Raw genomic sequence first — 57,671 nt, 5'->3', positions numbered from 1 at the left:
CCGCGGTTCACGTCGACAATGACAGCGGTCTGCCCGCGTGCGGCCGCACGGTCGGCGAGAAGAAGGACGGTCGATGACTTGCTGACGCCGCCCTTGCCGGCGGCGACGATGACGAGCTCGCCCTGGCGGCTGCGGCTCGGCGCGAAGTGAGACTGCCGGCCTGTCGCTCGCCGGGAGAAGTAGTCGTCCTCGTCAGGTTCCGATGTTCGATCGGTGCGGGCGTCGTAGGGCGCTGTCTGCGGGGACGGTGCACGCTCGATCACCGTGGGCGTCTCCGGCGGGTATGCGCGAGGGAAGACTGCAGCGTCATCGGACGGCGCACGGCGGGCGTCCCGGTCCCGAGGCGGGATCGGTTCGTCGTCCTCGAGGTATTCGTCGATGTCGTCGAGGTCTTCAACGGTGAACGCCACCGCGCCTTCCGGCGGGGCAGCGTCGTCGCGCGCGGGGATCACAGGCAGCGTGGGGACGATGGGCAGCTCCGGCGCGACCCTTGGGGGTTCGGGCGGCGCCACGGGCGCGGTGTTCGCGGGGGCCGGAATGTTCCGGAAGAGGCCCTCGGGGAACCCCTGCACAGTGCCGGCGGGTGACTCCTCTGCCGCGGCATGCGCCGGCGGTGCGGATGGGGGTGGCGTGGTGGTGAAGGTCGACGAGTCCGAACCAGGCAGGGGTCGCAGGGTGGGGGCGCTCGGCGCAGCAGCCGGTACGAGGTCATGGACGGTGCCGTCGGGTTCGATGATGTGCGATCCGATGGGTCGTGGGGTGCCCTCGTACCGGAGGCTGGCGAGAAGGTCGTTCACCGTCGCCGGCAGCTCGAGACGGTTCGGGCTGCCGGCGAGGAGGTTGACACCTGGACGCGTGCCGAGGACGACGACATGGGTCCGCCGCGCCGTGGAGATCGTCCACGCTTCGATCGCGAGAGTCTGATCGTCATCGCAGACGACGATCGGGAACTCTTCACCGAGACTCAGCCGGTTACTCAGTTCGGTCGCGGTTGGACGGAAGGCATCGCCGGTGACGACATGGAACCCGAGCTCATGCAGCGCGGCGGCGACGTGGGCGTTGCCTACGACGCCGATGGTCGGGGCATCGGTCATGCCCTATATGCGGCATGACGTCGGCCCTCACTCGCGGTTCTCGCGCTCCCGTTCGAGATACGCGCGACGAGCACGCCAATCGCGGATGGACAGGAGTGCCCACGCCGCGTTCGCGACGATGGCGAGGACGATCACGGCAGGCGTGATGGCGTCGGGTTCGAACGCCGACGAGGTGATCGCAGTGAGGTGCTCCATGCCTTCCACATGCGCGGCCCGGCCCAACCAATCGCCGGGCCGGGTCTTTCCCTACTCTCGACTGGGATCGCTGCCCAGTTCAAGGGGTCGGCCTGACAGGCCGCGACAGAAATGCGACGGCGATCTCGATCAGAATGCCGAGTGCATCGAACTGCCGTGCCGCCTTACGTTCATGACACGAAGCACCCCGTCGGCACGATGGACCGTTGAGGACTACGCCGCCATCGTGCGGCTCTCCGGAGCCGAGAAGCTCGCCGACTCCCAAGTCGCGCCCCTCGTCGCGCAAGCCCGCGGCTACGAGACCGTCGAGGACGCGGACACGGCGAAGGCGGTAGCGTCCCGCGTCTACACGGCCGAGGAGCGGAAGGTGCAGAACCGCCTGAAGATGCTCACCAAGGCCAACCACGAGTTCACCGTGATCCCGTGGTTCCGCGCCTCAGAGCTGTTCAAGTTCGGGCGGTCCGTCGAGGCGGCATCTATCCAGATCCGCCCGAGCGACCCGCTCCCGGACCCGATCACACACAAGGTCAGGAAGTACGAGTTCCTGGCCTCCTCCGCCACAGTGATCGACGCGAACCCTGGTACGCCGATCGAATGGTTCGAGCGCACGACGACGTTCCTCATCACTGAAGGCGCTATCAAGGGCGACTCCGCCCTCAGCGCTCAGCTCCTCGGCGCCGGCATCACGCACGCGGAGCTGGCGCCCGTCGACGGGTCCGTCACCGACGCCCGTGAGCGGCTGGGAGAGCTTCTGCTGCGGATCCCCGAGCTCGACCGGGTTCCCGTGCTATCGATCGCGGGTGTCGCCAACTGGCACAACAACAGCGAGTGGGCCCAGTTCATCTTCAAGGACCGCGAGGTCCTCATCGCCTTCGACGGCGACCTCCGCGAGAACCACAACGTGTGGAGCCAGGCGGCGAAGATGTGGCGCCTGATCGGCGAGGCGAAGCAGGGGCTCCCGAAGCTCCTCGACCTTGGCGGCGCCGACGCGGAGAAGAACGCGATTCTCGCGGGACTGGCGAGCGGCACCAAGCTGGGTGTCGACGACTACCTCTCGCATGTGGGCCCCTGGAGCGAGCTGATCACTCTCGTCGAGGACACGCTCCCGAACGAGCCGCACAGAAACCGGGAATGGAAGCCGGGAGAGTTCCGGGTCGCCGATGACGGTGCGAGCGTGATCGAGTACGCGAAGATCGAGCGGGGGAACGAGTTCGGTGGTGTGACGTACGCCTGGGAGGAACGCGTTCCCATCGGCGGCCGGGTCACACGCATCTCGAACCTGCGCACCCTCGCCGACACGAATGTCCGCGACGGCGACGCGCGCCGACCCGGCGCGGTGCTCGAGTCCGCGAAAGGCGACTGCACGATCGAGCTTCGTTGGACCGACGACACCACCGGCGACACCATCGTTCGCGAGATCACCGGGCCACGCGCGATCCTCGAGCTCGCACCCGCGGACTGGGGGCGCAAGGGCGCGATGATCCACGCGGACATCCTGCGCCACCCAGCGTGGCCGCCGCGCAACCGCATCGGTGACGGGTTCCTCGCAGCGATCAAGGCGAACCGTTTCGACGAGCAGGACGTCCTCAACGGCTGGGACACGATGGGCTGGGTGCCCACACGGTCGGGGGAGCCGGTGTTCGTGATCGGCGAGCAGTCCCTCGGAAGCTCCGCGCAGGACGAGCGCGACAACCGTCCGGGCGTGACCGAGGAGATCATGCCGATGGCGTCGAACTACGGTGTCGCCGACACCTACTGGGCATTCCACGAGGCCGACGACCTGGAAGGCTACAAGGCGCAGGTTCGCAGCGACATTCGGGCTGCTGTCGAAGCCTTCATCACCGACCCGGGCTGGAACCTTCCGGCTGTCGGCCCGACAATGCTCGCCTGCGCACTGCGACCGACCGTGCCGTCGCAGACGTCGATCAACGTCTACATCTCCGGAGCGCCCGGCACCGGCAAGAGCTACCTCGCGTCTTTCGTGATGGCGTTCTGGGGACCCCGGCCCGGTATCTGGACCGAACATAACCTCCCCGGGCAGGCGTCCGACACGGCCGCGGCGCGTGAGCACTCTGTCGCGCGCACGCCGATCTACGTCATCGACGACCTCGCCCCGAACGTGTCCCGCTCGACCTCGGAGCGCCAGGAGTCCGCCGTGGAGGACGCGATCCGATCGAACTTCAACGGCGCCGGCAAGCGGCGCGGCACCGCAGACGGCGACCAGCGAACGGTGTCCCGCCCGCGCGCCCTTCACATCTTCACCGCGGAGAACCGCCGCGACACCAGCTCCATCCAGCAGCGATACATCAGCATCCACTTGGCGGCAGCGACCAAGCGCACCGACCGGGACCGGCCACGGGAGATCGAGCTTGTCGCGCGAGGCGCGGACAACCCCTTCGCGCGGCTGACTGCAGCGATGATCCGGTTCTGGTTGAACATCGACGTGGAGCAGACGCCACTCCCGATGCTCCGCCGCGAGGTCCGATTCAACCGTCTCGACACGTGGCGCGGGAAGTACGAGTTCGTGCGCTCCAGCATCGACGCCGCGAAGACTCACATCCAGAACGAGCTCCTCGAGCGGTACGGGATCAGCACCGGAGACTCGGCACGCCGGGCGGGCATGTTCGCTGAGCTGTTCGTCACTCTCGACGTCCTGCAGGCGCTCGGTCTGTGGGCGGGGCTGGACCCTCGCGACCCCGCCATGGAGCCGTTCTTCGCGCGACCGAGCGAGATCGGACAGCTTCGCGGCGCGATGATCGACCTGGCCGCTCAGGACCTCCGCGAGTTCAAGCGGCGTTCGAACTCTCGGAACCTCCTTGAAGCGGTCCGCAACGTGCTCGAGGCCGGCAAGGCTCACCTGGAGCACCCGACGATCCCCGGCTCGAAGCCGATCCTGTCGGGCGAGAACGCGGACGCCATCAACGCGGCCGCCGGCTGGCGTGTGGATGCGCGCACCGGCGACTGGGTCCCCCAGGGGACGCCCATCGGCTTCCTCGGTGTCCCGAGCGACAAGGTGGCGAGCACCGAGCTCGTGGCGCTGTTGTCGCCGGCGAACGCCTTCAACCTCGCCCAGCGCGAGCACCCTTCGCTGGTGCCGGCCGGACAGAAGGCGGGTGACAGCTGGAACCAGGTGTGGGAGGACGAAGGCGGCGCCCTCGTTCACAGCCGTTACCAGCGTCCTGTGAACGGGCGCGAGACGACCGTGAAAGCTCGCATCGTCGGGGAGAACGATGTGGAGAGCGACCCGAACATTCCGGCCCGTGTCACCCGCCTGCGCGGCATCCCCGTGCGCTTCAGCGAGCTCGTGCCGATGCTCGACGGCGACTAGAGCTCACAGCTCCTTCGGGGAGCCGTGCACAGTTTTCGCGCCGCGCCGCGCATGTGTCTAGTACACAGTCCCAACAGACAGGAGCGTGAGCCGTGGGTTTCGTGCACCTCCACGTTCACAGCGAGTACAGCGCGCTTGACGGAATGATCCGTCTCGCTGACGGCTTCAAGGAAGCCGAGTCGCTGGGGCAGCCTGCTCTCGCGCTCACCGAACACGGGAACCTCGCGTCCGCGTGGGCGGCGCAGGCTGTCGCCGATCGGCTGGGCGTGAAGTTCATCCCGGGGTGCGAGTTCTACTTGGCCGCCGGGGACCGGCATGCCCGCACACCCGTGTGGGTGCCGACGGACGACAACAGCACCGACGAGGGCAGCGAGCGTACCGAGGACGAGTACGAAGATGACTCCACGCACGCGGGGATGAAGGCGCGCGCGTACATGCACCTCACGGTCCTCGCCCGCACCCCGGAGGGGTGGCGGAACCTGGTGAAGCTCAACAACCTCGCCCAGGAGAGCATCTGGCACAAGCCCCGCATCGACATGTCCGCCCTCGCCGCGCACAGCGATGGCCTGATCGTCCTGACGGGATGCTTGGGCGGCCCCGTGCTCGGCCCCGCCGTCCGTGGAAACTGGGACGAAGCGGAGGAGAACCTTCTCCAGATCATCGCCGCAGTCGGCGCCGAGAACACCTACGTGGAGGTCATGGAGCACGGGAACGCCGCCGAGAGCGCCGCGCTTCCGGAGCTCGTGGCGCTCGCGGGGAAGCATGGCGTGGGTGTCGTCGCGACGAACGACGCGCACCATACGCACGAGGATGAGCAGGAAGCTCACGCGGCCTGGCTTCTGGTGCAGTCGAAGTCCACGTTCGCCAAGCCGAAGTTTCAGTTTCACGGGGGCGGATACTGGCTTCGCTCCGAAGCGGAAATGCGCGCGCTCCGACCTGAACAGTGGTGGCAGGACGCTTGCGACACGACTGAGGTGATCGCCGGGCGATGCGCTGAGCGATCCCTCCCTCACCCTCGCAACCTCATGCCCACGTTCGTGATCCCTGACGGGTTCGCGACCAACAGGGACTACCTCTTCCACCTGCTGCGGGAGGGTGCGAGCACGCGCTACGGCGGGATCGACGGGCCGCTTCGTGAGCGCGTGATGGCAGAAATGGATGTCATCGAGTCGGCGGGAATGGTCGACTACTTCCTCGTCGTGCACGACCTGATCGATTGGGCTCGGTCCACTCGATCGAGCGTGCCCGGCGGTCCCGAGAAGAAGCCCATCCTCGTCGGCCCCGGCCGCGGGTCTGCGGGTGGATCGGAAGTTGCCTACCTGCTGGGGATCACCCAGATCGAGCCTCGCCGCTACGGACTGCTCTTCGAGCGCTTCTACGAGCGTGGGCGTAGTGAGCCGCCCGACATCGACATCGACTTCCCGCAGGGGCGCCGTCAGGAAGTGATCCAGTACTTGCGCGACAAGTACGGCGAGGACCATGTCGCGAGCATCGGGACGTTCCAGATCGCGCGATCGCGTGCCGCCATCAAGTCCGCGGCGAGCGTGCTCGACGCGCAGCGAACCGGGAAGGTCATGACCGACCTGGTGCCGATGGTTGAGGCGAAGCCGATGCCGATCGCAGCTCTGCTCAACCCGGACGATCCGTCGACGGCGGAGTATCGGCGCCTGTACGACCGCGATGAGGTCGCACGTCGTATCCATGGCATCGCTGCGTCCTTCGAGGATGTGATCTCGGTGTTCTCCGTGCACGCTTCCGGCGTCATCGTCTCGTCGGAGCCGCTCGCCGATATTGTCCCGCTGCGCCTGTCGAAGACGCGCGGGTGGGTGCTGCAGTGGACCGGCCCGGAAGCCGAACAGGTCGGTCTGCTGAAGGTCGACGTGCTCGGCCTTCGAACGCTGGATGTGATCGAACGAGCTGCTGAGTACATCCTGGAGACCACCGGCGAGACCATCGACCCGCTCGCTCTTCCCGACCCTGACCAGCCCTCGCCAGGGGTGGACGCCGAGCGTGTCGATGCCGCATGGCGGCTGATCGCTGAGGGCCGCACAGCTGGAATCTTCCAGATGGAGTCGGCGAAGATGACCGAGCTGGGCATGCAGGTTGCGCCTCGGTCGCTGGACGAGCAGTCCGCTGTCGTTGCCCTTTACCGGCCGGGCCCTATGTCCGCGAACATGCACACCGCGTACGCACGGCGCAAGCGCGGCGAAGAAGCGTCGGACTACCGCGTGTTCACCACCGACGCGCGCGAGCAGGCCGAACTGGAGAAGGTTCTCGGTGAAACCCATGCGGTGTGGGTCTACCAGGAGCAGCTGATGCAGCTCGGCACAGTTGTGGCCGGCTTCGACGCGGCGGGACGCTCGCTGCTGCGCAAGGCGGTCTCCAAGAAGAAGGCGGACGTGATGGCTGCCGTCGGTGAGAAGTTCCGTGCCGGCGCGGTGACAGAGGTGCGCGACGACGAAGGCAACGTCGTCAGCATCGCCTTCTCGGCGCAGACAGCCGAGGTCATCTGGAACGCGATGCTCGGCTCAGCGTCCTACCTCTTCAACAAGGCTCACTCCGCCACGTACGGCGCACTGGCGTTCATGACCGCCTTCTACAAGGCGAACTGGCCCGCAGCGTACGCGGCCGCGACACTGGCGGTGACCGACAAGGAAGACAAGCGCAACCAGGTCCTCGTGAACCTCAAGCGTGAGGGGATCACGGTCCTCCCGCCTGACGTGAACAGCATCAACGCGTCGACGGCACCGGAGAGCGACACATCGATCCGGATCGGTCTCGCTGAGGTGAAGGATATGGGGGCGCTCGGCGCTCTCATCGCCGACGAGCGCAACGCGCGCGGCCCGTACGCCAGCCTTCACGATGTGTATCGGCGGGTCCTGCGGCCGGACGGCACCGGATCGGCGATCACTTCCGCGCATCTGAAGGCGATGGTCAACTCCGGTGCGGCCGATGCGTTCGGTCCGCGGTTCGGCCAGATGACGACGATCGGTGCGGTGACGGCCGCCACCATCACCCCGGCTATGGAATGGGGTGTTCTGGAGCGTTCCGCGCGCCAGCGGATCGCCCTCGGGATCACCTTGGGTGAGCACCCGTTGATCGCCCTGCAGGAGCAGGTCCGCGCATACCGCATCCCCTCGGTGACCGGCATGGCGGACTTCGACGCGCGTCCCACTCCGGTCGGCCGGATCCCTGACGCGGACGGGGCGAACGTCATCGTGCTCGGTGTGCTCGCTGCATGGGCGGAGCGCCCGTACGGAAAGGGCCGGCTCGCGAACATCCGCGTGGAAGGTTCGACCTCGAGCATCGGTGGCACGATTTGGGATCGGGCGCTCACCGACATCAAGCAGGGCGGGGGAGTGCCCGCGGTTGGTGATGTGGTCGTCGCGCGAGCGCGCGTGCGGCACACGTTCATCCCGGGAGACCCCGAGGACCCGGATGCGGAAGACGTCACGGTGAAGGAGCTCTCGGTCGCGTCGATCAGCCGTGTGCCAGTGGTTGACGAGGTCCGCGGTGAGTGGCCGTCGTCACCGCTTCCACGCATCGACCTCACCCGCCGCGCAGACGGAAACGATCTCCTCGCCATCGCGGAGCCTTCGCCGACCGTGCATGAGTCGGACGGCGCCCCCGTGGTGACCGAGGCGGTGGGTGTCGTCTGGCCGGAGGAGCCTGTAGCGCCTGCCCTGGCGGCAGCCCCTGCCCCAGCAGCTGTGGCGGTGCTCGCGCCTCCGATGCGCACCGTGGTGCTGCCCGAGGTCATCGCGCCGACCCCTCCGTCCGATGTGGCGCTGGCGGAGACTCTCGTTGCTGTGCGTGCTCAGATGGCTGCCGGCGGGTCAGGTGTCGTCGCCCATGGCAGCGTGACCGTCACCACCCGTGTCGGAGCACTGGAGGTGACACGGGTGGAGGTCGCGCCGACCGACGTTCCCACGCTTCGGGGGTGGAACATCGGTCAAGCCCTCGCGGCCGCGTCGTCGACCCCGTACCCGCAGCTCGCGTACGACCTCTCCGTCGCGGACACCATCGAGGGCCTCCTTGGGTTGAACCCCGGCGTGGTCGTCCTGCAGCAGGGCGGCGAGTCGCTTCTGGCGGTCGTCGTGGAGTAGCGGCAGTCGGCCTGTGCACGCTTTTCGGGGTCGCCGCATACATGGTGGGTATGAGTGCAATCGACCGTCACGGGAACATCCACCGCCCGATCGGCGCCGTCGGCGGCGGCCAGTTCGCCGGCCGCGTGCCGACACCACCACGCAGCAGCCTCACGGACGCGTCGGAGTCGACCGGTGACGTGCGCGAGTTGCTCGCACGACGTGCGCTGCTCGCGGAGAAGGGCTACCTTCTGGCGAGCTCTGGCCCGTCGGTCGCCGGCAGCGTCCGCGCGACGACCAGCATCGACTCGTGGTGGGACGAGCACTTCCGGCGCGCAGAGATCGGACCGACGGACACGTTCCACCAGATGCCTGACGACTACACGCCGTCGCGCGGGTCGGGGCGTTCGCTGAGTGGGCACCGCCGGGTCCACCGGATCCTGTACGAGGGCGCGGGGATCGCCATTCGCATGCCGTCCGCCACCACGATCCGCCGCTACTCCCAGGAGATCGGACAGCAGACGTTCGACGTCCCCGTTCAGGCGGAGGGGGAGAGCGGGCAGGTCATCGCCGGCTACGTGCGTGTGACCCAGGAGGGCCCGGACCGGTGGTCGGTCAGCGCGCTGGGCATGCCTTCGCAGGCGTCGTGGAAGATCAGCGAGGCGGTGTCGTCCGTCCTCGAGTCCCGGCGTCCATCGCGCGCGCTGCGGGAGATCGGCGACCTCGCTGCGAAGCGTCGGGAGCGCCTCGCAGGCGCCGGCACCACCCTCGACGGGACCGAGTCCACGTGGGTGCATGGTGTCGGCTACAACGAGGTGTCCCAGGAGATGGTCATCAAGCTCGGCGATCGCGTCTACGGCTACAAGGTCGGCAAGGCCGTCTACCAGCAGGTCCGGAACGCGTTCAGCCCCGGGAGCGCCTACAACCGCCTCGTGAAGGGGAAGCCTCGAGTGTCCATCGAGGAGTGCGGCAGCTGCGGGCGCTGGTACAACACGACCACCGGCCACACCTGCCTCCGTCACAAGGCACGTACGGGGATCGTCAAGCCGTTCAACGACACGGTGGCCGCCTATGTGCGCGGGGCGGGAGAGGGCGCTCTCACCACCGCGCATGTGTGAGATATGACTGACGCGATTTCCGAGATCCTCCTTTGGGCCGACAGCGAGACTGACGGCTTGCACGATGACTGCGACCTTCTCGAGCTCGCCGTGATCGTGACGGACACCGAGCTGAACGAGCTCGAGTCGTTCGCGACCGTGGTGAAGCCGACAGCCGCCGCGCTCCGGCGTATCTCGACCGACGATGTGCTTCGGGCGATGCACACGAAGAGTGGGCTTCTCGCAGACCTCCATGCGATCGGGGATCTGGCGCCGACGACCGCGGACGTCGAAACGCGCCTGCTGGAGATCATCGGGCGGTGGAAGGCGGCCGGCGTCACGACGTTCCAGATCGCCGGTGGCGGTGTCTCACACTTCGACCAGCACCACTTCGCGACCTGGATGCCGGCCTTCAGCGCAGAGCTCTACTACCGCCCCGTCGACATTTCGCAGTTCGCGGAGGTGTACCGGCGGGCGACGGGCGATCGAACCTTCGACAAGCGGGAGCGCAAGGCTCACCGCGCTGACGCTGACATCCGCCAGGACCTGGAGATCGCTCGGCGTGTGTGGCCGTTCCTCCGTGATGCGGTGCTCGCGGGTCTTCACGCTCCGCGCACCGGCGACGAGGCGTTGGGCTCGGCTGCGGAGCTCCTCTTCGAGTACTCGGCGGCGACGGCGAACCCTCAGGAGTTCCTGGCACGCCTTCAGGGGTTCCATGCACCGTCGACGCTCGCGGGCATGACGCACATCGCCGCGTCGCTCGTCGCCTCACTCGCCACCGCTTCCGGTTCCACGCCCGAGGACGTCCTTCGCGCGGCGTTGCGGCAGCTCTCGAGTGAGGCGAAACCGGCGCTCCACGCGATTGGGTGACGGGACCGCGCATGTAGAAGATGTGGGCCGCCGGATGCGGCTCGCTCACTTGCCGGGAGCCGGCAGTGACCATCGGAATGGGCCTCGAGGCCCGGAACGGAACTAGAGAATGAACGGAATCCCGATCACGGTCGTCGGCACCCTCACCGCGGACCCGGAGCTCCGGTACACGCAGGATGGCGTCGCCGTCGCGAACTTCACGATCGCGAACAACGAGCGGGTGTTCGACCGTGCGTCGAGCACCTACAAGGACGCCCCCGCGACGTTCCTGCGCACCGCTGCCTGGCGTGAGCTGGGCGAGCACGCGGCGAAGTCGCTGTCGAAGGGCATGCAGGTCATCGCGACCGGCAAGCTCAAGCAGCGCTCGTACCAGGACGCTCGCACGCAGGAGAACCGCACCGTCTACGAGCTGGAGCTCGAGGACCTCGCCGTCTCGCTGCGATGGGGGACGACCGTGTTCACCAAAAGCCCGTCGGGGCAGCAGAACGCTCAGGGAGCTGCTCCGGTGGCTCAGCAGAGCCAGGCGCCGGTGAGCCAGCCGCAGTACGCCCAGCAGGGTGCTCCGGCCGGTCAGCCGCCGCAGCAGCCCCAGTACGGGCAGCAGCCCCAGTACGGCCAGCAGCAGTTCGGGCAGCCTCAGCAGCCCCAGCAGCCGTACGGGCAGCAGCCACAGTACGCGCAGCCGCAGGAAGCGCCCGGCGCGCAGCCTGCCTACGCCACCGCCCAGGCGGGTGCGGCCGCCGGCTCGGACGACGACGTCTTCTGAGCGGACACCACCGAACGGCCCGGCAGTGACCTCACTGCCGGGCCGTTTCCGACGGAAAGGACTCTCGTGAAGAACCGCTCGGACCTCGACCACGATCGCGTGCGCCTGTACCGTTCGCGTGCCGATGATGCGCGCTGGGTCCTTCGCGGGCGCACCGCTCGGATCACGATCGCTGCGCTCGTGCTTGCCGCGGCAGTGCCATTGGCAATCTGGCAAGGCCCGGCACTGAGCAGCGTCGCCCAGCGGATCCCTGCACTGTTCACCTCCCCACCTCCGACTCAGGCTGAGACCCCCACTCCGACGGCGACCTCGAACGCCGCACGAGACGCCCTGAACCAGGACGTCGGCGCCGCGACAGCGCTCCTCCAAGCGAAACGCGACAGCGGCGTCGTCGGTGAGGTGATTACGGCCACGCAGGCCGCCCTCGCACACGCGTCACAGGTCCTCGCCTCCGCTGACGCGACGGAGGAGGACTTCACCGCCGCCAGTGCCGCTCTGAACGCGGCTACGACGGCACTCGAGGCGGCGGCCCCGCCCACGGCTGCCCCGACGGAAGCCCCAACTCAGGCGCCCGCACCGAAACCGCAGACGTCGGCAGCGTCCGGCGGTGGGGGCAGCTCGAACTCGGGGAGTGGGACGAACGGAACCGGGGGTGGCGGAGGCGGGCAAGCGACCGCGCACGGTGCGATCACCTGCACCGGTGGCACCGTGAAGGTCACCTTCGTCGCCCGAGCAACGAGCGGCACCGTCACGCTGTCCGTCACCGGCCCTGCGGACGGATCATCGAGCGGCACTGGCAGCACCTCGGTCACCGTGACCGGTCCCGCGGGAACGTACACAGCCTCCGCAACAGGCTCGGGCACGGTGAGCGTCAACGCATCTTGCGGGTGAGTGCACACTTTCAGCGGCTCGCCGCACATCGTGGATGTATGGCTACTACTCGCGATGACCGCGGCAACCTCCACGCACCCAGCGGAACCCCCGCCGGTGGGCAGTTCGCTCAGAAGCGCAACAGCCCACCCGCAGCCGGCCTCGACGCCGACGTCACCACGGGCGAGGACATCACACGGCCGCTCACCATCCGCGTCTTCCGTGAGCAGACCCCCGGAGGCTACGACCTCGCGATCGACGCGCCAACCGGTCGCCACTACATGCGCGACGGCGTGCACCACCGCACCGACGGTCCCTCCTACGAGGGGTACGACGGCACGGTCGAGTACTACGAGAACGGTCTGCTGCACCGCGTCGGCAAGCCCGCACGAACGCACAGCGACGGCACCAGCGAGTACTGGGAGCACGGCCAGCCGCAGCGGCTCTGATCGCCGCAGGGGTAACACGGTAGAGGTGCACCGGTTCCCCGAACGCACCCTGGCATTCGGAGCGAGAGCGTGACAGACGACACGGCAGAGCACCGTCCTACCGGTGAAGCGCCAGACGTCGGCAAGCCCGACGACACCGCGGCCGTGAACGACACAGCGGCGGGATCGCTCCCCTCGCTCGCGAGAGACGCCGCCGTCGGGGTGGGGTCCGCCGTCGTCGCCGGAGCAATTCAGGGCGCCGTCGTGGGCGGAGCTGCGGGCGCCGCGGGCGGGGCGGCGAAGAGCGCAGCGTGGAGCCTCCTCCAAGACCAGCGCGTGCGGCGCGCTGTCATCACGGGTGCGATCGCGGCGCTCACCGTCGTCATCCTCATCGTCACCGGGTCAGCTGTCGTCGCGGCCGGACTGATCTCGTCGATCGGCGCCGGCCGCGATCAGAACACTGCGATTTCCGTCTCCAACTCTGGGGTCGATGACGCTACCGCACGGCACGCTGAAGCGCTCGGCGAGCAGTACCGTCTCCCGTGGCCACTCGTGCTCGCGATCCTGCAGCGCAAACCTGACGCAGACATTGCGTCCTTCGCCGGGCAGGTCAACACGGCCGACCCGGCATCGGAGAACCGTGATCTCGCCGCGGGGGCTGTGTACCAGTTCGCGCAGCGAGCAATGACGATCCCCACCAGCGGCGACGGCAGGGTGAAGTCGGACGCCGTCACCGCCGTGTACACGACAGCGCTCACCGCATTCGGGTTCAGCGCACCGGAAGCCGCAGCCATCGTGAACCAGGCCCGCTCATGGGCCTTGGGAGAGGACGCATGCGCACAACAGGCGTCGGCGGCGTCGAGCACACCGCAGCCGAGCAGCAGCGCCGGGACGCAGATCGGTGGGCGGTCGTGGACGGACCAGGAGCTCGCGAACGCACGAACGGTGATCGGGCTATCGAAAGCCATGTTCGCGGACGACGCGGAGAAAGCCGCGGTCATTGCACTGATGGTCGCTGTGACCGAGAGCGGGCTGCGGAACCTTGCGAACGACGGGGTCGTCGGGCCTGAGGACGGCAGTGTCGACACGAGCTCGTACCCGGAGCTCGCCTACAGCCTGACCCTCCCGAATGATGGGGTGGGGAGCGACCATGCGTCCCTCGGCATCATGCAGCAGCAGGCCGTCTACAGCTGGGGAGAGTGGCAGACGTCCACATGGTCCTCGGACCCTCACGGCGTGATCGGTCGTCTCATGAACCCCGCGTACGCGGCGGGGAAGTTCCTGACCGTCATGAACTTGAGCGTGCCCAACTGGCGCACAGCCGACAACGCGGCCGTCGCGCAGAGCGTGCAGGTCTCAGGCCCCGACGCCTACTCGACATCCTCTGCTGTCGCCGAGGCGCTCTGGGCGTCGCTGTCGTCCGACTCCCCTCCCGTCGCGCCGCCCGTCGAAACAGGCTGGGCGGGCGCCGGAACGAGCGGGAGCTCTTCGGCAGCGTCGTGCAGCGCGTCGTCTGTGGTCTCCGGCGACAAGCGGGCCCTCGCGAACTGGATCCTCACGAGCGGGAAGGTGCTCTTCCTGAACGACGATGCCGGTTACGAATCGCCCCGCAAGCAGCTGGAGATGGTCGCGGCCGGCGACACGCGCTGCAACCTCAACCTCGGCATCCTCCAGCTGATCAGCGTCGCCGCGAACGCGATCGGTCAGGTGACCATCTCGTCACTGAACCGGAACAACGACTGCACCGGCACCGACTCAACGAGCATCGCCGGCTCCTACCACTCCATCCAAGGCGGGGGCCACGCGGTCGACTTCGCCGGCCCTGGAGCAACGGGCGCTGACCCCACGAGCATGCGCATCATCGCCGCTCTGCTCCCATATCTGCCGGCACGCGCGGGGACTGACCCGTACTACACCTTCATCGGGCAGTCTGAGTGTCGGAGCGCGCCCCTGAACCTCCCCGCGGGCGTGTACGAAGGCAACGACACCTGCAACCACCTGCACGTCAACATCTCCCCGGCCTACAACGACACGGGGCTGCCGAACTTCGACCCATCCAGCACCACGCCGACACCAAAGGCCACACCATGATCCGACCGCGGCGCCTCATCGTCCTCGCCTTCGCCACGATCACACTCTCGCTGGCCGGCTGTACGGCCCCGGCGCCGATCCCGACCTCATCATCGACCCTCACCCTGCAGTCACCCTCCACTCCGCCGGCGCCATCCCGTGAGGGTCGAGCGGCAGGCGCATTCGCGCCGCTCACCGTTCCCGACAGCCTGCCGCTCGGTGTGGGCGGGATCCCTGCCGACAGTGCATACACACCCGCGGCGGACCTGCTCAACGTCGGCCAGGTCGCCGTGATCAAAGGCTCGCAGTGCCAGATGACCGGGGGAACGGCGTTGCTCGTCGCCGTCGACGAGATATCCGACCCGCTCAGCGGGAGCGATCGTGCGACGATCCTAGGCGAGGAGGGTTTCGACCCTTCCGGTCAGCAGGTGGTGCAGCGGATCACCTTCAGGCTTCGAGCGTTCGCAGGCGCCGACATCCCCGCGACCGCTCCCCAGTGGAGCCTCAACGGGTTCATGAGGGTCTACAACTTCGGGCACATGGGCGAGATGCCGATCCGGTACGTCGGGTCGGTCACCCCGCTCACCGACTACCCGGTGAGCAGTGGGACGACGGTGCAGGTCGTCGCGTACGCAATCGGCACTCCGGACCCGGAGGCGGCCTCCCGAGTTCAGGACGTGCAGTTCTTCAGCGGCTGCAATACGGCGAAGCAGACGGTCACGTTCCAGAGCCCGACGATGGCCGGATCGGGCGGCGCCGGCGACTGACGTCACGGGACCGCGCATGTGGTGAGTATGGTCAGGGCGACGAAAGCGAAATCGGCACGTGGTGTTCGCCATCGCACGGACATTCCCGAGGCCGCCCAAGCCGCTCAGATCGCCACGATCGTGATGCGCCTGCTGCATGTGGAGTCGTGGCAGCAGCTGGTGGAGTTGAGCGCGACCGAGGATGTCCGCCGAACCGTCTACCTGACCGCGATCCAGCAGGACCTCATCGACCGGTTCGCGCACATCCTCCCGATGCTTCGCATGAGCCCGATGGTCACCGTCGCCGCGTGCCCCGTCTGCGGACGGTACGGGCTGCAGGACCGCCGCCCCGTCGCGAAGGCATGCTGGTTCACCCTCCGCTGCCCGGGGTCGCCGGTGAAAGCGCCCGCAACAGAGGCGCGCGACCCGGATGCGGCACCTCGATCTCGGCCAGGCAGCTCGCCGGCGGGGCCGGTCAGCGGCTGACGCCGCACACATGATCTGTATGCGCGCCTTCATCATCCGTCTCATCCTGGGCATCGTCATCCTCGGGGTCCTCAGCAGTGTGCTCATCACCGAGGGCAAGTGGCAGACCGTGCTCCAGGGTGTCGGCATCGTCCTCGGGCAGGATGCGTCCTCCAAGGTCGACCAGTTCGGGCAGGCGTCCAAGGGCGTGACGGATGCCCTCAACGGCGCCGCGCAGGGAACCTTCAACACGCTCACGAGCGGAGGGACACAGCCGATCGATTACGCCGCGGTCCGCAACTTCCTCGACGGGATCCCCACCAGACCCGCCACACGGATACCGTCGTACGACCGAACGAAGTTCGGTCCGGCTTGGGCGGACACCGACCACAACGGATGCTCAACCCGTGATGACGTGCTCGCCCGAGACCTCTCGTCGGTGACCAAGAGCGGTCACTGCACGGTTACCTCCGGCACCCTGGCTGACCCCTACACCGGCGAGGCGATCGCGTTCACGCGCGGGGACACATCATCCCTCGCGGTACAGATCGACCACGTCGTGCCACTGAGCTACGCATGGCAGTCCGGCGCGTACGCATGGTCTGACGACGAGCGTGAGACGTTCGCGAACGATGAGCCGGCTGAACTGCTCGCGGTGAGCGGCCCACAGAACACGGCGAAGTCAGACAGCGGACCATCCGCGTGGCTTCCACCGAACGCTGCCTTCCAGTGCCGGTACGTCGCGAAGTTCGTGGCGGTGCTCGTGAAGTACGAGCTCACGATCACATCCGACGACAGGGCAGCCGTCAGCAGCACGCTGCAGGGCTGTCGATGACAGGACCGCGCATGTGGGAGGTGTGCAGAACCAGGTAGCCACACGCCCGACCTTCACCACAGGGTTCGCTCGCGTGCGCGGCACCTTCCGCGACCCGTACCTGGAGCTGTCATTCAGCCCGCGGCTGCCACACCCCACCATCCCCGGCACGACGATGCTCGACTGGGTGCGCAGCCTCGGCTCTTCCGTCTGGGACCCGGGCATCTCGAAGTGGCGGGTGTACGGGATCGGCAGCTTCCAACCGCTTCGCACGCTGAGTGAAGCCGGGATTGAGCTCGACTGGGATCAGCGCGACGGGGAGCTCTCCGCCGTTCCGACGCTGGATGACCTTGTGTGGCCGATCTCGAAGCTCGCCGAGAACGGACGCACAGTGTTCGTGCGTCCACGGCTGCTCGGCCGCTTGAAAACAGCCGAGCTCCTGGGGCCCGGGTGCGTATGGGACTCGGACCGGTCGCTCTTCCGCATCTACGTCGCGGACGTTCTCCGCGCCGGCGTCCCGCGCCCGGGGATCATCTGGCAGGACAATGCGATCGAACGGGCGAGAGCCGCGCACGCCGTCGTCACCGTTCCCGAGAACCTCGCCCGGCTCGGACGTTACCTCGGGAATGCGCTGAACATCGACGGGGTTCCCGCAGAGGACCTGGCGGAAATCGGACAGCTGCCGACGTTCGAGCGTCCCTTGTTCGCGTACCAGGTCGCCGGCGCATACGCGGTCGCCGTGGGGCGGACCTGCCTGTTCGATGAGCCCGGCCTTGGGAAGAGCTTCCAAGCTCTTGCGGCTGCGCAGATCCTTCGCGCGCGGCGGACGCTGATCGTGTGCCCGCCGCTTCTCACCTCGAACTGGGCGAAGGAAGCGCGCATCGCCGGTATCGACCCCAACCCGACCGTCATCAGCCCGACCCGCAAGGAGCCGCCGTTCCCTGACACTGGCGTGCTCGTCGTCGGCGACAGTCTTCTCGCGGCGCGGAGTGAACTCGCCGCTCGAGTGGCCGCATGGTCGTGCGACGTCATGATCTACGACGAGGCGCACCGGATGATGACCATCGGTTCCGCGCGGAGCGAAGCGGTGTTGAACGTCGGGACCACCGCGAAGCATCCACCGATCGCGGTGACGGGAACACCCATGTTCGCCGCACCACACCAGCTCGTTCCGCTGCTGGAGCTCACACGCGTGCTCGCGCCAGTCTTCGGTGGGCGCGCACCCTTCCTCGACGACTTCTGCAGAGCCGACCGGTACGGCGAATGGCATGCGAAGATGGCGGCCCTCCCGCGGCTGAACGCCATGATGCGCGACCACGTGTGGGTGAGACGGAAGAAGCTCGAGGCGCTCCCGCAGCTGCCGCCGAAGATCCGCTGGGCGTTCCCCGTCCAGGTGCCGCTCGCCCAGTACCACGCGGCCCACAAGGATGTCATCGCGAAGGTCCACGCCTGGATGACGTGGTACTTCGAACATCACCACCGCCCTGCCGACGCTCTCGCGCTGGAGGACTACGCCCGCAACGCCAGCTTCGAGCTCATCTCTCAGCTTCGTCGGGCCGCGGGTTTGGCGAAGGTGCCCGCGGCGATCGAATGGACGACAGCGCACATCGAGCAGACCGGTTTCGATGACGTGCCCGGGAAGGGACGGGAGTATCGTCGCCCTCTCCTCGCATGGGTCCACCATGTCGACGTTGCCGGCGCGCTGATGAACGCTATCCCGCCCTCGCTTGGCCGTGTGGCCGCGATCATGGGCGACACGTCAGATTCTGTCCGCGACGCTCACGTCGCGGACTTCCAGGACGGCAAGATCGCCGTGATGGTCGCATCCATCACGAAAGCGAGCGTCGGGCTGACGCTCACACGATCGAGCGATGCACTGTTCGTGGAGACGGACTGGACTCCCGCTCGTGTGAAGCAAGCGGAGGACCGGACGAACAGGATCGGCCAGGAACTCCCAACCACGAACACGACCCTCGTAGCCATGGGGACATTGGATGAGCCGATCCAGCGCGTGCTCGAGGCGAAAACGAAGGTCGCTGAGGTCGCCCTGGGTGACCTTGACGACTCGGTCGCGGTGATGCGCGGCCAGGAACTGGCGGGTCTGATGGAGATCGCCCTCGAGCTCGTCGACGCTGCCGCGCGCACGTGGAAACCGCCATCGCAGGGGCGTGGAAAGGCGGCCTGAAACAGCCCGCGCACAATCTGAGCGTCGCCGCACACATGGTGGTTATGACGATCTCCGACGCCTACGGCAACCTCCACGACGCGGCGGGCCTGTTCGCTCGCAAGCACAACTCGGCCCCAGGGTCGAACCTCTCCGACGACGAAGACCAGCTGCGCGAGCAGCCGTCGCTGGAGGACATCGAAGCCGCTGCCCACTTCCGCGTGCGCGTACGTGACGCGCACGCGACCATCATGCGCGAAACGACAGCGGTCGCGCGGAGCTACCGGCTCTCGGAGGACACGGGCGAGGACGTCGCGCAGGACGCGTGGATCGACCTCCTCACCCGTTCCCGGGACCTGTCGGAGCTGATCGGGGAGAAGGGTCTGCTGAAGCTGATCGGACGCACCCTCGTGACCCGCCAGTCCGTGGGGTACCAGCACGGTATGCGCCACGAGGATTTCCAGGCCCGGCGCCGGCTGCAGGAGCAGGAGGACCTGTTCCGGGAGGAGAACGGGCGCAGCATGACGCCCGACGAGCTGAAGGCGGCCGCGAACGCGATCCGGATGGCGCAGATGCCGGGTCGGCGGGCGAAGGAGGACTTCTACGTCCAGAAGTCGACCGCCAGCATCGACGCACCGGTCGGGGTGAGCGCAGACGGCTCCGTGATCACGATCGGGGACACCCTCATCGCCCCCGAGCACGACGAGTGGGACGAGCAGGAGGACGCAGCGGCATCCGCGCTCCACGAGTTCGAGAGCGGCACGGTCGCCCACAAGGCCCGTGTGAAGGCCGAGGTCTGGCGTGTGGTGTCCATCCGGACGGGCGCGCCGAACGCGATCGCGCAGTCCGTCACCTCGAGCGAAGCGTCGTCGCACCGCAAGCGCGCGAAGCACGCCGACGGTGGCGTGGCGGGGATGGCTCGCCGATGGATGGAGGGGTTGTCGACGCCCGCTGAGGACGTCGCGCTGTTCGCGCCGTTCGGCGATCTCGACATCCGGAATCAGCAGCTGGTCGCCGAGGTCCTCGACGGGCACTCGGCCCACGCGGACGTGCTGTGGCTCGCTGCGCTGAAGAAGTCAGAGCGCGTCTGAGAAGTGCCGCAGGGGTGTCTCAGTAGCGGAACGAGAGGAACCAGGTCATGAACTTCGTCGACGGCTTCAACAAGCTTGTCTCCAACCTCCCAGCGGGGCTGCTGACGGTGCTGTCCATCATCGGCATCATCCTCATCCTCTGCTCGATCGGGCAGTGGATCTGGTCGAAGCGCCGGTCGCAGGGCGGGATCTCCGGCTTCCCCTGGTGGATGCTGATCCTCGGCGCGCTGCTGTGCGGTCCGACGATCACTGGACCGGCGATCCTCACCGTCCTTCAGGCGCTGGTGAGCATCATCCTCCGCCTGTTCAGCTGGTTCGCGCAGCTGCTGGGCGGCTGAGCTCGAAGGCATCCCGACATGCCCCACGTCTACAGCCTCACCCGTCTGACCGGGCGCCGGAAGAACGAGGAGCGGCGCCAGGTCATCTTCACGTTCGAGGTGCGCCGCTACGCCCTGATCGTCAGCGCGCTCTCAGCTGTGGCGTCAGTGCCGGTCACTGCGCTCGTGATGTTCGTGTCCGGTCCCGGAGCACTCCTCGTACCCCCAGTGTTCATCGTTGCGGGTCTGGTGCTCTGGGACTGGCGGCAGAGGCGGGGCATGCGGCTTCGGAACTTCCAAGCGATCCTCGACACCCGCCGGTCCGCGAAAGGGGTGCTCTACGCCGCCGGCTCTCCGATCCCGCTCCCGCAGCTGACGATGCACCAGGCCGTGACCGTCCCCTCCAGTACCGCGCACGAGACCGCACCTGCCCTCGCGCCCGCCACACGTCGCCGGCGGCGCGGCGCGCCCACCATGAGAGACCTGATCACCTGATGAACCTGCGCCGAACCCGCCCGCTCGTTGCGGTGCTCGTCGCCGCCGTCGTCGGTCTCGGCGGGCTCGCGCTGACCGGTGCGTCCGCGACACCCGCCGATGCGCCGTTCACTCACCCGGTGTCACTGACCGCCCACAAGGCGACGTCGAACCCGTTCGCCGTACCCGATGATCAGACACCGACCGCGGCGCAGGCAGCACAGTCGCTGTACGTCACCGACTACCGCACCATCAACCGGTGGTCGGATGCGACCACGACGTTCTTCACGAAGTACGACGGGTTCGTCGGCACGCAGCTGATGGATCAGGCGCAGCGCGGAATCGGTCAGTCGATGCAGATGGCGATCGGTAACTTCTTCGCTGCGGTCACCGCGAACATCACCCGGTTCGCGGTGACGTTCGATGCCGTCGACTCTGTCGGCGCGTCGATCGACGGGGTCACACGGATCCTCATCCATTCGCTGTTCTCGACCGGTGCCGGCGCGGCGGCGTCTGGCCTGTTCGTCACCGTCATCATCGCGGTCTTCATCGTGACCATCGTCCGGTCCTTGCGTGCCGGGTCGACGCGGCTGCTGCTGCGACGCATGTTCGGGTTGTGCGTTGTCTTCGGGCTTTTGTTCGCCATGAGCGCGCAGGCGCTCGCGAACCCGCCGGCCTCCAGCGACGGAACCTACCGCCCGCTCCCACTCACCCCCGGTTGGGTCGTGAAGACCGTCAACGACGGTGTCAGCTACCTTGCGGAGCTTCCTGCTCAGGGGTTCGTGGACGGCATCCAGCCGTTGATCACCACTTCGAGCTCCTCCACTGCCGATGGTGCGCTCAGCTGCGCGAAGCTGACCGGCCAGATGCAGAAGCAGCTCGCGAACATCCAGTCGACAGCGTCGATCGCCGGCAACTCGGGCCTCGTCGCGGTGACCTCCGTCACGGACTCGCTGTGGGATTCCACGGGCCTCACTACCTGGCAGAAGATCCAGACGGGGTTCAACAACCCCTACGGGGCGGTGATGTACTGCAGGATCCTCGACACTCGCACAGCGCAGGCGACACCCTCTGACAGCGCCTTCCTGACGGCGGCGGGGGAGTCGGCCGACTGGAACTCAGCGATCACATCGAACGCGGCTCGGCGCGCACCTTTCGCCCCGGATACCGCCGCGAACGCGGCGGCCAGCTACGTGGCCTGGGCGGCGTGTGAGGCGACGGGTGTCAGCTCAGGGACGATCAACTGGCAGTGGCGTGCGGGGTGGCAGGGATTCCAAGGGGGAACGGGCCCGCTCGATGGCGCGACGATGGACAGCTCCAACGCGAACCAGTACTGCAGCGGATGGTGGAACGCGACGACCGGCAACGACGGGAGCGCCCAGTCGATCCCGTCCGTGTTCAACGTCTCCGGTGATCGCGGGTGGATTGACGATCATGTTCGGAACGCCCAGTCACCGGATCAGGTCCGCGACTTCCTCTACGCGCTGACGGGTGTCAACGCGTCGGGTGGTGCGACCGCAACGTGGGCGTACTCGGTGAGCTCGTTCCTCCAGTTCATCGCCTTCGCGGTCCTGTCGGTCATCGCGATCATCGCGAAGCTCGGTGCCGTGATGTTCATGGTGGCGTTGTGGTTCATCCTGATCGGGGCGATGTTCGCGGAGAACAGCGGGGACCGTCTTCTGCGTTCGTTCAACCGCTTCCTCGGTCTCACGATCCTCGCCGCGATGACGACAGTGATCATGACGTTCGTGGTGCTGTTCGCTCGCACCCTGATCGCTCTCGGCGACACGCTCTTCGGCGCCGGCACTGTGTTCGGGATGGTCTGGGCAGGTTTCAGCCCCCTCGCCGCCCTCCTGCTCGTGCACATCCTCTTCAAGAACGTGTTCCGCCTCCCATCGCCTGTCACCGTCAGCGGCGCTCGAGCGTGGGGTCGCGCGGGTGCCGCGGGGTCGCTCGGCGCTGCAGCAGCCGCAGGTGCCGGTGGGTTCGCCGGCTCGCGGCTTGGGTCGTTCGCTCGATCGCAGGGTCGGATTGCGCAGAACGCTGCGCTCCATAAGGTCAGTGGTGGGCGCCTCGGCCGGCTCCCGGCGGCGCGTCGGTCCGGGATGGGTGCTGCTGCCGCACCGAAGGGTGCGGGGACCGCCGCCGCTGCGCCCGCAGCCGCGGCATTGTCGGTGGCTGCGCTGGCGAAAGCGGAGCGCGCGAGCGCGAAAGCCCAGCGGGCTCAGGCTGCCCTCGCGGAACGGGCTGAGCTTGACGAGGCCCGGAGCTGGTATCGGGCCCAGTACGGCACTGCCGCTCCCGGCGACCTGCAGGGGCAAGCTCGCGATCGGGCCGCGAAGGTGTCTGCTGCGGTCGCGTCCACGCCGCTCGCACGGGAACTGCAGGATCGTCGAGGACGCCGAGCGGAGCTCCGGGACGCGCGACGCGAAGGTAACACCGAGGCGCTCGAGGCGATCTCCGCTCGCGAGCGAGAGAAGGTCAGCCGTGCGACGGCGGTCGCCGCGGCGGTCATGGACTCCCCGGCAGCGATCGCCAACCGGGCGAAGCTCGGCGTGGGCGCGGCCACGGACGCCACACGCGCCGCAGTCCGAACCGGCGCCGACCGAACACAGGATGCTGCGGTGCGCGCATGGAATACGCCGAAGGCCGTCGGTGCCCGCGCGGACGCAGCGATCATCGCCGGGCAGGCACGCCGGATGGTGGCGTACGTGAAGGAGTCCGACGTCGCCGCTCACGCGACGATCGCTGGGCGTTACGCGACGGCGCCGTTGCGAGCTGGCGCGCAGACGGTGCGCGCGGTTGCGAACCAGAAGAAGGACAACGCGGCGGTCCTGGCGGAGTTCCGCGCTGCACGTGAGGCTGAGCGTTCTCGCCGGCAGGGAGACCGCAATGTCGAGACGAAGAGAGGGCAGTGATGGGTAACATCGGGACGGAGCAGCCGCGCACGGCGGCCGGGAAGTTCGACTACAAGCCATTCACACCGCCGGAGGGGTCGTTGACCGACGAGTCAGAGGGCACGTTCGCCTTCCCGCCTGAGACGTTCGACACCGCGGCCGCGCTCGCGGAGTTCTTCGAGTCAGCGCCCATCTCCGACCGCATCCTGTCGAACGCTGACCACGCGTTCCGGAAGTGGCGGGAGGACCGGATCGTCGCTGACCTGCGACGTGACTACGCGGCGTGGGACAACGATCCGCGGACGGTTGCGACCGCGAAGCGGAACCCGATCGAGTACCACCGGCAAGCTGACGCGTTCAGCGTCACGCGGCGTGCGGAGATCGAGGCTCAGTACCCGATCCACTCGATCTCTCCCGTCACGCTCCGGAAGGTCCTGCGTGCCCGGCAGATTGTCGTCTGGCGCGGCCTTCTCCCCGATGCGGAGGAACAGGCGGCGCTGGACTGGCCTGTGACGATCGCTGGTGTCGCGACCACGGCTGCAGACGTGACCCACAGGTACTCCACCGCTGAGTGGGTCGAGCGCGCTCTCACCGACTCGGACCTCGCCGCGGTCGACGCTATGACGCTCGTCACGGCGACGCTCGTCGACATCGACGAGAACGGTGCGTCCCGCTAGAACTCGAGGACGGTGGAACGGTGAGCGCGTGCAAGATCGGCGCGCACCAATTCGCAGGTGGTCAGGAGCTTCAGCAGGTCCCGCATCAAGCTCGGGTCCATGCTGAACACTGGTCCGTCTGCGGAGTTGACCATCAGGACGCCGCACGCGTTGTCGTCAAGGATCATCGCGGCGGAGAACGGCCCGCCTGGCTCGGAGATGTCATGCCGCGTCTGAATCGCTGTACTCACGTCCATGCCAACCTCCACTCCCTCGCCGGCGCGAGGCACCGCACTTCAGGCGGAGCCGTTGGCAGGATTCTAGAGCGGATTGCTGCAACATCGTCGATGATCGGTGCAGATTCGCTCACTTCGATGCCTCAGTGGGACGCCGGCGGTCAAGATGCGACAGCGAGTGGACCATCCGCTTCCATCGCCTGAAGTGACGGCCGATAGTCGACGGCAATCTCGCCCAGCGCGTCCAGGAAGCTCTCCATCAGCGCCGCGACGTCAGCGCCGCGCTCAAGGGCCTCCGCGGTGAGCATGCTGAGCACGTCCACATAGGAGAAGCCTGTCTCCGGGTCCGCAGGAACCCCCTGCAGCGCGAGAGCGGCCACCTGACCCATCGTGTTCAGTGCGCTCAACAGTGCCGCGTCGGTCGCCCCGAAGCGAGCGACGTAGGAGTCCACCGCTTCGATGATGCCGGACGCGATCAGAGACCACTGTGCGGGCACGAGGGTTTCCACCAGATCGTTGGCTGCCCGCAGAGCCCATTCGCTGTCCTCGGGGACGAGCACGAGAGGTTCAAGGTCGATCCCGTCGAGGGTGTCGTCGTGCGCCCCGTTCAACCAGAGCTCGACGCGAGCCTGGTCGACCGGGTTCTCGATGTCGAGACCCGCGTACGCGAGAACATCCAGCCACGTCCCGTCCTCGGGGTTGTAGAGGCCCGAATGCACGAGCTCGAGTGCGACACGGGTAGCCCACAGACTGTCCGACTCGATCTCATAGTCGACATCGGTGCCGCCTTGCGCATCGTCGATCACGCGGTACCGGTATCGGAGAGCAAGATGCGCGGGCAGCCACATGAGCGGGTGCCACATGAACGCCGGGTTCGCGCCCGACCACCGGTTCGGGCGACCGTCCTCGCCGACAGTCGCGACAGGGAGCGGCACGGAGATCAGGGGGAGTGCCAGGACCCGCTCTGGTGGCAGGCCGCTCTCGTCAACGAACTCATCGAACCGACGGACGAACTCGACGGGGTCGCTGTTGAGAAGCAATCCCTCGCCCGGCTCGTTCAGAAACCTCCGCCGCTTGACCTCGCTCATGGTGTGGCCTCCTATGGTGCCTCGATCCAACCTCACTCAAGACCCCTGCGGCAACCGGCCCGCGCACCGCGCATGTAGGGAGCATGGGGTTGCGCCAGTCGAAGCTGCCGGAGGTCCTCCGCCGCTCGAGCTACGTCGCGCCCGGCGCCGGTTCCTACTGCCAGTGGGTCGTCACCGCACGACGCACCCGACGGCGGGAGTGGTGGGCTACCCACTCGTCGACCATCCTCCGGCTGATCTACACGCCGGCGATGCTCGTCGGCGCGTTCGCCGGCGCCGCGTTGGGTGACGCGCTGTCGTCCCTGTGGACGGGGAAATGAGGAGACCATGACGGAGAGCACGACGGCCGGCGAGCTCGTCACGCCCGATCTCGAGTTCGCCGTGGGCTCGACCCCTGCACCGCAGGGGTCCAAGTCGTTCAAGGGCATGCGGAATGGGCATGCGGTGCTGGTCGAGTCCTCCGCGATGGTGAAGCCATGGCGTCAGGACGTTGTGTTGGCGGCCAGACTCGCGATCAAAGATCACGCCGGGTGGCGTCCGCTGGATGGGGCGGTGCTTCTCACGATCGAGTTCTTCATGCCGCGGCCCAGCGGCGCGCCGAAATCCAGGCGCACGCTCCCCAACAAGATGCCCGACCTCTCCAAGCTCATCCGAAGCACGGAGGACGCGATGACCACTGCGGGGGTGTGGCGTGACGACGCGATCGTCACCGACGTGATCGTCCGGAAGCGGTACGCGGCAGTGAGCGACGACGTCGCGCTTCCGTGGGAGCCGCCAGGGCTCGGCGCCGTCGTGGCCGTCTTCACCGTCCCAACCGAGGCCACCTGGTCGGATATCCCGCTCACGCTGACCGCCGGCCGCATCCTTGGCCGTGGACGCCCTCGGCTTCCTGAAGTGATCGAGGAGGCCGCAGTCTGGTTCGACCGCGCGCAGGACGCGTACTCGGCCGCGACCGGCGAGGTCATCAGCATCGCTGGGAACGTCACCAACTCTCGAGCCAACGCCCTGCTCGCGCGCGCGAGCGTCATCGCACGCTCAGGGAAGGTCCCGGCCACGGTCGTCGTCGAGCGCGCATCTGAGCGGCTGGCGAGCGTCTCCGGCCAGCCTCTCAACGCTCTGCAGCTCGCGACCATGGAGGTGCTGTCGTCGCACGAGTCGACACGATCGCTGTACCTCTGCGACTGACGGCAGCTCCGGGTCAGACGAGACCTCGGTCGACACCGAACCGGACGTAGGCCTTGTACGCGCCCTGCTGCTCGTCGGTCAGCGAGGAGTAGTCGATCACCCAGGAACCGACGGAGAGGAACGAGCCGACATCGCCTTGGACTGCCCCGGGGATCTGTGCGACCTCCTCGCGCAGCCGGGCGAAGTTGCTTCGGAAGTTCGCGACTGTGAGCTCGCTGGCGCCGAGCAGGGCGACATCCGCGCCTGACTGCTGACGCCCGAACCAGACGATCGGCGGTTCAGGGTCGGGCTCCTCGGCGATCCGTCCCGTCCGTGCGGCGGTGACGTGCAGCTGCGCAACGGCGCCCGCGTAGTCGTCGGCGCCGAAGACACCCGGTGTCCCCAGCGCCGCCTCGGGCTCCACTCGAACTGCCAGTACCCCCGGCGCGTCCGTGTCCGGCAGTGGAACGCTGTAGCCGGGCGCCGCGGTCGCCTGCCAGACCTCACCGTCGATCGACGCGAACGGTGCGAGCCGTTCCTGCGCTGCGACTTCCGCGTCCGCGACAGTGACAGCGTGAATGGGGTCCGCGGTGATCGCTCGGCGCGCCTGCTCCTGCAGCCAGTCGACATCAGCTGGCACAGGCTGCAGCTGGTAGGTCTTCCCGGGCACGGTCGGCTCCCACGCTGACGACGCGGGCACGGTGGGAACGATCCGGGATGCCTGGTCGTCTTCGACGCCCCAGACCTGCCGGTACAGCTGACCCGCGAACTCTCGGTACTCGTGAGGGGTCTCGCCAGCTGCGGGCGCTGACGGGATGGTGACGACGACGGGGGCGACGGCCGAGTCGATCTTGGGGATGGTGACGCTCGTGACGAGCGTGCGCTCGCGTGCGTGCCCGGGCGAGGGCGACCCGCTACGGGGAGGATCCTCCTTGAGGCGGGAGCCGCCGGCAAGCTCCGCCGGGTTCGACGATGGCGCCACGATCTGATGGAACATCGCACGCACTCGAGCTCGCAGCGTCTCGGCGTCGTTGATGCTGCTCAGCGGTTCGGTGGGAGCGGTGATCGGCTTGGGCGCGAACTGGCCGCCCTCACGCCCCTGCGTGTGGCGCAGGACGCCCTGGTTGTCCATCCGGATCGTCGACATGCGTGAGCCTCCGTTCCTTGAATCACCCCTGCGGCGACACGCTCCCGGTGCTCGCGACGCCTCTTCGCCGCCCCAACATTCCCCCAACTTTGGGCTCTCAGCCCCAAGGATGGACGAGCTTCATCGAGTAACAACGAGTGGCGTTGAGTATGTTGGTGACGATGAAGTTCGGGATTCTATGCACCGCAATTCGCTCATGATCAGGCATTATCTAAACGGAGCCCTCCATAGCGGAGGACCCGACGAGAAGCGCCCGAGCAATCGGCTGTTAACCGATAGGTTCTTGGTTCGAGTCCAAGCCGGGGAGCCACGAGAAGATCCCGCCGCGTCGGTCGACGCAGGCGGGACTTCTCGTCTGGAGGTTCAGGCCTCGATGAGGTCGATCCCGGGCGTCCACGACTGACCGGGAAGACCCCAGCCGCGCTTCTTCGCAATCTTCTGCACGGTCTTCCAGTCGCTGTCATCCAGCCGGTCGACGTACAGTACCCCGTCGAGGTGGTCGAACTCGTGCTGCAGGATGCGCGCACGCCATCCGGACACCTCGATGCGCACCTCGGCGCCCTCCAGGTCCGTGCCGATCAGCAAGGCGCGCTCGGCGCGGCGCAGCGGGAACCGTTCGCTGGGGAAGGACAGGCAGCCCTCGGACTCCTCGTCAGGGTCCGGCTGGCCGGGTTCGGCCGGGGAGATCCACAGCACCGGGTTGATGACCACCCCGCGCCACGGAGCGCCGTCGTCGTCCTGGTAGGTGTACGTGAAGATCCGCAGCCCGACCCCCACCTGCGGTGCCGCAAGCCCCACGCCGGGCGCGGCATCCATCGTCTCGAACATGTCCGCCACCAGTGTGCGGATCTCGTCCGTGATCTCGTCGACGGGGGCGGCGGGGGAGTGGAGCACGGGGTCACCCATGATGCGAATCGGCAGAACGGTCACGTCTTCGAGCCTATCGAGCCGGTCTCGGGATAGTGTCGAACGGTGATGACGGTGCCGCTTTCCATCGACGACGTCACGAACAACCTCGTCGGGGTGTTCCGCGACCCCGCGATCCTCCTCGGTATCCCGTTGGCGCTTCTCGGAGCGGTGTTCATGTCGTTCGGCGCCCAGTACCAGCACCGCGGAGTCGTGAAGGTCAACCACGCGCTCGGCGGCACGAGCACGGGGCTCAGCGGCGCACAGCTGCTGCGACTGCTCGGCCGCCCCTCCTGGGTGCTCGGCACCGTGATGCTGGGACTCGCGATCCTCTGCCAGCTCGGGGCCCTCGCGATCGCGCCGCTCATCATCGTCCAGCCGCTCGGCGCGGTGTCGCTCGTGATCACGACACTGCTGAACGCCCGCATCTCCGGCCACCGACCCACCCTTAAGTCGGTGCGATCGATCATCGCGTGCGTGGGCGGCATCCTCGTCTTCGTCACCATCGCCGCATTCGTCGCGACCGAGCAGCCCGTCGCCGACAGCGAGCTGCTCATCATCCTCGGACTGCTCGTGGTCGTCGTCGGCTCGCTCACGGCGATCTGGTTGATCTGGGTGCGTCGGCGCGGTGGCCGTGCGCTCTTCTACATCGTCGCGTCCGGAATGATCTACGGCTTCGTCGCGACGCTCGCGAAGGTCGTGATCAAACGCGTGCAGGCGGGCGATTTCGAATGGCTCACCCTCACCTGTCTCGTCGCGCTCCTCGCCGCGGTCGCCCTCGGTGCGTACTTCGTACAGACGGCATACTCCGCAGGACCCCCCGACCTCGTCATCGCCGGCCTGACCGTCATCGACCCGATGGTCGCCGTGCTCATCGGCCTCGTCGTCCTCCAGGAGGCAGCCACCGCGGGCATCGGGCCGATGATCGGGTTCGTCGTCGCCGGCGCGATCGCGGTGTACGGCGTCTTCTCACTGGCCCGCAATCATCCGCAGGTCATCAGCGACAGCCAGGAGCTGCCCATCCCGCGCGGCGGCTCCCACTAGGCTCGCTGATGCGGCGTGCCGCACGGGGCGGTGGCCAAGCTGGTCAAGGCAGCGGGCTCATAACCCGACGATCGTGGGTTCAAGTCCCACCCGCCCCACTCGAATCACAGTCTTGTCATTCCGGCCCCGGCCGGGTGATAATGACCGCATAACCGAAGAGCCATCGTTCCGATCAGGTCGTAGGGGAAGACGCACCTGACGAATGGAGAACCGATGGCGACATCACAGACGCGCGGCGTGATCTACATCCACTCCGCGCCGAAGGCGTTGTGCCCGCACCTGGAATGGGCGGCCGGTCGCGTGTTCGGCAAGGCGCTGAACTTCGAGTGGATCGCGCAGCCCGTGCTGCCGGGCGCTCGTCGCACCGAATTCGCGTGGGAGGGCCCCGCCGGCACAGGGGCGGCCCTGGCGAGCGCGATGCGCGGCTGGGAGCACCTGCGCTACGAGGTCACCGAGGATCCGGCTCGGGGCACGGACGGCGGGCGCTGGATGCACACACCGGACCTCGGCATTCACTTCGCGCCCACCGACGCTGCGGGCAACGTGGTCGTCCCCGAGGACCGGCTGCGTTACGCCCTCGAGGTGTCGCTGGGTGATGCGGCGGAGTTGCGACGTGAGCTGGATGTTGCTCTCGGAGCAGCGTGGGACGAGGAGCTCGAACCGTTCCGCCATGCGGGCGACGAGGTACCGGTCGTCTGGCTCCACAAGGTGGGCTGACCCAGACCCCGGGCAGACGACACGCCACTACCGAGCGCCGGTGAATCGTCCCGGCGGTGGGAACGCGGTCGATGCCCGACCATGACGAAGGCCCCCGGCAGTGTGCCGGGGGCCTTCGTGGTGTCGGTGGTCAGACGTTTCGGAACGCCACGACGGCATTGTGACCGCCGAACCCGAAAGAGTTGCTGATGGCGAGCTGGTCGCCGGCGCCGAGCGCCTGGGTGCTGCCCGACAGTCGGAACGGCACCTCCGGGTCCTGCTCGGTGAGGTTGATCGTCGGCGGCGCGATGCGCTCCTGGATCGCGCGGATCGTGAACATGGCCTCGAGGGCTCCGGTGCCGCCCAGGAGGTGACCGGTCGACGCCTTCGTGGCTGACACCGGGATCTCGTCGATCCGGGCGCCGAACACCGCTCGCAGGGCCTGGTACTCGTTCGGGTCGCCGACAGGGGTGGATGTCGCGTGCGCATTGATGTGCGTGACCTCGTCGGGGCTCGCACCCGCCGCCGCCAGCGCCTGCTGCACGGCACGCGCCGCGCCGCGGCCCTCGGGGTCATTGGCGGTGATGTGGTACGAGTCGGCGGTGACGCCGCCGCCGACGACGACCGCGTAGATCTTCGCTCCGCGAGCGAGAGCGTGGTCTTCACGCTCGAGCACGAGCGCCGCGGCGCCCTCGCCCATGACGAAGCCGTCGCGGTCGATGCTCGCCGGCCGGGACGCCGTGCCGGGCGAGTCGTTGCGACGCGAGAGCGCCTGCATCGACGCGAACGCGGCGAGTGTGATGGGGTGAACGGCCGATTCGGTGCCGCCGGCGATCACGATGTCGGCGAGGCCGTCCTGGATGTGCTCGACCGCGTTGACGATCGACTCGGTGCTCGACGCGCACGCGCTCGCGACGGTCCGGGCGAATGCCCGCGCGCCGAAGTGGAGCGACAGGTTGCCCGCTGCAGCGTTCGGCATGAGCATGGGCACCGTCATGGGCATGACCCGACGGGGACCCTTCTCACGCAGAGTGTCCCACGCATCGAGCAGCGTCCATACGCCGCCGATTCCGGTCGCGAAGTCGACACCGAGACGCTCGGGCTCGACGTCGGGCGCACCCGCGTCGGCCCAGGCCTCCTGGGCGGCGACGAGGGCGAACTGCGAGGCCGGATCGAGACGCTTGGCCACCGGGCGCTCCAGCACGGTATCGGGACGCACGAGCGCCTCGGCCGCGAAGGTGACCGGCAGCTCGTAGCGGGCGACCCAGTCGTGCTCGAGCGAGCGGGCGCCGCTGGCGCCGTCGAGGAGCGCGTTCCAGCTGTCGGGAGCCGTGCCGCCGATGGGGGACGACGCGCCGATTCCGGTGACGACGATGCGAGGGGACGTCATATTGCTTCCTGTTCTTCCCGGTGGGGGCTCACGCCCCCACCGGACGGGACTCACGCCTGGTTCGAGGTGATGAAGGTGACTGCGTCGCCGACGGTCTTGAGGTTCTTGACCTCGTCGTCGGGGATCGTCACGCCGAACTTCTCTTCGGCGTTGACGACGATGGTCATCATCGAGATCGAGTCGATGTCGAGGTCGTCGGTGAACGACTTCTCGAGCGCGACCTCGTCGGCCGAGATGCCCGTCTCGTCGGTGATGAGCTCGGCGAGGCCGGCGAGGACCTCTTCGGTCGAAAGGGCCATGGGTTTCTCCTTCTCTGTGGGGTGTGGACAGCAGCCGCAAGGCCGCGAATCAGTTTAGGGGCGCCGCTGCGGCGCTCACGGGAGCACGACCACCTGCGCGCCGTAGACGAGCCCGGCCCCGAATCCGATCTGCAGGCACAGGCCGCCGCTGAGCTCGGGGTGCTCTTCGAGCAGACGATGCGTGGCGAGCGGGATGGACGCCGCCGACGTGTTGCCCGTCGTCGCGATGTCACGGCCGATGACCACGCTCTCGGGCAGCCCCAGCTGCTTGGCGAACTCATCGATGATGCGCATGTTGGCCTGGTGCGGCACGAAGGCGGCCAGATCGGATGCCTCCACCCCCGCCTCCTCGAGGGCGAGGCGCGCGGCCTTCGCCATCTCCCAGACGGCCCAGCGGAAGACGGTCTGGCCTTCCTGACGGAGCGTCGGCCAGGCAGCCTCGCCGTCACGGAACTCGGTGAGGGTCGCGTTCATGCCGACGGCCTCGGCCTTGGAGCCGTCGGAGCCCCACACGGTGCGGGAGATGCCGGGGAAGTCACTCGGTCCGATGACCACGGCTCCTGCGCCGTCGCCCAGGAGGAACGAGATGCTGCGGTCGGTCGGGTCGACGACGTCGGAGAGCTTCTCGGCGCCGATGACGAGGGCGTAGTGCGCCCCGCCGGTGCGGATGAGTGCATCGGCCTGGGCGACACCGTAGGCGAATCCGGCGCACGCGGCGTTCGAGTCGTAGGCGGCGGCCGGGTTCGCTCCGACGCGGTCGGCGACGACGGCCGACATCGACGGGGTCTGGCGGGAGTTGCTGATGGTCGCGACGATGACGAGGTCGATCTGGTCGGCCGGCACTCCGGAACGCTCGATCGCCTCCCGACCGGCCGCGGTGGCGAGATCGGTCGCGCTCGTGCCGTGCACCGCGCGCGTCCGCGTGATGATGCCGGTGCGCTGGCGGATCCACTCGTCGCTCGAGTCGATCGCGGCGACCAGATCGTCGTTCGGCACCGCGTTCTCGCCACGGGCGGCCCCGTACGAGTAGATGCGGGTGAACGCGGGGCCGCTGCCCTGCTTCAGCACGGGTGCGCTCATGCGGCGGATCCCTTCAGCAGCGCGACGGCGGCGTCGAGGTCGTCGGGTGTCTTGACGGCAACCGACGGCACTCCGCGCAGCGCGCGCTTGGCGAGGCCGACGAGCGTTCCCGCCGGCGCGAATTCGATGATGCCCGTCACGCCCGCCTCGGCGAACGAGGCCATGCACAGATCCCAGCGCACGGGGGAGGCCACCTGTCCGATGAGCAGCTCGACCGCCCGGGGGCCGTCATCGACGACGGTGCCGTCGGCATTCGTCCAGAGGGTGGTCTGCGGGTCGCTCACCGCGACGGATGCCGCGGCCTCCCGCAGCGCGTCGACGGCCGGGGCCATGTAGGACGTGTGGAACGCGCCGGCGACCTGGAGCGGGATGACCCGCGTCGCCGGCACCGGCGCCTCGGCGAGGACTGCCAGGGCGGGGAGGGCGCCGGCGGCGACGATCTGGCCGGCACCGTTGTGGTTGGCCGGGGTGAGGTCGAGCTCGGCGAGACGCGCCAGCACCGCGGCTTCGTCGCCCCCGAGGATTGCGCTCATGCCGGTCGGCGTCTGGGCCGCGGCATCCGCCATCGCACGACCCCGCACGCCCGCGAGAGTGAGTGCGTCGACGGGGGAGAGCACGCCTGCCGCGGCGAGGGCGGCCAGTTCACCGACGGAGTGACCGGCCACACCCGCGGGCGTGGTGCCCGCCGCCTCGACGAAGGCGGCGTAGGAGAGGAGGCTCGCGCCGACGATGAGCGGCTGAGCGACCTGCGTGTCGCGGATCGCGTCGGCATCCCACTCGGTGCCGGCGGCGGCGAGGTCGACACCCGCTGCCTCCGAGAACGACGACAACCGGTCAGTCGCGCCGTCGAGCTCGAGCCAAGGACTGAGGAAGCCGGGGGTCTGCGAACCCTGACCGGGGAACACCGCGATGATCACCGTTCCATCCTGCCAAGGAACCGGGCGGCGCACTGGCGAGGTACGCACAAGGATGACCGGATGCTTTGTGCGCGCCCTACAGCGACGTGGCTCATGCGCGCCGAGGAACACCGGCACGGCGACGCGTGACGTCACTGCCGATCGCCCCGAGAACGAGCGCCGTCTGCAGGATGAGCGCCTCGCGCGGACCCGTCGCGTCCCAGCCGATCACGTCCGAGACGCGCTTCAGTCGGTAGCGCACCGTGTTGGGGTGAACGAACAGCTCGCGAGCCGTCGCCTCGAGCGATCGGCCGTTGTCGAGGTAGCTCCAGAGCGTGGTCACGAGATCGGAGCTGTGGGCCTTCAACGGACGGTAGATCTTCTCGACGAGCGTGCGCTTGGCGAGCGGGTCGCCCGCGAGGGCACGTTCGGGCAGCAGATCGTCGGCGTCCACCGGACGCGGCGCGTTGCGCCATGCGCCGGCCACCGCGAACCCGGCGAGAGCCGCGCGGGCGCTCTGGCTCGCGTCGACGAGCGCCGGCACCGTCGGGCCGAGCACCAGGTGCCCCGTGCCGAATCCCGGCTCGAGGCGCCGGGCGATCTCGGGGAAGGGGAGGTCTGCGACATCCTCACCCGTGCGCTGGCCGGCCTCGCTGCGACCGATCACGAGCACGAGCCGCGAGCCCTGCACGCCCACGAGCACGTCGACACCGAGCTTGCGCGCCATGCGGCGCAACTGGTCGACGTCGAACTGCGGGGGCGTCGTGCCCACGAGCACCGCGACCTCGCCGTGTCCGTGCCAGCCGAGGGCCGCGATACGGCTCGGCAGCTCGTCGTCGGCCTCGCCGCTGAGGATCGAGTCGACCACGAGCGCCTCGAGGCGCGCATCCCAGAGGCCCCGCGCCTCAGCGGCGCGGGCGTAGACGTCGGCCGCCGCGAACGCGACCTCGCGCGAGTAGAGCAGCGCCGCCTCGCGCAGGCGCGAGTCCTTGTCGGCGATGCGCTCCTCGGTGACCTCCACCGTCACCCGGATCAGCTGGAGCGTCTGCTGCAGGCTCACGCTGCGCAGCAGCTCCCGCGGCGCGGCGGCGAAGATGTCCGACGCGATCCAGGGGGTCGACTTCGGATCGTCGTACCACTGGATGAACGAGGTGATGCCGGCCTGAGCGACCAGGCCCACCGCCGAGCGCCGCGCCGGCGGCATGTCGGAGTACCACGGAAGCGTCGCCTCGAGCCGGGTGAGCGTCGCCGTGGCGAGGTCGCCGGAGACCTTGCGCAGCCACGCAAGGGTCCCCGACTTGTCGACGGGCAGCTCGTGTCCGGGCGGCGTCGCCGGCACGTCGGTCAGCTCTCGCCGCCGGCGTTGCCCGTCGTGCCCGCGGTCACGTCGTGCAGACGGTACTTCTGGATCGCCTGACCGACCAGCGCACGATCGACCGCACCCTCGGCCGCGAGCGCCTGGAGGGCACGCACGACGATCGACGGTCCGTCGATCTTGAAGAAGCGTCGTGCCGCGGCACGCGTGTCGGAGAAGCCGAAGCCGTCGGCGCCGAGCGTCCAGAAATTGTGCTGCACCCACGGACGGATCTGGTCCTGCACGGCGTGCATGAAGTCGCTCACCGCGACGACCGGGCCGGGCGTTCCGGCGAGCTTCTGCGTGAGGTAGGCCGTGACCGGCTCCTCGTCGGGGTGCAGGAAGTTGTGCTCGTCGGCGGCGAGGCCGTCGCGGCGCAGCTCGGTCCACGAGGTGACCGACCACACATCCGAGCCCACGCCCCAGTCGTCCTTCAGGAGCTGCTGCGCCTCGAGCGCCCACGGCACGCCCACACCGCTCGCGAGCAGCTGCGCGTGCGCGGCGCCCTCGGCCGCGACGGTGGAGATGCGGTGGATGCCGCGCACGATGCCGTCGACGTCGACATCCGCCGGCTCGGCAGGCTGCACGATCGGCTCGTTGTAGACCGTCAGGTAGTACATGACGTTCGGGTCGCTGTGGCTGCCGCCGTACATGCGGTCGATGCCGGAGCGCACGATGTGGGCGATCTCGTAGCCGTAGGCGGGGTCGTACGAGACCGTGGCGGGGTTCGTGGCCGCGAGCAGGTGCGAGTGGCCGTCGGCGTGCTGCAGGCCCTCACCCGTGAGGGTGGTGCGACCGGCGGTGGCGCCGACCACGAAGCCGCGCGCCATCTGGTCGCCCGCGGCCCAGTTCGCGTCGCCGGTGCGCTGGAAGCCGAACTGCGAGTAGAACACGTAGACCGGGATGAGCGGCTCGCCGTGCGTCGCGTACGAGGTGCCGACACCGGTGAAGGCCGCGAGGGCGCCGGCCTCGTTGATGCCGACGTGGACGATCTGGCCCTGCGGGCTCTCCTTGTAGGCCAGTAGCAGCTCGCGGTCGACCGACGTGTAGTTCTGGCCGTTCGGGTTGTAGATCTTCGCCGTCGGGAAGTACGCGTCCATGCCGAAGGTGCGCGCCTCGTCGGGGATGATCGGCACGATGCGGTTGCCGAAGTCCTTGACCCGCAAGAGGTCCTTCAGCAGACGCACGAACGCCATCGTGGTGGCGATCTCCTGCGTGCCCGAGCCCTTCTTCGGCAGCGCGTAGGCCGCGTCGCCCGGCAGCTCGATGCCGACGTGGTGCGAGCGGCGCTCCGGCAGGTATCCGCCGAGGGCCTGGCGACGCTCGAGCAGGTACTGGATGGTCTCGTCCTGCGGTCCCGGGTTGTAGTAAGGGGGCAGGTACGGGTTCTCCTCGAGCTTCGCGTCCGTGACCGGGATGTGCATCGCGTCGCGGAACAGCTTCAGGTCGTCAAGGGTCATCTTCTTCATCTGGTGGGTCGCGTTGCGGCCCTCGAAGTGCGGACCGAGGCCGTAGCCCTTGATGGTCTTGGCGAGGATGACGGTGGGTTGGCCCTTGTGCTCGACGGCGGCCTTGAACGCGGCGTAGACCTTGCGATAGTCGTGACCGCCGCGCTTGAGGTTCCAGATCTGCTCGTCGCTGTAGTCCTTGACCAGGGCGGCGGTGCGCTCGTCCCGGCCGAAGAAGTGCTGGCGCACGTAGGCGCCGTTCTCGGCCTTGTAGGTCTGGTAGTCGCCGTCGGGCGTGATGTTCATGAGGTTGAGCAGCGCGCCGTCGCTGTCGCGGGCGAGCAGGTCGTCCCATTCGCGGCCCCACACGACCTTGATGACGTTCCAGCCGGCGCCGCGGAAGAAGCTCTCGAGCTCCTGGATGATCTTGCCGTTGCCGCGCACGGGTCCGTCGAGGCGCTGCAGGTTGCAGTTGACGATGAACGTCAGGTTGTCCAGGCCCTCGTTGGCCGCGACCTGGAGCTGACCGCGGCTCTCGACCTCATCCATCTCGCCGTCACCGAGGAACGCCCACACGTGCGAGTCGGAGACGTCCTTGATGCCCCGGTTGGTGAGGTACTTGTTCGTCATCGCCTGGTAGATCGCGTTGATCGGCCCGAGGCCCATCGACACGGTCGGGAACTGCCAGTACTCCGGCATGAGGCGCGGGTGCGGGTAGGAGGGGAGGCCGTTCGGGAAGGCCGACTTCTCCTGGCGGAAGCCGTCGAGCTGCTGCTCGGTGAGGCGTCCCTCGAGGAACGAGCGGGCGTACATGCCGGGGGAGGCGTGGCCCTGGAAGAAGATCTGGTCGCCGCCCGAGGGGTGGTTCTGGCCGCGGAAGAAGTGGTTGAAGCCCACCTCGTAGAGCGCCGCCGACGACGCGTAGGTCGAGATGTGGCCGCCGACGCCGATGCCGGGACGCTGCGCGCGGTGCACGGTGATGGCCGCGTTCCAGCGGATCCACGCGCGGTAGCGGCGCTCGATCTCCTCGTCACCGGGGAACTCGGGCTCGTTCTCGGGCGCGATCGTGTTGATGTAGTCGGTGGTCGGCACCGTCGGCACGCCGAGGTGCAGCTCTCGCGAGGTCTTCAGCAGGCTGAGCATGATCTCGCGCCCGCGACCGTGACCCTTGGCGTCGACGAGCTGCTGCAGGGATTCCTGCCACTCGGACGTCTCTTCAGGGTCGCTGTCGAGGGGGCCTTGCGAGTAGGGATCCTGGTCGTGAACAGTCACGAGGCACCTTTCGTCGGGCTGGCAGGTCGTGCCAGATCAGATCACCGAGACCGGCGGCTTTGTCCGCGGTCTACAACGCCGACGGATAGCCTAGCGCCGCCGCAGACGAAGATCGGCGGCACCGGTGTCAGCGCGCCCCACGCACCCTCTGATCGGGCCGCACGAAGAGCGGATGTCTCGTACACTCGGCCCCGAGGGCCTTTAGCTCAGCTGGTAGAGCGCCACGTTTACACCGTGGATGTCGTCGGTTCGATCCCGGCAGGGCCCACTTCCGGTCGCGACGTCGCCCGCCTGCCGTAGGTTGAGAGGGTGAAAGCCCGACCCGCCGACCAACGCGCCCTCCTCGACGTCGTCGACCTCGACATCCGCATCCGGCAGGCCGTGCACGCGCTCTCCAAGCCGGCACAGGCGCCTCGCCTCGCCGCTCTGCAGGGTGAGGTCGCCGCGGCATCCCGTGTCGTCACCGACCTGCTGGGGGCCAAAGAAGACGCCGATCTCGAGGTCGCGCGCATCGAGGCCGACGTGAAGGTCGTCTCCGAGCGCCGCGCACGCGACGAGGCCCGTCTCGCCGCGTCAACCAACCCGAAGGACGCGCAGGCGCTCGAGAGCGAGCTCGACTCGCTCGCCCGCCGCACCCGCACGCTCGAAGACGCCGAGCTCGAGGCGATGGAGCGCGTCGAGTCCGCGGCTGCGGCGGTGGCCGACGCCGAGGCGATCGTGGCGGCGCTCGTCGACGAGCGGGACGCCCTCGAGGCCGCAGCGGGCGCGGAGGCGGCGGTGCAGAACCAGCGCCGGTCGACCGCCGAGCGCGACCGCGCCGGTGTGGCCGCAGGGGTGCCCGCCGATCTGCTGGCCCGGTACGACCTCCTCGCGACCCGCAACGCCGGTGCCGCTCTCCTGCGTCGCCGCACGTGCGAGGGATGCCGCATGGAGCTCTCCGGCACCGAGCTGCAGGCCGTGCGCTCGGCCGCCGACGACGATGTGGTCGAGTGCCCGCAGTGCGGCTGCATCCTCGTACGCACGGAGGAGTCCGGGCTGTGAGCCCGACGCGGACGCATGTCCGCGTCTGAGCCGTCACCGGCGTGGCGACTCGTCGGCACGGACGGGGACGGGGAGATCACTGTCGTCGAGCTCGATGGCGCGGGCGCCGAGATCTCTCGTGCGGGCGTGACGTCCGGGGGACTGATCGAACTGGCGCGCACGCACACCGACGACGTGCGCTGGGTGTGGAGCGACACGGCGCGCTGGTATCCGCCGCTTCTGGCCGCCGGCGTGCGCGTGCGGCGGGTGCACGATCTCCGCGCGGTACGGGCGATTCTGCGCACCGCCGAGTCGGTGCCCGAGTCCGCACGGCTGCCGACGCATGCCGCGTGGTCCGCGCCCGCGGCCTGGGAGGAGGCGCCCGACTCACGCGAGGCGCTGTTCGAGGTCGAGACGATCGCCGCGCGCGTTGCGCCGTCGGATCTCGCGAGCGGCCACCGGGAGTTCGCCGCGCAGTTGGCCGCGCTCGACGCGGCATCCGGCCGGCTGAGACTCCTCGCCGTCGCGGAATCGACGGGAGCGCTCGTTGCCGCCGAGATGCGGGCAGCCGGCCTCCCGTGGGACGTCGCCACCCACACGAGGCTGCTCGACAAGACGTTGGGCGAGCGGGTCGGGGGCAGCAGGCGCCATGTGGATGCCGCGGCCGCCGCCGTGCGAACCGCCCTCGACGATCCCGACGTCGCGCTCGATTCCCCGCCGCGCCTGCTGCGCGCCCTGCATCGGGCGGGACTCGCCGTCACGTCGACCAGCAAATGGGAGCTGGAGGACCTCGACCATCCGGTGGTCGCCCCGCTGCTCGCGTACAAGCGCCTGATGCGGCTGCTCACAGCGAACGGCGAGAGCTGGATCGCGACGTGGGTGCACGGCGGCCGCTTCCGGCCCGTGTACGTGCCGAGCGGCGTCGTCACGGGACGCTGGGCATCGAGCGGCGGCGGCGCGCTTCAGATCCCGCGGTCCCTGCGCCCCGCGGTGCGCGCCGATCCCGGCTGGCTGCTCGTCAGCGCCGACGTCGCCCAGCTCGAGCCGCGGGTGCTCGCCGGAATGTCGCGCGACCGGGCGATGGCGCGTGCGGCCGCGGGCACCGACCTGTACGCCGGCATCGTGCGCACCGGTGCCGTGACCACCCGCCAAGAGGCGAAGATCGCCGTGCTCGGTGCGATGTACGGCGCAACGACCGGCGACAGCGGCCGCCTCGTGCCACGCCTGCGCCGTGCGTTCCCCGCCGCGATGCGGCTCGTCGACGACGCCGCCGTGGCCGGCGAGGAGGGGCGCGTCGTCTCCACCTGGCTCGGCCGCACCTCGCCACCCGCCGGATCCGCGTTCACCCGCTCCCAGTTCGAGGCCTCGCTCGACGAGAGCGACGCGGCCACCGAGCAGCAGGCTCGACGACGAGCCCGCGACCGCGGGCGGTTCACCCGCAACTACGTCGTGCAGGGCACCGCCGCGGAATGGGCGCTGTGCTGGCTCGCCGAGACGCGGCGGTCACTGCTCGCGCTCACGGCGCCCGGCGCGGAAGCCGCGGCATCCGGTCCTGCCCAGTCGGGCGCACCGCACATCGCCTTCTTCCTGCACGACGAGATCATCGTGCACACGCCGGCCGAACTCGCCGACCGGGTCGCCGCGATCGTGACGGATGCCGCGGCGCGCGCCGGCCGCCTTCTGTTCGGCGAGTTCCCCATCGACTTCCCGCTCGACGTGCGCATCGCCCCCGACGCGGGGAAGTCGTAAGAGGTCGGCGCCGGTAGAATCCAAGACGCGAATGGGTCGGCCAGACGGTCGCGTCGCGGGAGACCGCGCCGAGGAACGTCCGGGCTCCGCAGGGCAGGGCGGTGGGTAACACCCACCCGGAGCAATCCGCGAGACAGTGCCACAGAGAGCAGACCGCCGGCAGCAGCCGGTAAGGGTGAAAGGGTGGTGTAAGAGACCACCGGGGGCGCGGTGACGCGCCCCGCACGGTAAACCTCGCCCGGAGCAAGGCCAGACAGGGGATGTTGACGCGGCCCGCCGAGTCCCCGGGTAGGCCGCTGGAGCGTCACGGCAACGTGACGCCGAGAGAGATGACCGTCACCGGGGTTCGCCCCGGGACAGAACCCGGCGTATCGGCCGGCCCATTCGCCCGCCGATACGCCGGATCAGCGCCGATCAGTCCAGAGCGAGCGAAGCCGCGCCGATGATGCCGGCGTTGTTCTGGTGCACCGCCGGGATGATCGGAGTGCGCAGCTTCAGCAGGCTCAGGAACTCGTCCGCGTGCTTGGAGACGCCGCCGCCCACGACGAACAGGTCGGGGCTGAAGAGCGCCTCGAGGTGGGAGTAGTACCACTGCAGGCGCTTGGCCCACTTCTTCCACGTCAGCTCGTCGCGCTCCATCGCCGAATACGCCGCGTAGAACTCCGCGTCCTTGCGGTGGTTCTTGCGCTCGATGTGGCCGAGCTCCGAGTTCGGGATGAGCACGCCGTTGTAGAGCAGCGCGGTGCCGATCCCGGTGCCGAGGGTCGTGAGGATCGTCAGGCCCTTCGCGTCACGGGCGGCGCCGTAGCGCACCTCTGCGAGGCCCGCGACATCCGCGTCGTTGGCGAAGTGGATGCCGCGCCCCAGCCCCTGCTCGAAGAATTCCTCTGCCGGGAAGTCGATCCAGGTCTCGGCGACGTTCGCCGCCGACAGCGTGCGACCGTTCTTGACGATGGCCGGGAACGCGACGCCGAGCTCGAGGTCGGAGCCACTCACCTCGAGCGTCTCGAGCACCTGCTGCACCGCGGCGAGCACGTCCTTCGGCTCCGCGCCCTTGGGCGTGGGCACCTTGATGCGCTCACTCACCAGCTCGCCGGCGACCAAGTCGACGACACCGCCCTTGATACCCGTTCCACCGATGTCGATTCCGACTGCGCGCGACTTCTCTGTAGCCATGCGAGAAGCCTATCCATGCCGACAGGGGTGCTCAGTAGGATCGGACCAACGTGACGCCGAGGAGGGCACCCGTGAGCGACGACGAGAACAGCTACTGGTACAACCTGACCACCAAGCAGGTCGAGCACGGACTCCTCTCACCCGCGGTCGACCGCGCGGGTCCCTTCGCCACGGCAGAGGAGGCGGCGCGCGCTCCGGAGATCATCGCGGAGCGTTCCCGCAAGTGGTCCGAGGACGACGCGCGCGACGACGCCTGAGGTGCGTCGCACGGGGCTCCGGACGAAATAGGCTGGACGCACACACTCGTCCGAGGAGAGGCACGCGATGGACAAGCAGCGGGACTTCGTGCTGCGCACGATCGAGGAGCGCGGCGTCAAGTTCGTCCGCCTCTGGTTCACCGATGTGATCGGCACCCTGAAGTCGGTGGCGATCGCCCCGGCCGAGGTGGAGGGCGCGTTCAGCGAGGGCCTCGGTTTCGACGGCTCTGCGATCGAGGGCCTCACCCGCTCGTACGAGTCGGATCTGCTGGCGCACGCCGACCCGACGACGTTCCAGATCCTGCCATGGCGGGGCGAGGTCGACCCGACGGCGCGCATGTTCTGCGACATCACGACGCCCGACGGACAGCCCGCGGTCGCGGACCCGCGTCACGTGCTCAAGCGTGCGCTGGCGAAGGCCGCCGACGCCGGCTTCACGTTCTACACGCACCCCGAGATCGAGTTCTACCTGCTCAAGTCGTCGTCGTACGGCCCCGACGGACCCGAGCCCGTCGACTCGGCCGGCTACTTCGACAACGTGCCCGGCGGCACGGCGCACGACTTCCGTCGGCGGTCGGTGCGCATGCTCGAAGACCTCGGCATCTCGGTCGAGTACAGCCACCACGAGGGCGGCCCCGGTCAGAACGAGATCGACCTGCGCTACGCCGACGCACTGACGACGGCCGACAACATCATGACTTTCCGCACGGTGATCAAGGAGGTGGCGATCGAGCAGGGCGTCTACGCGACGTTCATGCCGAAGCCGCTGAGCGGACAGCCCGGATCGGGCATGCACACGCACATCTCACTCTTCGAGGGCGACCAGAACGCCTTCTACGAGGAGGGCGCCCAGTACCAGCTCTCGAAGGTCGGCCGACACTTCATCGCGGGGCTGCTGCGTCACGCGAACGAGATCTCGGCCGTCACCAACCAGTTCGTGAACTCGTACAAGCGGCTGTGGGGCGGCGACGAGGCCCCCAGCTTCATCTGCTGGGGCCACAACAACCGCTCCGCCCTCGTGCGCGTTCCGCTGTACAAGCCGAACAAGGGTCAGTCCTCGCGTGTCGAGTACCGTGCGCTCGATTCGGCCGCGAACCCGTACCTCGCCTTCGCGCTGCTCCTCGCGGCGGGCCTGAAGGGCATCGAAGAGGAGTACGAGCTGCCGGCGGAGGCCGAGGACAACGTGTGGTCGCTCAGTGACTCTGAGCGCCGCGCCCTCGGCTACGCGCCGCTGCCGACGAGCCTCGACCAGGCCCTGCGGTTCATGGAGGAGTCCGAGCTCGTCGCCGAGACGCTGGGGGAGCAGGTCTTCAACTACGTGCTGCTCAACAAGCGCAAGGAATGGCAGGGCTACCGCTCGCAGGTCACGCCTTTCGAGCTGAAGAGCAACCTCGAGATGCTCTGACGGGCCGATGGCCACGTCCGACCGGTCGCACACGCGCACCGACCTCGTCCGCTACGGCTTCGGCCATGTGGATGCCGCAGAGGCGGCTCTCGACGAGCTTGCGCTGCTGTGCGGGATCGATCGTGATGCGATCCTCTCGGGTGTGGTCACGGTCGGCGACCCGGATGCGGCGCTGACCGGCATTCTGCGCGTCGCCCGGCGGCATGCCGCCGCGGTCGCGCCCGTGCTCACCGATCACCGGGGCGCGGCCGCGCTCTGGGCGCTTACGGGGGCGTCCGAGGGGTTCGCGGACTTCTACTTCCGCCGACCTGCGCAGCTCGCGGACCTGCTCGGCCGGGAGCCGACCGTGCCGGACGCCGCCGAACTCACTCACGAGCTTCTCGCGTCGGTCGAGGCGGTCGACGGTTTCGCCGCCGACGGGGGAGAGGCCTCGTGGGTGGCGCTACGCGTGCGGTACCGCACCCTCCTCGCCCGCATCGCGGCCTACGACCTGCTCACCCCCGATGCACCGGCCCATGTCGATCTCGTGGCTGCCGCACTCGCGGATGCCGCGGGGGCGGCGCTGGAGGCATCGCTCGCGGTCGCGCGCACCCGGCTGTCGGCTTCCATGTTCCCCCGCGACGACGTCGCTGCGGTCGCGCTCGCGATCATCGGGATGGGCAAGACCGGCGCGCGCGAACTCAACTACGTGTCCGATGTCGACGTCATCTTCGTCGGCGACGCGGACGACGTCACCACCGAGCGGCTCGGCGGCAGCCGCGTGGTCGACATCGCCACCCGTCTCGCCGTGCAGACGATGCGCGGCATCTCGAGCATGGAGATCGAGCCGCCCCTGTGGGAGGTCGACGCGAACCTGCGTCCGGAGGGCAAGCAGGGCGCTCTCGTGCGCACGCTCGAATCCCACCTGTCGTACTACGACCGATGGGCGTCGAGCTGGGAGTTCCAGGCCCTGCTGAAGGCCCGCGCGATCGCCGGCGATCCGGACCTCGGCGCACGCTACATCGAGGCGGTCGCCCCCAAGGTCTGGTCGAGCGCCGCCCGCACGAACTTCGTCGACAGCGTGCAGCGCATGCGCGAGCGGGTCACCGAGCACATCCCCGCCGACGACGTGCCGTTCCAGCTCAAACTCGGGCCCGGTGGCATCCGAGACGTCGAGTTCACGGTGCAGTTGCTCCAGCTCGTACACGGATTGACGGATGCGACCGTGCGCGAGCGCGGCACACTGCCCGCCCTCGCGGCGCTCGTCGACGGCGGCTACATCGGGCGGGCGGATGCCGCGGTCTTCGCGTCCGACTACCGGGTGCTGCGGGTACTCGAGCACCGCGTGCAGCTAAGACGTCTGAGCCGGACCCATCTGATGCCGCGGGAAGAGGACGAGCGACGTGTGCTCGCCCGCACGAGTGGGCTGGCGGGGTCGGCTGCGGAGATCTGGGAGCTGTGGGAGCGCATCAAGCGCGACGTGCGGGACGTGCACGTGCGGCTCTTCTACCGTCCACTGCTGTCGGCGGTCGCCTCGCTGGGCGAGGGGGAGCGCACGCTGTCGCCCGAGCAGGCGCACGACCGCCTCACCGCGATCGGATTCCGCGACCCGGCGGGGGCGCTGCGCCACATCGCCGCGCTCACCTCCGGTCTCAGTCGCAAGGCCACGATCCAGCGCCACCTCATGCCTGTGATGCTGCGCTGGTTCGCCGACGGCGTCGACCCCAACTACGGCCTCCTCGCGTTCCGTCGGGTGAGTGAGCGACTGGGCGACACCGCGTGGTTCCTGCGAGTGCTTCGTGACTCCTCGGGGGCGGCGGAGCGACTCACCCGGGTGCTGTCCGGCTCCCGGTACATCGGCGAGCTGATGGAGTGGATCCCGGAGTCCGTCGCCTGGCTCGACGACAACGCGTTGCTGCGGCCGCGGTCGGGCGTCGCGCTGCAGGACGAGGCGCGCGCCATCCAGACGCGGCATCCCGAGACGGAGGAGGCCATGCGCTCCGTGCGGGCGCTGCGTCGACGCGAGCTGCTGCGCACGGCGATGGGCGCGGTGCTCGGCGTCCTGACGATCGATGAGATCGCGGCCGCACTGTCCACGATCACGGATGTCGCGATCCAGGCGACCCTCCGGGCCGTGCGCCGCGAGGTCGTCCCTCCCGAGGACGACGCGCTCGACTTCTCCGTGATCGCGATGGGCCGCCTCGGCGGCGCCGAGCTCGGTTTCGGCTCCGACGCGGATGTCATGTACGTCTATCGTCCGAACGGGGTCGACCCGCAGCGCGCCCACGAGCTCGCCCTGCGCCTCGTCGCGGCGCTACGTGCCTCCTCAGAGGACCATCGTGCACCCCTCGACCTCGACGCCGATCTGCGCCCCGAGGGGCGCAACGGCCCGCTGGCGCGGTCGCTCGACGCCTACACGGAGTACTACCGGCGCTGGTCGCTCTCGTGGGAGGCGCAGGCACTCCTTCGCGCTCGCGGCGTCGCGGGGAGCGTGAAGCTGGTCACGGCCTTCTTCGAGGTGGCCGACGAGGTGCGCTACCCCCGCGATGTCGACGTGCAGGGCCTGCGCGAGATCAAACGCATCAAGGCGCGCGTCGAGAGCGAACGGCTCCCACAGGGCGTTCGGCCGGAGCGCCATCTCAAGCTCGGCCCGGGCGGACTCAGCGACGTCGAATGGCTCGTGCAACTGCTTCAGCACGAGCACGCCGGTCGGCTCCCCGCCCTCCGCACGACGTCCACGCTCGCCGCGCTATCGGTCGCCGTGGACGAGGGACTCATCCCGCGGCCCGCCTACGAGCGGCTGAGCGAGGCCTGGCGCCTCGCGTCGCGTCTCCGGTCGGCCAACACGCTGCTCTCCGGACAGACCAGCGACGTGCTGCCCGCCGATCGCGCGCGCCTCGAGGGCATCGCTCGCCTCCTCGAGTACCCGCCCGGCTCCGCGACCCGCGTCGAGGAGGACTGGATGCGCACCTCGCGCCGGGCACGGCAGGTGTTCGAGCGCCTCTTCTACGGCTGAACCCGGCCGCTACCGGCGCGTCAGGCAGGGGAACGCCGAAGGGCCCCGGCCTGCATGTGCAGTCCGGGGCCCTCGACGAGGCATCCGATCAGACGCCGAAGTACAGCTCGTACTCGAACGGGTGCGGACGAGCAGCCAGCGGCTTGATCTCGTTCTCGATCTTGTACTCGATCCACGTCTCGATGAGCTCGGGCGTGAACACGTTGCCCTTGGTCAGGAACTCGTGGTCGGCACGCAGCGCCTCGAGCGAGTCGAGCAGCGAGTTCGGGACCTGCGGGATGTTCTTGGCCTCCTCGGGGGGAAGCTCGTACAGGTCCTTGTCCACGGGCTCGTGCGGCTCGATGCGGTTCTGGATGCCGTCGAGACCGGCCATGAGCTGGGCGGCGAAGGCGAGGTACGGGTTGCCAGAGGCGTCGGGCGCACGGAACTCGATGCGCTTGGCCTTCGGGTTGGTGCCCGTGATCGGGATGCGGATGGCCGCCGAGCGGTTGCCGGCCGAGTAGACCAGGTTGACCGGGGCCTCGTAGCCCTTGACCAGACGCTTGTAGGAGTTCAGCGTCGGGTTGGTGAACGCGAGCAGCGCCGGCGCGTGGGCCAGGATGCCGCCGATGTACCACCGGGCGACGTCCGAGAGCCCGCCGTAGCCGGTCTCGTCGTAGAACAGCGGCTTGCCCTCGAGCCACAGCGACTGGTGGGTGTGCATGCCCGAACCGTTGTCGCCGAAGAGCGGCTTCGGCATGAAGGTCGCGACCTTGCCCCACTCGAGAGCGGTGTTCTTGACGATGTACTTGAACTTCAGGATGTCGTCCGCCGCATGCACCATCGTGTCGAAGCGGTAGTTGATCTCCGCCTGGCCGCCGGTGCCGACCTCGTGGTGGGCACGCTCGAGGATGAGACCGGCCTCGATGAGCTTGAGCGAGATGTCGTCACGCAGGTCGGCCTGCTTGTCGACGGGGGAGACCGGGAAGTAGCCACCCTTGTAGGGGGTCTTGTTCGCGAGGTTTCCGCCCTCTTCGACGCGGCCCGAGTTCCAGGCGCCCTCTTCGGAGTCGACGGCGTAGAAGCTCGAGTTCTGCTTCACCTCGTAGCGCACGTCGTCGAAGATGTAGAACTCCGCCTCGGGGGCGAAGAACGCGGTGTCGGCGATGCCGGTCGAGGCGAGGTACTTCTCCGCCTTCTTGGCGACCTGACGCGGGTCCTTCGCGTAGATCTCACCGTTGCGCGGGTTGTAGATGTCGAAGAGCATGATGAGCGTCTTCGCCTCGCGGAACGGGTCGAGGTAGGCGGTCGACACGTCGGGGATGAGCTGCATGTCGGACTCGTGGATGTTCGCGAAGCCGCGGATCGAGGAGCCGTCGAACAGCTGACCGACCGTGAAGAAGTCCTCATCGACGGTCGCAGCGGGAATGTTGAAGTGCTGCTGGACACCAGGGAGATCCGTGAACCGGATGTCGAGGAACTTGACGTCCTCGTCCTTGATGAACTTCAGCACCTCGGATGAATCACTGAACATGGAGACTCCTGAGGTAGGGCATTCGGGAAGTTCCGCCCGCCACCGGCGGGACGCATCCGAAACTATCGACGGGGCGTTGCCCGGCGATATCTCGGATGTTTCGGGCATGTTACGCGACGCTGTCTAGGCTGTCGGCGTGAGTGATGAGCGGACGACTTCAGCCTATCCGGGTGAGCGCCTCGGACTTCCCGAGACCGGCCGGCTGAGTATCGCGCGGTTCGGTCGACGGCTCGGTGGATACGCGATCGACGCAGCGCTGTCCGCGCTCATCTCCTTCGCGTTCTTCCATTACAGCGCGGTCGCGTCGCTCGTCATCTTCGCTCTGCTCCACGTGCTCTTCATCCCGACCATCGGCGGCAGCCCCGGGCACCGGCTCGTGGGCCTGCGGGTCGTGAAGGCGACCGGCGGATGGATCGGTCTCTGGCGCCCGGTCGTGCGCACCGTACTGCTGCTCCTGCTCTTTCCGGCGCTCATCTGGAACGTCGATCACCGGGGTCTGCATGACGTCTTCGCGGGCACGATGATCATCCGCTGGTGATCGTCGCCGGCGGATACGCCTGAGTGCGCCGGTCAGCGCGGGCGCGGTGCCCGCGCCTTGAGCGGGTCGACGCCCTTCGGGATCGGCAGCGACGAGAGCCCCCGCGAGACCGAGTCGAGACGCTTGATGACCGCCGCCTGCGTGCCGCGGTCGATCGCCTTCGGCAGGCGCTTGATGGTCGTGGCGAGCTTCGAGATCGCGACGTCCTCGTCGCCGTGGCCGACGTAGAGCACTGTGACCGGCACACCCGATGCGACGCGCTGGATCTTGGACTTCTCATCGGCGACCAGACGTGTCAACCGCCCGCGCGCACCCTCGGCGACGATGACGACACCGCCGCGTCCGATCGCGCGGAAGACCGCATCCTGCGAGCGGGGGTTGACACCGACGGGCGACTCGCCGCCCTGCCAGTTGCGTCCGAGCGCCGTGGAGAGCACGTGACCGGACGCGCCCGGCATCCCGTCGATCTTCTGGTACATCGCGCGCGTCGACAGCCGAGTCATGGTCATGAGGGATCCGAGCACACCGAACATGAGACCCGTGACGCCCCAGAGGATGACGCTCCAGCCGGCGACGGGCGGGATCAGGAAGCCGACGCCGACACCGATGAGGATGCCGAGCACGATCACGCCCGCGATGAGCCATCCGAGCCACGGGTACACCTCGCGGGTGAACCGGAAGAGCGTCTGGATCTGGGAGAGGAAGCCGGGGCGCTTCTCGGGAGACGTGCTGCGTGCCATGCGGAACAGCCTACCGGCGCGTCGCCTCCTCCCCACCCCGCCGACCGGCATGGTCGTGCCGCGACTCCGCGCGCGGAGCGTGGGCACCGAGCACGGAGGGCGCAGTCTTGCCGCATGTCCCTGCTCGACGACCGTCTCGTGATCCTCCGCCTCGTCGCTCCGCCCCGGGCACCCTGGCCGGGCGCGCTGGCCCGCGACGTTGACGGGGCGACGTTGCATGTGGTCGACACCGCCGTTATCGGCGAGCACTGGCGGGGAGGTGACGAGGACGGCGGGCACGTTCTCGGCCTCCGCGACATCCGGCGGCGTCCCGATGGCCACGACCTCCTCGTCGACGCATGCGATCGTGCGCTGGGCACTGTCGTGGATGCCCTGCCTGTCGGCGACGCGGGCCTCGGTGCCGCCGTGACGATCGCCGTCGGCGTGCTGCGCGGCATCCATGCGGAGCATGTCCGCGGCCATGGTGAGCTGTGCGCGGGATCCTGGTGGGTGACGACGAGCGGCCGCCCCGTGTTCGTGCATTCCGCCGGCGACGGAATGGTGACCGACGGCGCCCACTTCATCGAGCAGCTCGCCGCCATCGGCGGCCCGAGCGACCTGTGGGCGGATGCCGCGGCTCTGTGCCGCCTCCGACGTCTCGACGACGAGGACCTTCGCGCGATCGAGGAACGGCTGTTCGCCGCTGCGACACCTGCCGCGCTGCCGGACGCCGACACTCCGCTCGCGCGATCAGACCGCGCACAGATCGCACCCGAGGACGACGATCACCGTGCGTCGTGGTGGAGCCCGCTCATCGCCGGTGTCGACGGTGACGTGCGTGGCTGGGCCGGCGCGGTACGCACCGCTCTCGGCCGTGCACGACGACCACGTCACGCGAGTGTCTCGCTCACGGCGCCGCACACGGCCCACGGGTCGCCTCTCACATCAACTGAGGCGCGGCGCGCTCCACGCGGACGACTTGTCGCCGTCGCCGCGGTGACCGCAGGCGCGGTCGCCGCGCTGGGGCTGCTGTGGCCGCGCGAGGCCCAGACGGCGACGCCGAGCATCCTGACTCCGGCCGATCCGACACCGACCGCCATATCGACCGCCGAGTCGGCGCCGACCTCGCCATCTGCCGCTGCGGAGTCGGTCGGCCCGACCACCGCGGCGGAGGCCGTCGCGGCGCTCCTCGCCCTTCGGCGGGAATGCGGCGATGAGTCCTGCCGCGCCGCCGTCACCGCGAGCGCGGTCGATGTGCCGCCCGGCCCGGTCGATGCATCGGATGCCGTCGTCGAGCTGATCGATGACTACGGGGGAGTGGTCGCTGTGCGCGTCACCGCGGCATCCGTGGCGGGCGTCCAGCTCGTCACCGCCGTCTACGACAGACAACGCTGGCTCTTGCGAAGCGTCGTCGACGCACCGCAAGAGCCAGCGTGAGTGGGGTCAGATGCCGAGGTCGGCCTGGAACGCCGCGGCCTCGAGACGAGCTTTCACCGCTCCGAGGAAGCGCGCAGCGTCGGCCCCGTCGATGACGCGGTGATCGTAGGACAGCGCGAGGAACACGTACGAGCGCACGGCGATCGCGTCGACGCCGCCGACCTTCACGACACCGGGACGCTTGAACACGACACCCGTGCCGAGAATCGCGGACTGCGGCAGGAAGACGACGGGGGTGTCGAACAGCGCTCCGCGCGAACCGGTGTTCGTGAGGGTGAACGTTCCGCCGCCGAGCTCGTCGGGCTTCAGCTTGTTCTCACGGGTGCGGGCCGCCAGGTCCGCGATCTCCGCCGCGATCTGCGCGACGTTCTTCGAGCCCGCGTCGCGCACCACAGGGGTGAGGAGGCCACGCTCGGTGTCGACCGCGATGGAGAGGTTCTCGCTCGCCGGGTAGACGATCTGGTCGCCGTCGACGGTCGCGTTGATGACCGGGAACGCCTGCAGCGCCTCCGCAGCCGCGAGGGCGAAGAAGGGCAGGAAGGAGAGCTTCTGACCTGTCTTGGCCTGGAAATCACCCTTGACGGCGTCGCGGAACGTCGCGAGGTCGGTGACGTCGACCTCGACGACCGTCGTGAGCTGCGCGGTGGCCTGCATCGACGCGACAGCGCGCTCGGCGAGAACCTTGCGCAGACGCGACATCGGCTGGGTGGTGCCGCGCAGCGGCGAGACCTCGAGCGTGGGCGCAGCCGGGGCCACAGCAGCGGCCGCAGGTGCGCTCGTCGCCGACTCGGCGGCCTTGAGCACGTCCTCCTTGCGGATGCGTCCACCGACGCCCGAGCCCTTGACCGTGGCGAGATCGACACCCTGCTGCTGCGCGAGACGACGCACGAGCGGCGTCACGTAGCTGACATCGTCGCCCGAGGCCGCCGCCGCAGGAGCGACAACCGGGGCCGGTGCAGCGACGGGAGACGCAGCGGCCGGAGCCGCAGCAGCGGGAGCAGGGGCGGGAGCAGCAACAGGAGCCGGCGCGGGAACGGCTGCCGGCGCAGCGGCCGCAGGCGCGGCCGCCGGAGCCTCCGGGGCAGCGGCGGGGGCGGAGGCCCCATCGCCGATGCGGGCGAGCGCGGCGCCTACGGCGACAGTCTCGTCCTCCTGCACCAGGATCTCCTGCAGCACACCGGCGAACGGAGCCGGGATCTCGGTGTCGACCTTGTCGGTCGAGATCTCGAGCAACGGCTCGTCGACCTCGACCGAGTCGCCGACCTGCTTCAGCCAGCGGGTGACGGTGCCTTCGGTCACGCTCTCGCCGAGCTCGGGGAGCACGACCTCCTTGCCGCCGGAGGCGGTCGGGGCGGCAGCGGCCGGAGCAGCAGCGGGAGAAGGCTCCGCCGCGGGGGCCGGGGTCTCCGCGACCGGCGCGGGCTTGGACTCGGCAGCCGGAGCAGCGGTCTCGGGGGCGGGCGCGGCGGCGGGAGCGGCAGAACCGTCACCGATCTTTGCGAGCACGGCACCGACTTCGATCGTGTCGTCCTCCTGAACGAGGATCTCCTCGATCACACCGGCGACGGGCGACGGGATCTCGGTGTCGACCTTGTCGGTCGAGATCTCCACGAGACCCTCATCGACGGCCACCGTGTCCCCTACTTGCTTGAGCCAGCGGGTGACCGTTCCCTCGGTCACGCTCTCGCCGAGAGCGGGGAGGACCACGGAAGTGCTCATGGGTGTTGCTCCTTCACGAATGCGGTGTGGTGTCTAGCTTAGTGACGCGTCGCTCACGCGACGTGCAGGGGCGAGCCCGCGAGCGCGAGGAACGCCTCGCCGAGAGCCTCGCCCTGAGTGGGGTGTGCATGCACGAACGGCGCGATGTCCTCGGGGTGGGCCTCCCAGCCCACGACGAGCTGCGCCTCGGTGATGAGTTCGCCGACCCGATCGCCGACGAGATGGACTCCCACGACCGGCCCGTTCACGCGACGGACGACCTTCGCGACGCCGGACGTGCCGAGGATGGTGCTCTTGGCGTTGCCCGCCAGGTTGTACTCGACGGTGGCGATCGCCTCTGCACCCCAGGTCTCCTTCGCCCGCTCCTCGGTGAGACCGACCGACGCGACCTCCGGATGCGTGTAGATCACGCGGGGGATCGAGGCATCCGGGATCTGCGGCACCGTGCGTCCGTGGATGCGCTCCGCCACGGCGAGCCCGTGCTGGAACCCGCGGTGGGCGAGCTGCAGCCCGGCGACGACGTCACCCGCCGCCCACACGCCCGGCACCGTGGTGCGCAGCTGGTCGTCGACGACGACGAACCCGCGCTCGAGCGCGACGCCGGCCTGCTCGAGTCCGAGGTCCGCGGTGTGCGGCGCGCGCCCGACAGCGACGAGCACGACGTCACCCTCGAGCACAGTGCCGTCCTCGAGCGTCACGGATGCCGCGTCCGCCGTCTCGGCGACAGTCGCGACGCGCACACCGAGGCGGGTCTGGATGCCCCGACGGCGGAAGGCCCGCTCCAACTGGGCGACAGAGGAGGCGTCCTCGGCGGCGACGAGGTGGTCGAGGGCTTCCACGATCGTGACCTCGGCGCCCAGGCTCCGCCAGGCGCTCGCGAACTCCACACCGATGACGCCCCCGCCGAGCACGATCGCCCGCGCCGGCACGACGTCCGACGACAGTGCGGTCTCGCTGGTCCACACGCGCGGGCCGGGTTCGATGCCCGGCAGCAGACGGGTATGCGATCCCGTCGCGATGACGACATGGGACGCTGCGTACGTGTCGTCGCCGACGGTGACGACGCGGTCGGGCGCGAGCACGCCGTACCCGGCGACGACGGTGATGCCGTGACCCGCGATGAGGCCCTGCAGACCCTTGTGCTTGCCGGCGACGATCTTGTCGCGGAACGCGCGCGCGGCGGAGCCGTCGACGACGACCTCGCCGACCGAGACGCCCGCGGTCGACGCCGCATGTGCGACCTCCGCGACCTCGGCCGTGTGCAGCAGCGCCTTCGTCGGCACGCAGCCGCGGTGAAGGCAGGTGCCGCCGAGCTTGTCGGCCTCGACGATGACGACCGACGAGCCGAGCTCGCGGGCACGGATCGCCGCCGCGTAACCGGCGCTGCCGCCGCCGATGACGACGACGTCGACGGTGTGCGCGCTCATGCGCGGGTGCCGATCAGCTCGATGAGGCTCCGCACCGTCGCGGCGGTAGGGCCTTTGTCGGTGAAGCCGTATCCGCCGCCCTTGTTCATGCCGACACCGGCGATGTCGAGGTGCACCCAAGGAATGCGAGGGGCGTCGTCGGCATCCGAGAGACGTCCGACGAAGCGGCGGAGGAAGAGACCCGCGAACAGCGACCCGCCCGCCGGGTCGCCGATCTTCGCGTTCACGAGGTCGGCGATCGGGGAGTCGAGCTCGTCCTCCATGTGGTCGGGGAGCGGCAGCGGCCAGGCCAGCTCGGAGACCCGCTCTGCGGCGGCGAGATAGGCCGCAACGGCGCCCTCCTCACCCATGACGCCGGTGTGGCGGGTGCCGAGTGCGGTGGTGATCGCCCCGGTGAGAGTCGCGACGTCGACGATCAGGTCGGGGTTCTCGCGGCTCGCCGCGACGAGGCCGTCCGCGAGCACGAGGCGACCCTCGGCATCGGTGTTCAGCACCTCGACGGTCTGGCCGTCGGCGATACGCAGAACGTCGCCCGGACGCGTGGCGCTGCCCGAGGGCATGTTGTCGGCGATGCAGAGCCACGCGGTCACGCGCACCGGAACCGCGAGGCGCGCGGCCGCACGGGCCACGGCGAGCACTGTCGCGGCTCCGCACATGTCGTACTTCATGCCGACCATGGACCCGGCCGGCTTCAGCGAGAGACCGCCGGTGTCGAAGGTGATGCCCTTGCCGACGAGGGCGACGTGCCCCGTCGCGTCGGCGGGGGAGTAGTCCACCCTCACGAGGCGCGGCGGGCGCACCGAGCCCTGTCCGACGCCGAGGATGCCGCCGAAGCCGCCTGCCCGCAGTGCGTCCTCGTCCCAGACGGTCACCTCGACGGGGAGCCCCTCGACGGCGGCGCGCGCCGCATCGGCGAGATCGGCGGGGCCGAGCCACTCGGCCGGCGTCGTGACGAGGTCCTTGACGAGAGCGGATGCCTCGCCCACCGCCGCGGCGAAGGCGGCATCGTCATCCGTGCCCGGGGCCGCGATGAGCACACGGTTCGCGCGGACTCGCCCCGGCGCGTTCTTCTTGTAGCTGTCGAAGCGGTATCCCCCGAGGGTCGCGCCTTCGGCGATCGCGCGGGCGTGCGCGGCGGTGCCGCCGAGCGGCACGATCGCGACCGTCTCGAATCCGGTGAGGGTGCGAATGCCGGCGCCGGCCGCGAAACGGCATGCCGCGGCATCCGCGCCGTCGCCGACCGCGACGACCGCGGCGGGGAGCGAGCCGAGTTCCGGCACGCTCACCCGGGTGACGGCGCCTGCGCTGCGCGAGGCGCCGACCGCGTCGGCCGCGGCGCGCACAGACGTGCTCGCATCGTCGGCGGGATCACCCCAGGGAAGGAGGAACAGCACCGCGTCCGCGGCGATCTCGGTGGTCGGCTGGTCGGTGAACTCGAGAACGGGGTACGGCATGACTTCATCCTAGGTACGCCCAGGGCGAAGCGTCCGGCCCACCCCCTCGTCCGGCTCCTAGCATGGAGTCATGCCCTTCGACGCTCCTCTGTATGACGCCGCGGACGACGCGCCGGAGGTGCCGCACGGCCTTCCGCTCGTGATCGCGTTCACCGGTTTCACCGATGCGGGATCGGCGGCATCGCAGGTCATCGACCACCTGCGCGAGGCGGGGGACCTGCAGACCGTGCTGCGCTTCGAGAACGACGTGCTGCTCGACTATCGCGCCCGCAGGCCGATCGTCGTGTTCGACGAGGACCACCTGTCCGACTACCGTCCGCCGCGGCTCGAACTGTCGCTCGGACGCGACACCCTCGGACAGCGATTCCTACTGCTGTCGGGATACGAGCCGGACTTCGCCTGGGAGGCTTTCGCGTCCTCCGTCACCGAGGCTGCGCACGCCCTCGGCGTCTCGGGCGTGACGTGGGTGCACGCGATCCCCATGCCCGTGCCGCACACGCGGCCCCTCGGCGCGACCGTGTCGGGCACCCGACCAGACCTGACGGCGGCGCATTCGGTGTGGAAGCCCCGCACGCAGGTACCCGCCACCATCGGGCACCTGCTCGAGTACCGCTTCGCCGAGACAGGAGCGAAGATCGCGGGGTTCGTGCTGCTCGTACCTCACTACCTCGGCGACGCCGAGTACCCCGCCACCGCCATCGCCGCCTTCGACAGCATCACGCTCGCCACAGGTCTCGTGTTCGACGTCGAGTCCCTCCGGCAGGAGAACGAGGCGTTCGTCGCGAAGGTCGCCGAGCAGATCGAGCAGAGTGACGAGCTCGGCACCATGCTGTCAGGCCTCGAGGAGCGCTACGACGCCTATATGGCGGGAGCGACGCAGGCCACTCCGCTGATCCACCAGGGCGATCTGCCGAGCGCCGACGAGCTCGCCGCCGAGCTCGAGCGCTTCCTCGCGTCACGCCCGGGCGACGACGACCGGCGCGCCGGCCCGTTCTCTTGAGCGGAGAATGCGCCTGAGCGCACCGATGTTGCCACAGGGGAGACCGCGAGGCGAGGACGCCGACGCGGGTATGAGACAATGAGGGACCGACCCGTTGTCGATCCGGTTGCGAACAGCACTGGACTTGACAAGGGTCTTACCTCTGTCCGAGGGAGGGAACGCCCTCGGTGAAAGGCGAAACGTGACTCCAGCCACCAAGACCGGAACCCGATCGCGCGCGACCACGAAGGCTGCGGACGCCGCCGACGAGACGGCCGTCGTCGACGAGACGGATGCCGCGGCGACGGAGCCCGCGACGAAGACCCGCGCGACGGCGAAGCCCGCAGCGAAGAAGGCCGCGCCCGCCAAGAAGGCGCCTGCGAAGAAGTCGACCGCGAAGCCGAAGGACGACGAGTTCGACGAGGACGAGGACGAGGACGACGTCGAGATCGACGAGGAGCTCGACGACTCCGCCGATGACGGCGACGAGTCGGACGACAGCGACGGCGACGACACGCCCACGGCGAAGAAGAAGACGGATGCCGCGGCATCCGACGACGCCGACGACGATGCGGAAGAAGACGACGAGAAGAAGCCCGCGTTCAGCGAGCCGCTTCCGACGGGCGCGATCGTCATCTCGTCGAGCGACGAGGACGACGTCCCGGTCTACTCGACGCAGATCACCGGCGCGACCGCCGACCCGGTCAAGGACTACCTGAAGCAGATCGGCAAGGTGCCGCTGCTGAACGCGGCCGAAGAGGTCGAGCTCGCGATGCGCATCGAGGCGGGTCTGTTCGCCGAGGAGAAGCTCTCGGGCATGTCGGCCGCCGACAAGG

Annotated in this window: 47 protein-coding genes, 2 tRNA genes and 1 other RNA gene (2 of these 50 running past the window's edge); 32 read left to right on the top strand and 18 right to left on the bottom strand. The window is 68.8% G+C overall.

From position 1 onward, the window contains the following. Both FFS51_RS07260 and FFS51_RS14655 read right to left on the bottom strand, forming a co-directional pair. Positions 1-1,094, bottom strand: partial view of a hypothetical protein gene (locus FFS51_RS07260; RefSeq protein ID WP_137877920.1) — the 5' portion only. Its footprint begins 712 nt before the window's first position; only the first 1,094 of its 1,806 coding nucleotides appear in the window; its start codon is at positions 1,092-1,094; its stop codon lies off the left edge, out of view. Positions 1,095-1,121: 27 nt separating this feature from the next. Beyond that, positions 1,122-1,289: a hypothetical protein gene (locus FFS51_RS14655; RefSeq protein ID WP_171006131.1), complete on the bottom strand. Its 168-nt coding sequence runs from the start codon at positions 1,287-1,289 to the stop codon at positions 1,122-1,124. 172 nt (positions 1,290-1,461) lie between these two features. Here FFS51_RS14655 and FFS51_RS07255 point away from each other — a divergent pair, with 172 nt between their 5' ends. From FFS51_RS07255 to FFS51_RS07180, 16 genes are all read left to right on the top strand, one after another. After that, entirely contained in the window at positions 1,462-4,617 is a 3,156-nt protein-coding gene (locus tag FFS51_RS07255) for a hypothetical protein (protein WP_137877919.1), read from the top strand. 92 nt (positions 4,618-4,709) lie between these two features. After that, on the top strand, positions 4,710-8,723 hold the full coding sequence (dnaE, locus tag FFS51_RS07250) for a DNA polymerase III subunit alpha (RefSeq protein ID WP_137877918.1): 4,014 nt from the start codon (positions 4,710-4,712) through the stop codon (positions 8,721-8,723). 50 nt (positions 8,724-8,773) lie between these two features. Next, positions 8,774-9,820, top strand: a complete 1,047-nt coding sequence (locus tag FFS51_RS07245; protein WP_137877917.1) for a KTSC domain-containing protein — start codon at positions 8,774-8,776, stop codon at positions 9,818-9,820. Positions 9,821-9,877: 57 nt separating this feature from the next. Continuing rightward, positions 9,878-10,669, top strand: coding sequence for a 3'-5' exonuclease family protein (locus tag FFS51_RS07240; protein ID WP_137877916.1), 792 nt, complete (start codon positions 9,878-9,880; stop codon positions 10,667-10,669). A 109-nt stretch (positions 10,670-10,778) separates the two neighbouring features. Further along, entirely contained in the window at positions 10,779-11,435 is a 657-nt protein-coding gene (ssb, locus tag FFS51_RS07235; RefSeq protein ID WP_137877915.1) for a single-stranded DNA-binding protein, read from the top strand. A 929-nt stretch (positions 11,436-12,364) separates the two neighbouring features. Further along, the gene (locus FFS51_RS07230) at positions 12,365-12,754 is read left to right on the top strand and encodes a hypothetical protein (protein WP_137877914.1); all 390 of its coding nucleotides are present in this window, start codon (positions 12,365-12,367) and stop codon (positions 12,752-12,754) included. A 69-nt stretch (positions 12,755-12,823) separates the two neighbouring features. After that, positions 12,824-14,824: a hypothetical protein gene (locus FFS51_RS07225; protein WP_137877913.1), complete on the top strand. Its 2,001-nt coding sequence runs from the start codon at positions 12,824-12,826 to the stop codon at positions 14,822-14,824. Continuing rightward, entirely contained in the window at positions 14,821-15,570 is a 750-nt protein-coding gene (locus FFS51_RS07220; protein ID WP_137877912.1) for a hypothetical protein, read from the top strand. The genes FFS51_RS07225 and FFS51_RS07220 overlap by 4 nt, the downstream gene beginning before the upstream one ends. A gap of 123 nt (positions 15,571-15,693) precedes the next feature. Beyond that, positions 15,694-16,035, top strand: coding sequence for a hypothetical protein (locus tag FFS51_RS07215; RefSeq protein ID WP_137877911.1), 342 nt, complete (start codon positions 15,694-15,696; stop codon positions 16,033-16,035). Between the two features lie 19 nt (positions 16,036-16,054). Beyond that, positions 16,055-16,849 (top strand): HNH endonuclease family protein, encoded by a 795-nt coding sequence (locus tag FFS51_RS07210; RefSeq protein WP_171006130.1) that lies wholly within the window; start codon positions 16,055-16,057, stop codon positions 16,847-16,849. 73 nt (positions 16,850-16,922) lie between these two features. Then, positions 16,923-19,013 carry an SNF2-related protein gene (locus FFS51_RS07205; protein WP_137877909.1) on the top strand — a complete coding sequence of 697 codons (2,091 nt, stop codon included), beginning with the start codon at positions 16,923-16,925 and terminating at the stop codon, positions 19,011-19,013. Between the two features lie 44 nt (positions 19,014-19,057). Next, entirely contained in the window at positions 19,058-20,083 is a 1,026-nt protein-coding gene (locus tag FFS51_RS07200) for a hypothetical protein (protein WP_137877908.1), read from the top strand. Positions 20,084-20,130: 47 nt separating this feature from the next. Continuing rightward, the gene (locus tag FFS51_RS07195; RefSeq protein WP_137877907.1) at positions 20,131-20,421 is read left to right on the top strand and encodes a hypothetical protein; all 291 of its coding nucleotides are present in this window, start codon (positions 20,131-20,133) and stop codon (positions 20,419-20,421) included. Between the two features lie 18 nt (positions 20,422-20,439). Further along, positions 20,440-20,895, top strand: coding sequence for a hypothetical protein (locus tag FFS51_RS07190; RefSeq protein ID WP_137877906.1), 456 nt, complete (start codon positions 20,440-20,442; stop codon positions 20,893-20,895). Then, positions 20,895-23,792 (top strand): coiled-coil domain-containing protein, encoded by a 2,898-nt coding sequence (locus FFS51_RS07185; RefSeq protein WP_137877905.1) that lies wholly within the window; start codon positions 20,895-20,897, stop codon positions 23,790-23,792. Before FFS51_RS07190 ends, FFS51_RS07185 begins: the two co-directional genes overlap by 1 nt. Beyond that, complete coding sequence (locus tag FFS51_RS07180) at positions 23,792-24,448, top strand: hypothetical protein (RefSeq protein WP_137877904.1); 657 nt, start codon at positions 23,792-23,794, stop codon at positions 24,446-24,448. The genes FFS51_RS07185 and FFS51_RS07180 overlap by 1 nt, the downstream gene beginning before the upstream one ends. Here FFS51_RS07180 and FFS51_RS07175 read toward each other — a convergent pair. Both FFS51_RS07175 and FFS51_RS07170 read right to left on the bottom strand, forming a co-directional pair. Then, positions 24,445-24,684, bottom strand: a complete 240-nt coding sequence (locus FFS51_RS07175) for a hypothetical protein (protein WP_137877903.1) — start codon at positions 24,682-24,684, stop codon at positions 24,445-24,447. The genes FFS51_RS07180 and FFS51_RS07175 overlap by 4 nt on opposite strands. A gap of 140 nt (positions 24,685-24,824) precedes the next feature. After that, on the bottom strand, positions 24,825-25,751 hold the full coding sequence (locus tag FFS51_RS07170) for a hypothetical protein (RefSeq protein WP_137877902.1): 927 nt from the start codon (positions 25,749-25,751) through the stop codon (positions 24,825-24,827). 83 nt (positions 25,752-25,834) lie between these two features. Here FFS51_RS07170 and FFS51_RS07165 point away from each other — a divergent pair, with 83 nt between their 5' ends. Further along, complete coding sequence (locus FFS51_RS07165) at positions 25,835-26,071, top strand: hypothetical protein (protein WP_137877901.1); 237 nt, start codon at positions 25,835-25,837, stop codon at positions 26,069-26,071. Between the two features lie 7 nt (positions 26,072-26,078). Further along, the gene (locus FFS51_RS07160) at positions 26,079-26,936 is read left to right on the top strand and encodes a RusA family crossover junction endodeoxyribonuclease (protein WP_137877900.1); all 858 of its coding nucleotides are present in this window, start codon (positions 26,079-26,081) and stop codon (positions 26,934-26,936) included. 13 nt (positions 26,937-26,949) lie between these two features. On the opposite strand, the gene FFS51_RS07155 is transcribed toward FFS51_RS07160, so the two are convergent. After that, positions 26,950-28,062: a DUF8359 domain-containing protein gene (locus tag FFS51_RS07155; protein ID WP_137877899.1), complete on the bottom strand. Its 1,113-nt coding sequence runs from the start codon at positions 28,060-28,062 to the stop codon at positions 26,950-26,952. A gap of 363 nt (positions 28,063-28,425) precedes the next feature. After that, positions 28,426-28,992, bottom strand: a complete 567-nt coding sequence (def, locus tag FFS51_RS07145; RefSeq protein ID WP_137877898.1) for a peptide deformylase — start codon at positions 28,990-28,992, stop codon at positions 28,426-28,428. 45 nt (positions 28,993-29,037) lie between these two features. On the opposite strand from def, the gene FFS51_RS07140 reads away from it, so the two are divergent. The 3 genes from FFS51_RS07140 to FFS51_RS07130 all read left to right on the top strand — a co-directional run bounded on the left by FFS51_RS07140 (position 29,038) and on the right by FFS51_RS07130 (position 30,729). After that, the gene (locus FFS51_RS07140; RefSeq protein WP_045246868.1) at positions 29,038-30,012 is read left to right on the top strand and encodes a DMT family transporter; all 975 of its coding nucleotides are present in this window, start codon (positions 29,038-29,040) and stop codon (positions 30,010-30,012) included. Between the two features lie 24 nt (positions 30,013-30,036). After that, a tRNA-Ile gene (locus tag FFS51_RS07135) sits at positions 30,037-30,110 on the top strand. A gap of 115 nt (positions 30,111-30,225) precedes the next feature. Beyond that, on the top strand, positions 30,226-30,729 hold the full coding sequence (locus FFS51_RS07130) for a DUF3145 domain-containing protein (protein ID WP_045246869.1): 504 nt from the start codon (positions 30,226-30,228) through the stop codon (positions 30,727-30,729). A gap of 130 nt (positions 30,730-30,859) precedes the next feature. Here FFS51_RS07130 and FFS51_RS07125 read toward each other — a convergent pair whose 3' ends face one another. The 6 genes from FFS51_RS07125 to aceE all read right to left on the bottom strand — a co-directional run bounded on the left by FFS51_RS07125 (position 30,860) and on the right by aceE (position 38,447). Beyond that, complete coding sequence (locus tag FFS51_RS07125) at positions 30,860-32,098, bottom strand: beta-ketoacyl-[acyl-carrier-protein] synthase family protein (RefSeq protein ID WP_045246870.1); 1,239 nt, start codon at positions 32,096-32,098, stop codon at positions 30,860-30,862. 50 nt (positions 32,099-32,148) lie between these two features. Beyond that, complete coding sequence (locus FFS51_RS07120; RefSeq protein WP_045246871.1) at positions 32,149-32,397, bottom strand: acyl carrier protein; 249 nt, start codon at positions 32,395-32,397, stop codon at positions 32,149-32,151. Positions 32,398-32,472: 75 nt separating this feature from the next. Beyond that, positions 32,473-33,477 (bottom strand): beta-ketoacyl-ACP synthase III, encoded by a 1,005-nt coding sequence (locus FFS51_RS07115; RefSeq protein WP_045246872.1) that lies wholly within the window; start codon positions 33,475-33,477, stop codon positions 32,473-32,475. Then, positions 33,474-34,394 (bottom strand): ACP S-malonyltransferase, encoded by a 921-nt coding sequence (locus FFS51_RS07110; protein WP_045246873.1) that lies wholly within the window; start codon positions 34,392-34,394, stop codon positions 33,474-33,476. The genes FFS51_RS07115 and FFS51_RS07110 overlap by 4 nt, the downstream gene beginning before the upstream one ends. A gap of 91 nt (positions 34,395-34,485) precedes the next feature. After that, on the bottom strand, positions 34,486-35,712 hold the full coding sequence (locus FFS51_RS07105; protein ID WP_045246874.1) for a PucR family transcriptional regulator: 1,227 nt from the start codon (positions 35,710-35,712) through the stop codon (positions 34,486-34,488). Positions 35,713-35,717: 5 nt separating this feature from the next. After that, positions 35,718-38,447, bottom strand: a complete 2,730-nt coding sequence (gene aceE / locus FFS51_RS07100; protein ID WP_045246875.1) for a pyruvate dehydrogenase (acetyl-transferring), homodimeric type — start codon at positions 38,445-38,447, stop codon at positions 35,718-35,720. A gap of 195 nt (positions 38,448-38,642) precedes the next feature. Between aceE and FFS51_RS07095 the strand changes: the two genes are divergently transcribed. From FFS51_RS07095 to rnpB, 4 genes are all read left to right on the top strand, one after another. Beyond that, a tRNA-Val gene (locus FFS51_RS07095) sits at positions 38,643-38,715 on the top strand. A 41-nt stretch (positions 38,716-38,756) separates the two neighbouring features. Then, complete coding sequence (locus FFS51_RS07090; protein WP_137877897.1) at positions 38,757-39,488, top strand: zinc ribbon domain-containing protein; 732 nt, start codon at positions 38,757-38,759, stop codon at positions 39,486-39,488. A gap of 15 nt (positions 39,489-39,503) precedes the next feature. Then, positions 39,504-41,216, top strand: a complete 1,713-nt coding sequence (locus tag FFS51_RS07085; protein ID WP_137877896.1) for a bifunctional 3'-5' exonuclease/DNA polymerase — start codon at positions 39,504-39,506, stop codon at positions 41,214-41,216. Between the two features lie 32 nt (positions 41,217-41,248). After that, an RNA gene (gene rnpB, locus FFS51_RS07080) (RNase P RNA component class A) lies at positions 41,249-41,603 on the top strand. Positions 41,604-41,630: 27 nt separating this feature from the next. On the opposite strand, the gene ppgK is transcribed toward rnpB, so the two are convergent. After that, positions 41,631-42,392 carry a polyphosphate--glucose phosphotransferase gene (gene ppgK, locus FFS51_RS07075; protein WP_045246577.1) on the bottom strand — a complete coding sequence of 254 codons (762 nt, stop codon included), beginning with the start codon at positions 42,390-42,392 and terminating at the stop codon, positions 41,631-41,633. Positions 42,393-42,463: 71 nt separating this feature from the next. Here ppgK and FFS51_RS07070 point away from each other — a divergent pair, with 71 nt between their 5' ends. The 3 genes from FFS51_RS07070 to FFS51_RS07060 all read left to right on the top strand — a co-directional run bounded on the left by FFS51_RS07070 (position 42,464) and on the right by FFS51_RS07060 (position 47,049). Next, positions 42,464-42,649 carry a hypothetical protein gene (locus FFS51_RS07070; RefSeq protein ID WP_045246578.1) on the top strand — a complete coding sequence of 62 codons (186 nt, stop codon included), beginning with the start codon at positions 42,464-42,466 and terminating at the stop codon, positions 42,647-42,649. Between the two features lie 67 nt (positions 42,650-42,716). Next, the gene (glnA, locus tag FFS51_RS07065; protein WP_056208832.1) at positions 42,717-44,054 is read left to right on the top strand and encodes a type I glutamate--ammonia ligase; all 1,338 of its coding nucleotides are present in this window, start codon (positions 42,717-42,719) and stop codon (positions 44,052-44,054) included. 7 nt (positions 44,055-44,061) lie between these two features. After that, entirely contained in the window at positions 44,062-47,049 is a 2,988-nt protein-coding gene (locus tag FFS51_RS07060; RefSeq protein WP_137877895.1) for a bifunctional [glutamine synthetase] adenylyltransferase/[glutamine synthetase]-adenylyl-L-tyrosine phosphorylase, read from the top strand. A gap of 88 nt (positions 47,050-47,137) precedes the next feature. On the opposite strand, the gene glnA (FFS51_RS07055) is transcribed toward FFS51_RS07060, so the two are convergent. After that, positions 47,138-48,562: a type I glutamate--ammonia ligase gene (gene glnA / locus FFS51_RS07055; protein WP_045245759.1), complete on the bottom strand. Its 1,425-nt coding sequence runs from the start codon at positions 48,560-48,562 to the stop codon at positions 47,138-47,140. 136 nt (positions 48,563-48,698) lie between these two features. Between glnA (FFS51_RS07055) and FFS51_RS07050 the strand changes: the two genes are divergently transcribed. Further along, a complete protein-coding gene (locus FFS51_RS07050) occupies positions 48,699-49,100 on the top strand; it encodes an RDD family protein (protein WP_137877894.1) in 402 nt (133 codons plus the stop codon). A 32-nt stretch (positions 49,101-49,132) separates the two neighbouring features. Here FFS51_RS07050 and FFS51_RS07045 read toward each other — a convergent pair whose 3' ends face one another. After that, entirely contained in the window at positions 49,133-49,840 is a 708-nt protein-coding gene (locus FFS51_RS07045) for a DUF4191 domain-containing protein (RefSeq protein ID WP_045245757.1), read from the bottom strand. Between the two features lie 114 nt (positions 49,841-49,954). Here FFS51_RS07045 and FFS51_RS07040 point away from each other — a divergent pair, with 114 nt between their 5' ends. Further along, positions 49,955-51,256: a hypothetical protein gene (locus FFS51_RS07040; protein ID WP_137877893.1), complete on the top strand. Its 1,302-nt coding sequence runs from the start codon at positions 49,955-49,957 to the stop codon at positions 51,254-51,256. Positions 51,257-51,262: 6 nt separating this feature from the next. Here the strand turns inward: FFS51_RS07040 and sucB are convergent, their stop codons facing one another. From sucB to FFS51_RS07025, 3 genes are read right to left on the bottom strand one after another with little or no spacing between them, the layout of a single operon-like run. Further along, positions 51,263-52,975 (bottom strand): 2-oxoglutarate dehydrogenase, E2 component, dihydrolipoamide succinyltransferase, encoded by a 1,713-nt coding sequence (sucB, locus tag FFS51_RS07035; protein ID WP_137877892.1) that lies wholly within the window; start codon positions 52,973-52,975, stop codon positions 51,263-51,265. 53 nt (positions 52,976-53,028) lie between these two features. Next, on the bottom strand, positions 53,029-54,402 hold the full coding sequence (lpdA, locus tag FFS51_RS07030) for a dihydrolipoyl dehydrogenase (protein WP_137877891.1): 1,374 nt from the start codon (positions 54,400-54,402) through the stop codon (positions 53,029-53,031). Then, entirely contained in the window at positions 54,399-55,856 is a 1,458-nt protein-coding gene (locus FFS51_RS07025; RefSeq protein ID WP_137877890.1) for a leucyl aminopeptidase, read from the bottom strand. Before FFS51_RS07025 ends, lpdA begins: the two co-directional genes overlap by 4 nt. 70 nt (positions 55,857-55,926) lie before the next feature. Here FFS51_RS07025 and FFS51_RS07020 point away from each other — a divergent pair, with 70 nt between their 5' ends. Beyond that, entirely contained in the window at positions 55,927-56,856 is a 930-nt protein-coding gene (locus FFS51_RS07020; RefSeq protein WP_137877889.1) for a proteasome assembly chaperone family protein, read from the top strand. 181 nt (positions 56,857-57,037) lie between these two features. Beyond that, positions 57,038-57,671: the 5' end (the start) of an RNA polymerase sigma factor gene (locus FFS51_RS07015; protein ID WP_137877888.1), read on the top strand. 767 nt of this gene lie beyond the right edge of the window; 634 of the gene's 1,401 nt are visible here — the first part of the coding sequence; it begins with the start codon at positions 57,038-57,040; its stop codon lies beyond the right edge, outside the window.

It is taken from the genome of Microbacterium sp. 4NA327F11, assembly GCF_005503465.1.
Classification (GTDB): Bacteria; Actinomycetota; Actinomycetes; order Actinomycetales; family Microbacteriaceae; genus Microbacterium; species Microbacterium ginsengisoli.
The sequence above is the reverse complement of the archived record's forward strand: the minus strand, read 5'-3'. Positions and strand labels throughout refer to the sequence as shown.

Bases quoted from the DNA above. Each gene is read 5' to 3' on its own strand.
- FFS51_RS14655 (WP_171006131.1), bottom strand. From the start codon at position 1,289: ATGGAGCACCTCACTGCGATCACCTCGTCGGCGTTCGAACCCGACGCC.
- FFS51_RS07255 (WP_137877919.1), top strand. From the start codon at position 1,462: ATGACACGAAGCACCCCGTCGGCACGATGGACCGTTGAGGACTACGCC.
- FFS51_RS07245 (WP_137877917.1), top strand. From the start codon at position 8,774: ATGAGTGCAATCGACCGTCACGGGAACATCCACCGCCCGATCGGCGCC.
- ssb (WP_137877915.1), top strand. From the start codon at position 10,779: ATGAACGGAATCCCGATCACGGTCGTCGGCACCCTCACCGCGGACCCG.
- FFS51_RS07230 (WP_137877914.1), top strand. From the start codon at position 12,365: ATGGCTACTACTCGCGATGACCGCGGCAACCTCCACGCACCCAGCGGA.
- FFS51_RS07220 (WP_137877912.1), top strand. From the start codon at position 14,821: ATGATCCGACCGCGGCGCCTCATCGTCCTCGCCTTCGCCACGATCACA.
- FFS51_RS07215 (WP_137877911.1), top strand. From the start codon at position 15,694: ATGCGCCTGCTGCATGTGGAGTCGTGGCAGCAGCTGGTGGAGTTGAGC.
- FFS51_RS07210 (WP_171006130.1), top strand. From the start codon at position 16,055: ATGCGCGCCTTCATCATCCGTCTCATCCTGGGCATCGTCATCCTCGGG.
- FFS51_RS07200 (WP_137877908.1), top strand. From the start codon at position 19,058: ATGACGATCTCCGACGCCTACGGCAACCTCCACGACGCGGCGGGCCTG.
- FFS51_RS07195 (WP_137877907.1), top strand. From the start codon at position 20,131: ATGAACTTCGTCGACGGCTTCAACAAGCTTGTCTCCAACCTCCCAGCG.
- FFS51_RS07190 (WP_137877906.1), top strand. From the start codon at position 20,440: ATGCCCCACGTCTACAGCCTCACCCGTCTGACCGGGCGCCGGAAGAAC.
- FFS51_RS07185 (WP_137877905.1), top strand. From the start codon at position 20,895: ATGAACCTGCGCCGAACCCGCCCGCTCGTTGCGGTGCTCGTCGCCGCC.
- FFS51_RS07180 (WP_137877904.1), top strand. From the start codon at position 23,792: ATGGGTAACATCGGGACGGAGCAGCCGCGCACGGCGGCCGGGAAGTTC.
- FFS51_RS07175 (WP_137877903.1), bottom strand. From the start codon at position 24,684: ATGGACGTGAGTACAGCGATTCAGACGCGGCATGACATCTCCGAGCCA.
- FFS51_RS07170 (WP_137877902.1), bottom strand. From the start codon at position 25,751: ATGAGCGAGGTCAAGCGGCGGAGGTTTCTGAACGAGCCGGGCGAGGGA.
- FFS51_RS07165 (WP_137877901.1), top strand. From the start codon at position 25,835: ATGGGGTTGCGCCAGTCGAAGCTGCCGGAGGTCCTCCGCCGCTCGAGC.
- FFS51_RS07160 (WP_137877900.1), top strand. From the start codon at position 26,079: ATGACGGAGAGCACGACGGCCGGCGAGCTCGTCACGCCCGATCTCGAG.
- FFS51_RS07155 (WP_137877899.1), bottom strand. From the start codon at position 28,062: ATGTCGACGATCCGGATGGACAACCAGGGCGTCCTGCGCCACACGCAG.
- FFS51_RS07140 (WP_045246868.1), top strand. From the start codon at position 29,038: ATGACGGTGCCGCTTTCCATCGACGACGTCACGAACAACCTCGTCGGG.
- FFS51_RS07130 (WP_045246869.1), top strand. From the start codon at position 30,226: ATGGCGACATCACAGACGCGCGGCGTGATCTACATCCACTCCGCGCCG.
- FFS51_RS07125 (WP_045246870.1), bottom strand. From the start codon at position 32,098: ATGACGTCCCCTCGCATCGTCGTCACCGGAATCGGCGCGTCGTCCCCC.
- FFS51_RS07120 (WP_045246871.1), bottom strand. From the start codon at position 32,397: ATGGCCCTTTCGACCGAAGAGGTCCTCGCCGGCCTCGCCGAGCTCATC.
- FFS51_RS07115 (WP_045246872.1), bottom strand. From the start codon at position 33,477: ATGAGCGCACCCGTGCTGAAGCAGGGCAGCGGCCCCGCGTTCACCCGC.
- FFS51_RS07085 (WP_137877896.1), top strand. From the start codon at position 39,504: ATGTCCGCGTCTGAGCCGTCACCGGCGTGGCGACTCGTCGGCACGGAC.
- ppgK (WP_045246577.1), bottom strand. From the start codon at position 42,392: ATGGCTACAGAGAAGTCGCGCGCAGTCGGAATCGACATCGGTGGAACG.
- glnA (WP_056208832.1), top strand. From the start codon at position 42,717: ATGGACAAGCAGCGGGACTTCGTGCTGCGCACGATCGAGGAGCGCGGC.
- FFS51_RS07060 (WP_137877895.1), top strand. From the start codon at position 44,062: ATGGCCACGTCCGACCGGTCGCACACGCGCACCGACCTCGTCCGCTAC.
- glnA (WP_045245759.1), bottom strand. From the start codon at position 48,562: ATGTTCAGTGATTCATCCGAGGTGCTGAAGTTCATCAAGGACGAGGAC.
- FFS51_RS07045 (WP_045245757.1), bottom strand. From the start codon at position 49,840: ATGGCACGCAGCACGTCTCCCGAGAAGCGCCCCGGCTTCCTCTCCCAG.
- FFS51_RS07040 (WP_137877893.1), top strand. From the start codon at position 49,955: ATGTCCCTGCTCGACGACCGTCTCGTGATCCTCCGCCTCGTCGCTCCG.
- sucB (WP_137877892.1), bottom strand. From the start codon at position 52,975: ATGAGCACTTCCGTGGTCCTCCCCGCTCTCGGCGAGAGCGTGACCGAG.
- lpdA (WP_137877891.1), bottom strand. From the start codon at position 54,402: ATGAGCGCGCACACCGTCGACGTCGTCGTCATCGGCGGCGGCAGCGCC.
- FFS51_RS07025 (WP_137877890.1), bottom strand. From the start codon at position 55,856: ATGCCGTACCCCGTTCTCGAGTTCACCGACCAGCCGACCACCGAGATC.
- FFS51_RS07020 (WP_137877889.1), top strand. From the start codon at position 55,927: ATGCCCTTCGACGCTCCTCTGTATGACGCCGCGGACGACGCGCCGGAG.